Consider the following 57,671-nt stretch of genomic DNA (forward strand, 5'->3'; position numbering starts at 1 on the left):
GTTTGGCAGTCATCTTTAAGGAGTCAAAATGAAGCAGGGCATTAGACAAGTTTCTATCATCAATAGCACGATAACCAAACGAGAGAGAGAGAGAGAGAGAGAGTAGTTCGCGCTTAATTTGTCATACTGGGCAAAGCGAAGTATCTCAAGTAGAATCTCGCATAGAATCTAATAGAGATATTTCGGTTTTTGCAAAACCTCAATATGACAAAGCAAATGCAGGACAATATAACAAAGTTGATTCTATTGCAAGCGAGTGCAACCCAATCAGTTCCCCCTCCCTTGCGGAGGGGGCTAGGGGGTGGGTAAATCCCACCTCTGCTTTTCAAACAAAGTCAGCAACTGCTAGCAAAGGTAGCACTTCGTCATTGCGAGCGAGCGTAGCAAGCGCGGCAATCCATAAAAAAGAAATGGATTGCTTCGTTGTGGCTTCGCCACTGCCTCGCAATGACAAATCTTTCTATGCTTTTTCCAATGCAAAAGACACCCACCCCCAAACCCCCTCCGCAAGGGAGGGGGCTTTTAAAATTGCAAAATTCTCAAATGGCGACAAAAACAAAAAACCGCGCAAACTAGCACTATCCCTCATCGCAAGCGTAGCACTTACAGGAGTAGCCCTAGACATAGTCGCAGCGGCGGTAAACTGCCGAACGACACTAGATGAATACACTTCAGGCACGACAAATGCAAAAGGCGTGAAGCAAATCTACACCTGCACAGGCACAGCGACAAATGCCGAGCTAAGCACGAAAGGCAATCATCTATATGGATACTATCAGACAAACTACTATTGGGATACGATTATCCAGTTTGGTAGCGCGAGTGAGAGGCTTACTATCGGTGGAGGCACAGACCAAATTTTGGTAGAGTTTAACAGGACCAATGGCAAAACTTGGCAGGGTGCAAATATGGACTATGGCTCAGGGTATTACAAAAAGGTGGAGTTTGGGCAACTAAGTGCGGCGGACAAAACTTTTGTAATCGATGCGCAGGGTAGGACTTGGGTAACCGTATCTACTATCGCAAAAGCAGATATGGCAGGGCTAACCATAAAAAGCAACACAACAACTCCTGTGGGTGGTGGGAGAAATTGGGACGGGGACGCAAAAGGGATATTCCAATCCGTATCTATTGGAAACTACTCTACCATAGGGACATTTACCAACGAAGCGCAAACCGTCTATACCGTAAACATAACAGACGGTGCAAGCATAAACACCATAGACAACAAAACTAGCGCAAATATGAACGACCTAAATATCAATAGCGCGAAAGTAAACACTATCACAAATAGCGGATTTATAGGGAATCTAAGAGTGGGCTATGGCTCTAGTATAAACACTATCACAAACACTTCTGGCACGCTTTATTATTTGGAGCTAAAAGGTGGTGTGGGGATAAACACCATAAACGCAAATGGAGGCACGATACGAACTATCAATGTAACTGATGGCTCTAGCGTGGGCAATGTCAATGTCAATGGAGGCACAATAACTACTCTTGGGATAGCAGGTGTAGATGGCATAAAGCCAAGCTCTGTTGGCTCTATAAGTGGAAATGGCACTATCGGCACACTATATCTAGGAAGCGCAGATAACACAACCCCCTTGCTTGACTACCGAATAGGTGCTACTGTAAATACGCTACTGATATATGGTGCTTCAGTAACGATAAATAGCGGGGATAGCTGGAATAAATTGACAGAAAATAATGCAAATAATGATGGACAGAGAATCTCAATCAGTGGTGGTTGTAATGAAGCTAAATGTATGGGTGCTTCATCAAATGCTATTACTATCAATCTAGGGGATAATATCAGTAGAGATACGATATATGAGCTAAAAAATCTAGTGGTATCGGGGACTACGGGTATCGGCACTTCTCTTAGACAGCGCAATGTAACCGCAGGTAGAGGTGCAGAGATAGTGTGGACAAACCAAGCTAGTGCTTTTCGCCTAAGGGCAAATGGTAGCCAAGCATATATCACTGATGTCTATCGCGCGCTTGCCCTAAGCTATATGCGCAGAAATGCGATGACTCAAAATATCCTAGATACGATGACGACAAAGACATTTCATAGCGACAACTACTACAACCAAGAAGTAGAGCTAAGATTGCTCCAATACGATATGGCGAGACTAACGAACAAAAGTGTGAGATTCTCAAAAACTAGACGCAAAACGGAGGGTAAAATCGACAAAGTGCGTGAAAAAATGGCAAGACTTACCCTGCAGCAAAGCAAGGGACAGGACTTGGAAAAAGGCTATAACAACTTTGAGCTTATCGACCAACTAGATGCGATATTTATCCCATACACCGGGCGCAGGGATTGGAGATTTTTCGCGCTACCTTATGGAGCAAATAGCTATGTCGATATGGGTGTGTCAAACGCGCTAGAGTGGGCTGGGGGTGCGATTTTTGGTATTCAGCGAAATCTGCGCAGTGCGGGGATATTTGGCGGATATGTGGGGTATGAATTTGTAAGCACCGATACACAATCAATAGGAGCACCCACACGAGTGCAGACAAACTCACTTCAAGCAGGGCTAAACTACTTTAAAACTTTCGCAGTTACTTCTAAGGTGTGGGAGGGGTTTATCAAAGCAACTATTCGCGGTGGGGTGGATTTGCCGCAGTTTAGGCTAGAAGCAGGTGGTAGGACAAATATCATAGAAGTAGATAGTGATAGAACAAAAAGCAAAATCCCGCTAATGTGGAGTGTGGGCGGGGAAGTAAAAGGTGGGATTACATTCTATCAGTTTAAGCGAAATAGCTATGTAGCACCTGAAGTGGGACTAAGCTATGATGTGCTATCTTCCGTAGCGACAAAACTCATAAAGCCAACTATACAAACAGACACTACGCCACTATACCCTATCGGTGCGAATGAATACTACGGAGCGATACTATGGCACTTGCCACAGATAAGTGCAGCTGTGCGCTACTACAAAATGTGGGGCAATACATTTCGCACAAATCTAAAAGTAGGTGTGAGATATAATGTCCTAAACACACCACAACTTGGCAGCTTTAAATACGGCAATACTATTGATGATGAGAAGCGCACGATTACCTTGCCTGTGGTGTATGGGAATCTAAGCTTTGATTTGATATGGCTTATAAAGAAAAACCACGAGCTAAGTTTGGGCTATGATGGGCTTTTCTATGCTTCTACATTTGACAAAAGTAACGATAGCGCACTAAGCCAGTGGTTTAATGGCGTAACTACGACACTAAACCTCAAATACGCGTATTGGTTTGGTGGGAGCGACTATGTCAAAGACAAGGACGGCAACGCTGTATCTCGCTCCATACTTGAGGGCAAGAAGTCCAAAAAATCCTCCAAAAAAGACAAGCCCAAGAAAAAATCCAAAAAGTCCAAGAAAAAGACATACTATATCGATGGGTAATATCATAGATTCCCTCTCCCTATGTGGAGTTGCTACTCTTTTCCCCCTCTCCTAGCACGAGGGTATTTGCTTTTCTTTAAACCCCCTCCCTTGCGGAGGGGGTTTGGGGGTGGGTTTTCCCGTCATTGCGAGATTTCGCTTAAGGGGCGTGGAATCGTGGTAGTCCATATTCCAATCGTCATTGCGAGACTTGACGAAGTCAAGTCGTGGCAATCTATGTCTTTTTTATGGATTACCACGCTCGCTTTGCTCGCTCGCAATGACGAAGCCTTAGGAATCTAAAAACCCACCCTACACAAAAATCCTTAAAGCCTATACCCACCCCCCCCCTAGCCCCCTCCGCGCTAGCGAGGGAAAAAGTGTGCTACGATAAATTTGAAGTATGAATATCTCACAAGAAGTGATTTTTGCAAAAATACCTAGATTTTTATAAATATTTAGATTTTCGTTTTACAATTTGGCATTTGCTTTGCTAGCACACAATAATCAGGTGTAAAATTTGCAAAATCTCGCCAAGGATTTTGCTAGCGTTTTGCAAAATCTTGAAGTTTCTTTAGAAATCCAAAAAAATCTAGGAGAATCCAAAATGTCAAAAAAATCCACTCCATACTTTGCCACTCTAGCACTAGCTTGCGTAGTGTGTGTTTCCTCACTGCAAGCCTACTCTATCCAAAATGCCCCCAAAGCCTCCAAACGCGCAAACCCTATGAATGACAAAAACACGGTGTATTCTTACCACGATGCGATTGTGAGGGCTACCAAAGCCGTAGTAAATATCTCCACGCAAAAAAAAGTCGCAAACAACATTATGAATCCAATGTTTAACGACCCGTTTTTTCAGCAGTTTTTTGGCGATATGTATAGCCAAATCCCAAAAGACAGGGTAGAGCGTTCTCTAGGCAGTGGCGTCATCATCTCTCACGATGGCTATATCATCACCAACAACCACGTAATAGACGGCGCGGACAAAATCATCGTAACGATTCCAAATGACACAAGAGAATACACTGCTAGCCTTGTCGGCACGGACAAAGACGGCGATATTGCCGTGATTCGTATCAGCAAAAACAACTTGCCTTTTGTGCCATTTGCCGATAGCAATGATGTCGCAGTGGGCGATGTAGTCTTTGCTATTGGGAATCCATTTGGTGTGGGAGAGACCGTAACTCAAGGTATCGTTTCAGCCATAAACAAAAATATCCAAATCAACGCTTATGAAAACTTTATCCAAACGGACGCTTCAATCAATCCCGGGAATTCAGGTGGTGCGCTAATCGACTCGCGCGGTGCGCTAATCGGTATGAATACCGCTATCCTCTCACGCACAGGGGGCAATCACGGAGTGGGGTTTGCTATCCCTGCAAATATGGTAAAAGAAGTGGCAAACTCCCTTGTCAAAGAGGGTAGAATCCAGCGGGGCTACATAGGTGTAGGCACACAAGACATAAGCGAAAATCTACGCTCAAACTACGGCAACGCTCAAGGTGCGGTAGTCATTTCTATCGACCCTAAGTCTCCCGCACGCAAAGCAGGGCTACTTGTGTGGGATTTGATAACAGCAGTAAATGGCAAGCCTGTCAAAGACTCTGCTAGCTTGCGAAATCTAATCGGTGCGCTAAAACCAAATGAGAGAGCAACCCTAAGCATAATCCGTGATGGCAAACCTCAAACTATCACACTTACGCTTGCTACGCGCAAAGACGGAAGCGCAAATGAAAGTGCACCTGTAAATATCCCAGAATCTAGCGATGAAAAAAGTGCACTAAAAGGAATGCGCGTAGAGCCTCTCTCTGCCCAAATCCGCCAAAGATACAGAATCCCAAGCGACATATCAGGCGTGATAGTAACCAATGTCGCACCAAACTCCCCAGCGCAAGAGGCGGGATTTTCTCAAGGCGACATTATCTCTCAAGTAGAAGACATAGCTATCAAAGACACGGCAGACTTTGCTCGTGCGCTAAACAAATATAGAGGTAAAAATAAGCGATTTTTGGTGTATTCAAACGAGGGTGCTCGCACGATAGTGGCGAAATAAGGCGCGATAATTTAGGCAATAATTTTTGTGATTTTGGGGGTGGATTTGCTTGCTAGCAACTGTGGGTATCATCGCGAAAAATAGAGATATGAAATAGGGGGTATGAGGGTAAATATTTTTTAGTGGAGGGGGAATATTTGGGCTTTGGCTAGATTTTGTGCTTTCTTTAATCCTTACAAATTTTCATATTTCTTAGTTTTGTGCTTAATTCCGCGCTTTGTATTTTCTACTTCTTAAATCCTAAATATCAAAATCCAAAAAAAAAAAAAAACATTCTGCTAGTTATTGCAATGTCTTAAACACAAAAATGGCTTGCCACGAGAATCCTTGCGGATTCTCTCGCAATGACGGGGTAAGGTGGCATTGAATATCATTGCGAGCAAACGAAGTTAGCGTAGCAAAAAACAAGCGAAGCGCAGTTTCTTTAGAAAACAAGCGAAGCGCAGTTTCTTTAGAAAACAAGCGAAGCGCAGTTTCTTTAGAAAACAAGCGAAGCGCAGTTTCTTTAGAAAGCCTTTGGCTTCTTTAGTAAAACAAGCGAAGCGAAGTTTCTTTAGCAATCCAAAAATGCCACTTCGTCATTGCAAGCAAGTCGCAAGACTTGCGTGGCAATCTATCTTTGTTTTTGTGGATTGCCACGAATCTGCTAACGCAGATTCTCACAATGACGGAAGTGGCGTGTGGATTGCTTTGCAAGCAAATCTAGCAATAACAAAAAGCGAAGTTTCTTTAGTAATGACGGGTTTATGGGTTGCTTTATAAAGAATCCCCTCACTTTGCTTAAGCTAGATAGATTATTTTTTAGTGATAAATTCCTCGATTTTATCGCTAATGTATTCAATATGTTTGTTGCGCAGGTGCTCTCCCATCGGCAAGCTTATGATAGTTTTTGCCCTCCTTGAAGCATTTGGAGTGGGTAGCACCCGCACTCTCTCATCATTTCGTAGCACTTCTATATCGCTAAGTGCGTTTGGATAGTGGATAGAGCATTCTATACCGTTTTTTTGCAGAAATTCACACAAACTATCCCTACACTTTTGCCCCTCCATAAGCCACTCAATGACAAAGAGATGCCATACGCACTGCTCGCTAAGAGGTGGTAGCTTTAGATAACCTTTTTTCTCCAAAGATTCTAGCTTATAATAATACCGCCTAGCAGCCCTTGTCCTATATTCGTTATGCGTTTCTAGCAATGGTAGCTTTATCGTCAAAATCTTTGCTTGGATAGAATCTAGCCTTGAGTTATACCCTAGTGCTATGTGGTGGTTTTTTACAAACGCATCGTTTTGGTATTCCTGTCCGTGATTTGCGATTTGCCTAGCTTTTTTGACTAGATTTATGTCTTTTGATAGCACCGCTCCGCCATCGCCATACGCGCCTAGATTTTTGCCCGGATAAAAGCTAAATGTCGCTATATCCCCCACACTCCCTACACTTCGCCCTTGCTTATCCACTCCTCCGTGCGCTTGAGCGCAGTCCTCGATAAACGCTAGAGAATTTTCTTTGGCAAAATCGCGTAGCTTATCCAAATCAAGCACTTTGCCATAGAGATGCACAGCGATAAATGCACTAGATTTTGGGCTTAGATTTTCTTTATTTATGACAAATTCGCCATTTTCATCGCAATCAATTATTGCGAGGTTTAGCCCCGCATTTAGCACAGCTTCTGCGCAGGCAAAGTAAGTATTTGCAGGGATAAGCACTTCACTATGAGGTGGCAAATCTAGGGCTTTTAGGGCGATTTGTAGCGCGTCAGTGCCATTGCCTACGCCTACGCAGTGGTTTTTGTTATAAGCACTATGAAGTAGCTCCTCTATGGCTTCATCTAGCTTTTCTTTGGGTTTTTTGGGTGCTTTGCCAAAAATCGTGCTACTGAAATTCTCCTCAAACTCACTTACCGCGCTTCCTAGCACGAATTCTGCATTTTTGCAAATGCTCTCTACACCCTTTAGCACCGCTTTTTGCAAATCCACAAACTGCGCTTTCAAGTCCAAAAACGGAACTTTTTTGACTTCTTTCATATCCTTACACCCTTTTGCCACACCTATTGAAAAACTTTCAAAGGCAAGCGATAGATTTTGCTAGACACCCTCTCATCTTGCAATTAGAATCTAAATCGGCAGGATTTTTTAACAAAATCGTATTTTTATCTAGCACACACCATTATGAGAAAGAGAAGCATAGCCTGTGTTTGGGTGGATACATATTGATTTGCTAAAGCCTTTTTTGTGTAGTGTGATTTTTAGCGGGGCGTGCAGGGCAAGTGCTTCTTTGCCACAATAGGGCTTGCCAAATCTATCAAATTTCACGCGAAAAGTCCCCATTTCTTGGCAGTGTGGATTGGAATCTAGTGAGATAAATTCTACACCAAAATACTCCCCTAGCCTAACGGCTATTTCGGCGTTGTTGCGACATTCTATGGAAATGTTTATGTTGCTATATCCTGATAGACATCGCTTGTTTTTGCCACTTGTAGCGATTATATCACCCACGCTTGGCTGATTGTCTCTATCGGTAGTGGGGGCAAATCTAGGCGTATCAAAATATATGCTAAAACTTTGAGGGGTGTAGATTCCGCTTTGGTGGAATTGGATTTGCCAAAAGTTTTTGTGTGATTCTAGCAGTTTGCTTGGGCTAATTGATGGGTGCATTTTGGTAAGTGTTTGAGTCTGTGCAATGGTGGCAAAATCTAGCGAATCATTTAGTGCCAAATGCTGCGTATAGCGAATATGAGATAGAGTATGGATAGCAGCACTATGGAGGGCTTGGCTAGATTTTGGTGGCAAGCCAAAAAGCACAAAAGCCCCCAAAATCGCAATCCCAAAAACAAGCTCAAGCACGCTAAAACAATTACGCATAGTCATTTTTCACTTTTTGATAAATTTGGCAGGATTTTGCATAAAAATTTTTGCCACAAGATTTTTACGCAAAATTCTTTCATAAATTCTTGCGATGAAAATTTTAGTGCGACTACACACGACATCCACTATGTCGCACCAAAAAATAGCTAGCCACACTCACACCAAAATACTCTATGGAGATTCTCTCGCTTCTATATCCCTTTGGCTTTTTCTCATAAAGGCAAGCACCACTCCCCATACCCACACCATAAAACCCAAGTCGCAAGGCAAGGCTAGAATCTTGCGTTTTTATCGCAAGTATATTGCGCGATTTTAGCTCGTTTGCCAAGTCTTTTGCCACATAGTAGGGATAGGCAAAATTTGGCTTAGATGAAAAAATATATGTGATTTTGTTGCCAAATAGCAAAATCGTCTCTAAAAGCAAAGTGGCTATGATAAAACTCATACGAATTCTAAATCGCCTTTTAAACTGCTTTAGCCTCAAGCGAATATCGCTAAAAAATCCAAATGCTAGCACAGGGAATCCCACCAAAAGCAGTGGAGTGAATTGCGTAATATCTACCTTTTGGCGCAATGACAAAAGTAGCATAAGTATAAGCCCGCTTGTAGCGATATACACCATAAGAGAATCCTCTTTGCGCCTTGCCACTGCTGCATAGAGCGTATAGACATAATACAAAAACAAAAACGGCGAAAAAAGCATAGCAATACTTCCTAGCAAATCCAAGCAATACGCCTTTGGAATCCCACCGATAGATTCCTCATACAAAAACATATTTATCCCAAATCCCAAAATCGAAGCGATAAATGTCTTTGTTTTGCGCTTTTTTATCGCAAACGCACAAAGTGCTACAAACACCGCACTAAAAGCCAAATCTAGCAAACCAAAAACAAAAATGCTAATATAAGGTGGGCGAGAAAAACGCATCTGAAAATAGCAAATAAGCAACAAAGCAAATAAAATAAACCCGCTTTTATATAGCAAAATCGCGCTTAGATTTGTCGCAGGCAAAAGTGCGTATAACGCCATAAGTAGCAACGAATCGCTAGGCTTTTTGAGATACAAACGGCTAAGATTATACATAAGTAGCATATTTACACAATGAAGTGCCAAAAAACTCCCTCTAAGCGCGTAATCATTGCTCCCAAAGATTTCAAGGCAAAGTGCTACAAAAGAAAATAAATGAGAATCCCTAGCTGATAAAAGTGCGTTTATCTCTTTGCCACTGATAGAAATCTCGCTTATCATAAAAAGCAGTGCAGATAGGCTTGCTAGCAATATAGAGCCAAATCCCACATCGACTAAATCATACTTGCGCCCTGCTCTTTTGAAATCCTCTGCCCAAATAGCTATGTATAAATATAGTTTTTTAAATATTTGAGATATATTTGCAAGCATTGATACCCCCTAAAATCGTGCATAAAATCTACAAAATCTCACTAAATTCATATCCATTTGCTTTTAGCTCTTTGCAGATTTGCTGCTTGTGTGCTTCGCCCTTTGTCTCAATAGCAAGCGTGATATATACATCTCCATAAGCTAGATTTATTGAAGTCCTATCATAATCAGTTTGGACAATATTTGCATTTGCCCTTGCAAGTATGCTAGTGAGGTTTTGGAGTGCCCCGGGCTTGTCCATAAGCACGATTTGTAGCTGTAAGCGTCTATGGGTTTTGATAAGCCCTTTTTGGATAATGAGATTTAGCATAGTTACATCGATATTTCCACCGCTTAGCACTATGCCTACACGCTCATTTGGCTTGATTTCTAGCTTGCGATGAAGCAGGGCAGCCACGCCAGAAGCCCCCGCTCCCTCCACGACTAGCTTTTGATTTTCTAGCAAGTAGAGAATCGCACTTGCGATTTCCTCATCATCTACTTCAACTATCGCGCTTAATCCCTCGCAAATATATGAAAAATTTAGCGCATTGACATCGCGCACAGCTATGCCATCTGCAATAGTGCGAACCGAAGTAGAATTTTGGATTTTTTTGGCATAAAAACTTGTCGCCATAGCATTTGCTCCCTTTGCTTGCACGCCTATGATTTTGGTGTGAGGGCTTAGGGCTTTGTATGCGCTTAGGATTCCCCCGATAAGTCCACCACCACCGATAGGCACAAGCACAAAATCTAGCTCTTGCTCCTCTATCATCTCAAGTGCGATAGTCCCCTGCCCTGCCATCACCTCCTCATCTGCAAATGGGTGGATAAAGCTCAAATCCCTTTGCTTTGCTATCTCATAAGCCTTAGCATAAGCCTCATCATAGTTATCCCCACTTAGCACGACTTCAGCACCTAGCTCTTTGGTGGCTAAAACTTTTAGAAGTGGTGTGGCTTCAGGCATAACAATCACAGAGGGTATCCCAAAATGTCGCGCGGAGTAGGCTACGCCTTGAGCGTGATTGCCCGCACTTGCAGCGATGACACCTTTTGCGCGGGATTGCTCACTCATTTGAGCGATTTTGTTAAACGCGCCACGAATTTTAAACGCCCCCGTGCGTTGCAAGTTTTCTTTTTTTAGGTAGATATTTGCGCTTGTTAGGCTTGATAGTCTAGGTGCGTAAGAAAACGCCGTGCGCTCAATCACAGGAGCGATGATTTGATGAGCTTTTTGTATGGATTCTAGGGGAAGCATAGATTTCCTTATTATGTGAGATTGCGGAGTGCTTTAAGGCTTTTTGTAGTTTTATCACATTTTTTGCGTTTTTAGATTGTGTGGCGTTATTGTAGTAGCTTAGAGTTTAAGAAGTGTTTAATGTGAAATAAAATCACTTGCAGATTTTGGCAGGATTTTACTTGTGGTTTATTTTGTGGCTTAGCCTTATTCACTTGGTTTTGGCTTTTTTTGCTTATCTTTACACTTGACTTGTGTTTGATTGTAAGTTGCTTATCGCTTGAATTTTGCTTAGGCACAACCGTTATGCCACATTTTATGCAAGTATATTTATAGGCTTATTGTGTGGGTTCTTTTTTGTCATCACGGACAAATTTTATCACCTGCCCGCAGGATTTGCAATGAAAACTCTTGCCTTTTTGGATTTTTTTGTGAATCGTATCAAGCAAGTGAAATTCTTTTCGGCATTGACAAGTGTAGATATGAAATATTTCTTTGTGTTGCTCTAGATTTTTCTTTGCTTCTTCTTGGTGGGAAGCCCTCCATTTTTCTATTTGCATATCCTCTTTCAAAATATGCTCTATGAGCCAATCCTGCGTGATAATGGCAAGTTTTTGCTTAAAATCATAGCGGATATTTTGGATAAGGCTTGTCATATTGCTTATGATTTCTTGGTGGGATTCTCTTTGCTGCTCTAGGTGGGGATAGCCGATGCTCTCCATATAGGCTTCCTCATCGGCAAAATGCACTTTCATATACTCAAATAGCTCAAACAAAATCTGCTTTATTTCATCGCTACCCGCTTGCTTGTTGATAAGCAATCCCGCACGATAAGCAATGTCAAAAAGCTGCTTGTGCTGTGCATCAATAGCGTCATTGTGTATGCTATATTTGCTTTGCTCCCATTGAGGTAAATCCATTTTCATTCCTTAAAAGCATTCTTTTTCCAAACCAAAAATATTATAAAGCCAAACCCTCAACTCTAGCTTTGATAAACTCCCTTACACAATCTCCTTGCTCAAAAATAGAATAATTATACATACAAAATAAAAATTTGCGAAATAAATTTTTGCAATAAATTTTTAAGATTTTCTTTATTTGTATTTTTGAAGTTTGCGTAAAGTAGGTTTTATGTGGATATAATCCCTTTTCGTATTTTTAGAAAATTGCAGATTTTATCAAATAAATAGTCAAACAACAAAGGCAAAAAAAATGGAATCTACAATCAACTCTTTTAGGGATTCTTTTGATTCGTGGGGATATATCGTGCTATTTTTGTATTGTATGGGTAGCGGATATGTGGGGATTTTGGCAGCGGGCGTGCTTTCCAGCCTAGAGCAGATGAGCCTTTCTCTAAGCATACTTATAGCGACTTTGGGCAATATTTTTGGTAGCTCTATGCTTGTATATGCGGTGCGCTATGAGAAAAAAGAGTTTGCCAAATACCTTAGCAAGCATCGCAGAAAAATCGCGCTAATGCACTTGTGGCTACGCAAATACGGCTCTATCTTGATTTTTATAAACAAATACCTATACGGAATCAAGTTTTTAGTCCCTGTGGCAATCGGCGTTAGTCGCTACAATTTCAAAAAGTTTTTGCTACTAAATGCACTCTCTTGTGTGATTTGGGCTAGTTTGCTAGGAAGTGTGGCGTTTTATAGCTCAAAATTTATCATCGGGCTTTTTGACAAATATGGACAATACTCATACCTAGCCGTAGTAGCGGTATTTGCCGTTGTTCTCATTGGCATAATCGCGCTTAATAGATTTTCAAAACCAAAAGTGCTAGAAAATGAATAATGCGACTTTACAGCCATTTAGTATTTTGGCAGGGATTGTAGGGATTTTGTTTGGTGCTTTGCTTATATGTGGGGATTTTGCACTCTGTGCAAAATCTAGCCAACAAGTGCAAGAACCAAAGGAATATTTGCGCACTTCCAAAAACAAATCTGGCAAAAGAGAAACACCTCATAATGAATCAAGTGAGGCTTTGCCTGATGCAAATGAGTTTTTGCGATTTTTCCAAGCAAATCTAGAAAAACGACACAAAGAGATTTTGCAAGCCACTTTGCAAAATAGTTTTTTGCGCTTTAGAGGGTATTCACTTATTGATTATAGCGTATATAAAAAACTATCTTGGCGTGAGAGAAGCAAAATCAAAAAACCGCTTGTGTTTTTTCGAGGATTTGTCGATAGCGAGCCTATATATAGCGAGCTAGGTGGGGTAAGCGTCTATGCAAGGCTTGCAAGTGATGAAGCTATGCGCGTGCATCTAAACTTCCAAAATCGCTATTTTAGCGACTTGCAAACCATAAGGGGTAATGGCACGAATCCAAATACACAAAACACTAAAAATACTAGGCAAAATACAAACACACAAGCTATTCAAAAAGGTAGATTTTATGCACTATGTGCACTGCCAAAGATAAACCGCTGCTTACTGCTTGGCATAGGCGAGAAGTGGTAAATCTAAGAAAATACTAGATAGCAAATGACACACAGCACGGCAAAAGAATCAAAAGATTTCACCACTCCGCACAAAAATTCCAAAATCAAAAAATCCACGCTTTTTGAAATCCTACGCTACCCAAAAGATGTGCATATCCCAAGCATAAAAAACGACATAAAATCACTGCCCAAAAACGATAGCTTTGTGTGGTTTGGGCACTCTTCGATATTGCTTATGATAGGCGGGAAGCGGATTTTGGTTGACCCGATTTTGGGTAGCGCAGCTAGCCCTTTTGGGCGCATTTGCAAGCCCTTTAGTGGAGCAGACATCTATAAACCAAATGATTTGCCACCCATAGACTATCTCATCATCACGCACAATCACTACGACCACCTAAGCAAAAATACTATAAAAAAACTTGATATTACAAAAGCATTTGTCCCGCTTGGTGTGGGGAAATATCTGCAAAAATGGGGGATAAAAAAGGCAAATATCACAGAGCTAGGCTGGTGGGAAAGCACAGATTTGGATAGTCATTTGAGATTGCACTGCTTCCCTACGAGGCATTTTTCAGGTAGATTTCTCATAGACGCAAACAAAACTCTTTGGGCAAGCTATGGCATAGAATGCCTAAAAAATCAAAGTAAAAAAATCTACCTAAGTGGAGATGGCGGATATGGAGAGCATTTCAAAGACATAGGAGAGGCTATGGGTGGCTTTGATATATCTTTCATCGAAAATGGGCAATACAGCTTTCAGTGGGCAAAAATCCACCTTTTTCCAAATGAAAGTTTGCAAGCCTGCGCTGACTTGCACACAAAAGTCGCCGTGCCGATACACAACTCGAAGTTTAAGCTATCCACTCACAAATGGAGCGAACCACTAGAGAGCATAAGCACACTTTATGAAAACGCACGCAAAAATGGCAAGATAGATTTTGGGCTACTTACGCCGATGATTGGCGAGATTGTGCCATTGTGGGAGGAGGACAGAACACACGAAATAAAAGCACGCGAAATAAATAAGAGTGAAATAGACACAAATCAAAAAAGCAGCACAAAACCATACACAAACAAATGGTGGAAAATCTAAAATTTTAATCAAAACTTGGCTTAAAAATCTAAAAATCCTAAAACTTATATCCCACTTGCACCCAAAACTGCCTACCTAGCTCATATACAGGCACAGCAGTTAGCCCCGCACTATTGGTATAAGTAGCCGAAGCTATCATTAGATTTTGGTTATCTAAGACATTTATTATGTCTAGATTTGCATAGAGCGTGTTTGACTTCCACACGCCTACTTCAAACCCCACTCTCATATCCCAATTAAAGCTAGCAGGCACGCGATATTTTTCAAATGCAGCTGTGATTTGGGGGTATTGTGCTTTTATTTCGGTAAATCGTTGTGTCCGTTCGCCTATGCTTGCCATAGCATTGTAGCTACTTCGCACGCGAAAAAAGTTATTCCACAGCCATTTAAATTTGCCAATGAGAAAGCTAGTGGTGGTGTTTAGTCGTATCGTATAGGGGCGAGTGAAGTTTGTCGCAGGGCGATTTGCGTATTGGATTACCTGCCCGCCGTAGTATATCCACTCATTTGCTAGCTCGCCCTCCGTGATAGAGCTAGTGTAGTCCTCATAGTTTCTACGCACATTACTCCAATCAAACGCAAATAAAATATGATTTCTCACGCCACCGAAATCTAGGCTTTTGTGATTTTGCACTGCTAGGCTTATCACATCAGTATCGCTTCGCCCCTCATTTGTATACACATAGCGCAAATCGCTTGTAAGCCCTGCGACATTGCTAGCGCAATTATATGAGCTGATAGAGCCATCGGGTGCTTGGCACATTCTGCGGATTTCATCTCTACCACCACGATAGATATACTTCGCGCTTATTTGTAGGGCGTAGAGATGCTGCACGATTCCGCCCATTAGCTCATTTGAGTATGGCACGCGCATTTTTTTGAAATTTGTGTCGTTTTTGTTTTGGCTAAAGCAATCACTTTGATTGTAGCAGTTTGCTTTTTTGTTTGCCTCATTTGCCATTATGTCGTGTTGCCACGATTTGGTTGCATCACTTCTTGCTAGGCTATATTGCAGTGAGCTTCGCTCCTCCATTAGTCGGTAGGCAAAAAGATTGCGTCCGTAGTAGCGAGATACACCAAATGTAAGCTGCGTAGCAAAATCTCTCCCCCTACCCCACTTACTCCACGGCAGGACATAGTTTAGCGAAAATCTAGGCGATAGCGTAGCTTTGCTCATATATGTATCAAAATCAAGCCTTAAGCCAACCCTAGCATTTATCTCCCCTGCTTTATGCAAATCAAACCTCATATCATCTTCTATCCACGAGCCAAAGTTTAGTGAATCTAGCGAGATTTTCCCAGCCTTGTAGTAGCTTAGTCGGTAGGCATACTGCCCATTATTATTTGCCCAATTACCATTTGAATAATACACTTTTGAAGCACTACAAGATATATCCCCACTTAGGCAAGTCTGCCCCGCACTTAGCGGAGCTAGCCACGCAGTCCCACCAAAAAGCATATCCTCCATTCGCTCATAGTAGGCATTTACATAGCCAGAGTCTAGCCCTATACTGAAGCGATTTTCCCACACCTTTAGGCTTAGCGTTTCAAAATCTTGTGCTATTTTGACATTTAAATTGATTTGCTTTGTGTCGACATTGCCATAGCCGCCCTCACTTACCGTGCCACTTTGTAAGTTGTTTGTCCAGTTTTTTTCCTCACTTGCCCTCCAGCCTAGATAATTTACCTCGCTATTTATCCGTGAGCTATCCATATAGTTTATATTACTTTGTGCTACCAAAAATCCAGCCCTATTTTTCCAAAGTGCTTTTAGTCCCGCTTGGTGTCCGCCACTCAGCATATCAAAGCTAGAATTTTTGGTGTTTCTTATGAAGTAGTTGCTATAAGTTGGCGCATAAGCGTAGCTTGCTTCTAGTGTTAGATTGTCCGTTATGTCATAGCTTGCTTTTAAGAAGTAGTTGTAGTTTTGGCGTTTTTGGGTTTTGCGCTTCTCATCAAGCGTGGCAGCTAGATAGGAGCTAGAGCCAGAATTTAGCGGGATAAAGCTCTGCGTGGTGGTGAAGCTAGCGACTATGCCTAGCTTTTGGGTGATTTTGGATTCTAAGCTAGCGCGGATAGAGTGCTTGACAAACTGCGGATGTCCCCCTGTGGCATCTGCGGCTAAAAAGTTATTTAGCCCATCGCCATTTGCGCCACCATAAATATGATAATTTGTAAGGCTGAAGTTTTTGGGATTTGCATTGCCTTGTGAGATTTGGTAGCTGATATTTGCGCCAAATTTTTTCCTAGCTCTTTTTGTTTTTGCCTCTATCACACCACCTGTAAATCCACTATACGCCGCACTTACATTGCTATCTTGCACAGAGATTGACTCTAGCAGGGCAGTGTCGATATTTAGCCCTTGAGATTGCCCGGGTAGTGCGGTAGTAGCTACGGGATTATAATTGCCATAGCTTCCTGCCGCAGGGTCTAAGTCATTATTCATATTAAACCCATCGATTTGGAAATTATTTTGATAATAAAGCCCACCGCTTATGGATATATTTGCAGGGTTGATTTCGCCCGGTGTCGAGCTAGAATTTTGCCTTGTGTCATACTGCACATTTGGCAAAATCTTTAGGATAGAGGTAATATCGCCATTTCCATTTGGGCTTGACTCTAGCATACTGCGTGAGATTTCCCCCGCACTGCTTTGGTATCGCTCCCTAGATTCTAGTCCTGCGTCTTTGTAGCCTTTGGCAACTACTTTGCCTAAATCTTTTGCCTGTAAGTCTTGTGATTTTGTTGATTTTTGTGGCTTTGTGTCGGGAGTGTTTGAATCTTGCACTTTGGAATCATATTTGGGCGCAAGAATCGCCCCCCCCCCCCGCTATCTCTGTTTGCAGTTGTGTTGTTTGTGTTATCAGCGAGTGCAATCCCACTAGCAAATACGCTAATCATACTCAAAAATACCAATGACTTATAGCCACAAAATCTCATAAAAACTCCTTAAATTTTGTATCTTGTATGCGAATTATGCCAAAAAAATTCAAAGATATGATTATAAAACAATTTCTTATTTTATTCCTATAATGTAGCACTTTTTGAGAATTTTTATAGCTTGCGCAGATAACGATATTTGCTTAAAATCAGGGATTCTCATAATGCTATAAAAAATAAAAATACTTTGTAAAATAAGACTTACAAAGCCCCCATAAAAGCGCAAAAATTCATAAATAAGCTACAAATAGTTACACTTAGAAATTTTTAAATATTTTTTAGGCAATCGCTTTTGATTTTTATCAAAATCCTGCTAAATCTTGCTTCAAACTTTTTGTGCTTTAAAAACAATAACGCATATAGTTTTATAAGCTATTGATATATTTTTGTCTTATATAATTTGCGATTCTACAATACATAAGATGCAAAGGACTTGCAATGCAAAAATTTCACCTAAACGAGAGAGAGAGAGAGAGAGTAGCTCACGACTAGATTGTCATACTGAGCGAAGCGAAGTACCCAAAAATGCAAACGCAAATGTGCAAAATCCTTTGGATATTTCGGTTTCTACGAAAACTCAATATGACAAAGCAAATGCAGGACAATATAACAAAGTTGATTCTATTGCAAACGAGTGCAACCCAATCAGTTCCCCCTCCCTTGCAGGTGGCGATTCCACTTATTCCCCCTCCCTTAGCGCAAGTGGTGGCGAATCAATCAGTTCCCCCTCCTTTGCGGAGGGGGTAAGGGGGTGGGTAGATACCACTTCCGCACTTCAAGTAAAGCCAACAACTGCTAGTGAATATGGCATTTTCGTCATTGCGAGCGAGCGAAGCGAGCGTGGCAAAACAAGGCGAAGCCGTAGTTTCTTTAGTAATGACGAATCTTTCTATGCTTTTTCTAATGCAAAAGATACCCACCCCCAAACCCCACTCGTGCTGCGGGAGGGGGACTTTAAAAAGCCAAGCCACACCCGCTTATGTGCAAAAGTATCCCTAGTCATTTTAGCAATCATAACAACGGCTAGCATAAATATACTTATAGCTTTAGAATATACAAAACTTTGCGCAAAGTCCATTATCTCATCTCACACAGATTTTTGCAAACAATCAAGCACAGACTACCTCACAGATTTTGCGCCACGCTCCGCCATAGATTTTGCAAATCCTACAAAACAACAAAACTACACGGATTTTAGAAATTTTGCAGATTCTACTCCTTATGCTATACCTCGCCCTAAAGATATTAGTGCGTTTTTGTGGATTGAAAATTGGCGTGATACATACTTTTTGTATGTTTATAATCTAACACCAATGCGAAATCCACAATATTTGCGTGGGGAGCTAAAAGGACAAATTAGTTTTCGCGCACCTATTATTCCAAAATTTTTTAGCCAAAATTGGATTTTCTACCTTGCTTTTACTAATACATTTTATTTCCAGCTTTTTAATGAAAAAGCTAGCTCGCCTATGCGAGATAATGACTTTCAGCCCGAATTTTTACTTACATACCGCCACAAAAACCGACACAAAGGCGATTTTGAGCAAGGCGATAGATTTAGCCTTACAGAAATCACTTTTGGGTGGCGGCATATCAGCAATGGTGAGATAGACAAAGCACAAGGTGGTGTGGCAGATAGAAGTAGGGGAAGCGATAGATTTATCCTAAAGGCAAGATTTTCTAACAAGCATTGGGGGTTTGATATGGAGGCATTCGTGCCGACTAGATTTTACAAAGAAAACCTAGATATTTACAAATACTTAGGCAGCTTTGAAGCGAAGGTAAATATGCGATATGGTAATCACTTGGCAGATTTTAGCTTAGGTGGATTGCTAGGAGTTTTGCAGCCACCTTATAGCATTGCCAAAAGCCACTCTACACCATATTTCCGCACCAGCTACACTTACAAAATAAATGAATATTACGGATTGTATATGCAGTATTTTGTAGGCTATGGAGATATACTCTCTATGAATACAACTCCTACGCGCATAGAATAGGGCTAGGCATTCGCTTTGTGAGGTAGTCTAGCTTTTAGCACACGCGACAAAAACAAGCCCCGCACATTAAAAGCACGGATTTTCTACAAAGTATTTATAAATCTAAGATTTTTTAAAATCCTTTCACGCTTAGCCATAGCAATATATCCTCTAGCACTTGAGATTTTATACGCTCATTTAGCACTTCGTGCCTAGCCCCCTTGTATAGTAGCATTTCCACATCATCAAATCCTTGGAAACGCAAATGCTCTCTAGCCCTCTGCACGCCCGCTCCAAACTCCCCGCTAGCATCATCACTACCACTTACAAAAAGTATCGGCAAATGCGGTTTTTGCGGATATGGATACGCGCCATAGACTTCTTGCATTCCCTCAAACAAATGCAAAAAGCTCTGCGCATCAAAGTGAAAACGGCATTTTTCATCAGCGAGATAGCCCTGCACCACCGCTTCATCAGCGCATAGCCAGCCTAGCCCTGTTTTGTCCCCCTGCTTTGCAAATCGTTTGTTAAATCCACCAAAAAGGATTTTGTTTATCACTTTTCCGCCGAGCTGCCCCGCATTGAAAAAGCAAAACAGCTTTGCAAGCCTTATCCCCCATTTTAGCTCTTTTTGCTCCTTGCTAGCACTAGGAGAGCCACTCAAAATCAGCGCGTCCAAGCTATCGCCATATAGCATAAGATACCGCCTAGCAAGCAAAGAACCCATAGAATGCCCCAAAAGAGCGACTTTTTGAGGTTTGTATTGCTCTTTTAGCAAGCAAGTGAGTTTATATAAATCATAAGCAGATTTTTGGAAACTATCCTCCCCCATACACCCTAGCGTGATTTCATCGCCATTTGTGCTATCGCCGTGCCCTCTATGGTCGCTTACTGCGACTATGAAGCCGTTTTTGGCAATCTCTTTTGCCACCCACTCATATCGCCCTTTGTGCTCTACCATTCCGTGTGCGATTTGGGCAAGATATATAGGCGATTTGGACTCTTGGGCAAAAACAGGCTCATACACATCATAGCTTACTTCGCCAAAATCGCTTCTAAATTTTAGCGAACGCGTGATTTTGACTTCGTTTGTGGCGGTGGCTTTTAGGCTATTTTTGGGTGGCGTTTGAGAATCTAGCATTTGTATCCTTTGTAGCTGACTTTTTGATTTTGTCGCTTTTAGTGAAATCTCTCCAATCTCAATACAACTAAAAGCAACAACTGAAGTATTGTATCTTATTTAAGCTAAATATTGAAGTGAGTATATTATTTTGGTGGTATGAAGTCAAACACGGCGATTTCGCCATCGCTAAACGCCCTCATAGGTGGTCCCCAAAATCCCGCACCTTGACTTACATAGATATATCCTCCACCATCGATTTTGTGTAGACCCTTTAAAAACGGCTGCTGAAGCAACACAGCAAGAGAAAAAGGGAAAATCTGCCCGCCGTGCGTATGCCCACTAAAAATAAAATCAATGCTTTCAAGTTGATGTTTGTTTAGGTATTCAATCGCTTTTGGCTGATGAGTCAAAAATATCGTAGGAATGTCTATCTCTCTATGTGCGAGTGCAGCGGCAAAATCAGGGCGATAAATCCCCATACGATTCCCCATCAAATCTGTAATCCCCGATAAATTTACAAATGGCTTTTTCTCTCTTTTGCTAGATTCTACCTTGCGCCAAATTATCATCGTTTCATTTAGAAGTGGCGTGATATTTAGGTTTTTTAGCGTAGCAATGATAGAATCTATATCGTATAAATACTCGTGATTGCCAAGCACATAATATACGCCATATTTCGCCCTCAATGCCTTAAAAATATCCAAACTCTCTAGAGCGTTTTCTAGCTTTGTGTCGATAAAATCCCCCGTGATAACGATAATGTCTGGATTTTCGCCATTTAGTAAATGCACGATTTGAGCTGTGCGCGTGCTATCGATAAGCCCACCGATATGCACATCACTGATTTGGGCTACCCTAAGGGGTTTTTCTAATCCCTCTAGCTCAAGGCTTGCTCGCTTGATAAGTGGCTGCTCTAGCCCGTGATACAAGGCATATCCACTATACACAAAGCAGAGGGCTACTATGGTGCGCTTGACTTTGGTGGTTAGGTGCTGTGGCTTGCGAAAGATAAATAATGTGATATTGATAAATGCTGCGATAAATGCTGCGATAAGGAAAGAAAACGCCACGCCTACCGAGATAGACATAGCAAAAAACAACCATTGCGGAGCGATAGCAAAGGAGCGCATCCACATATAGCCGATACAAAGCAACATATTTCCCCACAATATGCACGCATACACGCGAGATAGCCACTGCCTATGAGAGATAGAGCGCACAAGCAAAAAATAAATCACAATATGAACTAAGACAAATACCCCGCAGGCAAGTAGTGGAAAAAGTAGCGTTTGCATTTGGGCAAATTCTGGCGTGTCTTGCATTCTTAATTCTCCTTAAAAGTTTTTTCTATATTACTCTATTTTCATTACTCTATTTTCACGGCTAAATTCTCTCTAAAATTTGTGCCAAAAAAACAAAAATATTTGATTAGATAACGCTTATTTTTGTATTTTTGGCTTTTTGTGTGAAATACAAATCCGCAATTAAGTAAAAAAAGCTAAAAACTTCACTTTTTTCTAGCAAATTTTAAGCAAGCAAAATCAGGCAAAATCTAAACCCCACCCTAAAAAATACCTCTCTCATCAATGTATCTCTCTAGTCTATCGGCAAAAATCGTAACAATATGAGAATCATAAACTTCATTTGCGAGCTTTAGCGCAGCCATAAGGCACGCACCCGATGAGATTCCTGCTAGCACACCCTCTTTTAGTGAGAGCATTTTCACTCCCTCTATCGCTTCTGTATCGCTTATTTTTAGCACTTTATCAACTAGAGTGCTATCCATTGTCTTTGGCGTAGTTTTGTTGCCAATCCCCTCAATATGAGAGCAAACACCCTCATCTTCTTTGCCAAACCCACCGATATGCGAGCCTAGCGGGTCGCAAAGCATCGTTTTTATGCTAGGATTTTGCTCTTTTAGATACTTTGCGATTCCGCTAAAACTCCCTCCACTACCCGCACCTGCGATGAAGTAGTCGATTTTTCCATTTAGCTCGGAGTAGATTTCACGCGCTGTGTGAAAATAATGCGCTTTTGGATTATCTCCGTTTTCAAACTGCCCTAGAGAAAGCGCGTTTGGAATCTGTGAGAGTAGCTCATCTGCCTTATCAAGCGCGCCTTGTATGCCCCGCTCCTGCGGTGTGTTTATCACTTCTGCACCAAGTGCGCGGATAAGGGATTGCTTTTGTTTGGAAAAATGCTCTGGGATAACCAAAATCAACCGATAAGGCGTGTGTAGCGTAGCTAGGGCTAGCCCTAGCCCCGTATTTCCCGCTGTGGCTTCGACTATCACGCTATTTTCTTTTAGGATTCCACTTTTTTGGGCTTGCTCTATCATATAGATTCCCGTGCGGTCTTTTAGCCCACCTGCTGGGTTTGCATACTCGCATTTGCCATAGATTTTATTTCCATTTGGCACTTTTATGTGTGCTAGCTCCAAAAGTGGCGTATCTCTCACAGCTTGAGTTATAGAGTGTATAAGCATTTTGTATCCTTATTTTGTGATTTATATATGCTTTTTGCATAGATTTTTGTGTGATTTAGATTTTGCTTTTGTTTAGCGCGTTTTGTATATCCGCGATTAAATCATCGACATTTTCTATGCCTACTGATAAGCGGATAAGGCTTTCTTTTATGCCGACACTCTCTCTAATCTCCTTTGGGATAGAGGCGTGTGTCATACTTGCGGGGTGGCACAAAAGCGATTCTACACCACCTAGCGATTCTGCTAGTGGGATAAGAGCGCAGGATTGTAAAAATGTCTTAAAATCATAGCCACCTTTTAGCTCAAAACTTATCATTCCACCACCACAGCGTGCTTGGGATTCTTGGGTAGCTTTATCCCCGCTTGATTCTAGCAATGGATAATACACTTTTCCTATGGCAGGATTTTCTTCCAAGTATTGCGCGATTTTTAGCGCATTTTCACAATGTCGCTGCATTCTAACGCCCAAAGTCTTTATCCCTCGAATCAGTAAAAAACTATCAAATGGCGCAAGCACCGCACCGATAGAGTTTTGCAAAAATGCGATTCTCTCTCCTAGCTCTTTATCCCCAACCACCACGCAGCCCGCGACTATATCGCTATGCCCACCTAGATACTTAGTCGCAGAATGCACCACAATGTCCGCTCCAAGCTCTAGTGGCTTTTGCAAATACGGTGTCATAAAGGTATTATCCACTATCAATAAAACCTCGTGTTTTTTTGCGATTTTTGCCACGCTCTCTATGGAAGTAACGGTCATTAGAGGGTTTGCAGGGGTTTCTAAAAATAGTGCTTTTATGTGGTTTTTGCCTCCTTGCAAGCTAGATTCTAGTGCGTTTTCATCACGCATATCAATGATTTCATACTCTATGCCAAAACGCGCAAATACCTTATCTAGCACGCGGAATGTCCCACCATAGACATTGCTTGAGATTAGGATTTTATCCCCACGAGAAAAAAGGCTAAACACACAGCTACTAGCCGCCATACCAGAAGCAAAACCAAAGCCAGCTACCCCACCTTCTAGCTCGGCGATAAGTCGCTCTAGCGCACTTCTAGTGGGATTGCCCGTGCGCGAATACTCATAGCCTTTGTGCTTGCCTAGTGATTCTTGTGCATAAGTGGAAGTTTGATAAATAGGGAAATTTACCGCACCTGTGGTAGCATCTATGCACTCACCACCGTGGATTAGAAGTGTGTCTTGGTGAAGTTTTTTCATTTACAAAATCCTTATTTGTGTTTTTATATTCTTGGCTTTTTTATTATTGCAAGATTTTATGCTAGAAAATGGAGATAAAATCGCTTCAATCTAAGAAATAACCTAGTTTAGATTTAGCTTATGCAAGTGCTTTAATAAACCCAATAAAATTCTCAATTAAAATCTCTCATAAGCCCTGCTACGATTTCGTTGCGAGGCAATTTTTGATATTGCCCACGCAACAAAAAAATATCAACCCCTACTCAAACACCACATCGCTTGGCTTTATATCATCGCCAAATACAGGAGCAAGCGTTTGATTATATGCTTCGGTAAAAAATCCCTCTTTTGCCAAAATCTCCATTTGATTGTTTATCCACTCTAGTAGCTCTTTGTTGTCCTTTTTTACCGCAGGGGCGATTACATCATCTTCGCCTAGCTTTTTTATCCCCACTGCATAGCTAGGATTTTCTTTTGCCCAAGCAAAAAGTAGTGTGTTGTCGTGTGCGAGCGCATCGCCTCTGCCGTCTTTTAGCGCAGCAAAGGTTTCAGTATTTTGCTCAAATTTTAGTAGCTTGATTTCAGGGTGATTTTTTGTGAAATAAAAATCCGCTGTCGTGCCTTTATTTACGATTAGGACTTTGCCTGCTAGCTGTGATACATTGATGATTTTGCCCTCTTGGCTTACCACACCAAGCGCGACTTTCATATATGGAGTAGCAAAATCCACTTGTTGCGCTCTCTCTGGTGTTTTGGTATAGTTTGCCATCATTATATCGACTTTGTTTGAGCGCAAAAATTCTGCCCGATTTGCCGCCTCGACAAGCACAAAGTTCACACCCTCATCGCCACCTAGTAGCTCTCTGCCAAGTCGCTTAGCCACATACACATCAAAGCCTACATTCTGCCCTTGCTCATTTATGTAGCCAAATGGTGGTTTATCGCCAAATACGCCGATGATAAGCTCATTTTTTGCTTTTATGGATTCTAGTGTGCGTGCCTCATCGCCACAGCCACTTAATAGCGCACCTAGCCCTGCTATGCCAAGCACTGCTACAAATGTAGCGATGAAGCCCTTTGTCATACTTTTTGTTATTTTTGCTACGCCTTTTGTGGCGATTTTTGCTAGATTTTTCATTTGGTTTATCCTTTCAAATTGTGATTTTGTCAAGTTGAGATTTTGCTTTTATCTTTATGGATTTTGAGTAGTTTTAGATTTTCAAGCGCTGTTTTTGCTACCTTAAATTTGCCCAAAAGCACATAAAGCAAGTGTGCGATTATGTCATAAAATTGTTAAGCCTTTTTCATATTTGCACTAGATTTGTGCTAGATTCTCGCTTTTATGCTAGGATTTTACGCAGATTTTAGATTTCGTATAAATTTTGCTTACACAACGATGACTTTTAAGGCTTTTAGCAAAATCAAGGCTTTTTAGATTTTAAGGACAAAATATGCCCAAGATAAAAACACCACAAGAGCAAAAAGACATAATTTTTGAAAATCTATTATTTTTAGCTCCACTTGCAGGATATACAGATTTGCCATTTCGCAAGGTAGTCAAGCGATTTGGCGTAGATATTACCGTTAGTGAGATGATAAGCTCCCACGCCCTAGCGTTTAGTAGCGCAAAGACACTAAAAATGCTAGCCAAATCCCCCAATGAAACGCCCTTTTCTGTCCAAATCGCAGGCTCAAAACCCGAAGTGCTAAGCAAAGCCATAGAAGTGCTAAACAAGCAAAACGAAATAAACAAAAACCACATAGACATATTAGATTTTAACTGCGGCTGCCCAGCCCCCAAAGTCGCAAATCACGGCAATGGAAGCGGACTGCTAAAAAATCTAGACTTGCTTGTAAAATGCCTAAATCTCATTAGAGAGCGCACCAATGCCCGCTACACAAGTGTGAAAGTTCGGCTAGGATTTGACAAAAAGATTCCCCTAGAAATCGCAAACGCACTAAATGACGCAAATGTAGATTTTGTCGTAGTTCACGCCCGCACAAAAGCCGATGCTTACAAAAAGGAGCGAATAGACTACCAAGCCCTAGAAAATATGAAGCAGGTTTTGCGCCACCCACTAATCGCAAATGGTGAGATAGATTCTCCCAAAAAAGCGCAAGAAGTGCTAGATTTCACGGGTGCAAATGGCGTGATGATAGGGCGAGCCGCGCTAAAATCTCCGTGGATTTTTTGGCAGATAAAGCAAGGCAAGCGTAGCGATGAGCTACCAAATGTCATCAAACGCGAGATTGTGCTAGAGCATTTTGATGCGATGATTGATTTTTATGGCGAGCGCGGGGCGATAATGTTTCGCAAAAATCTGCACGCTTATGCCAAAGGCGAGGAGGGTGCGAGTGCTTTTAGAAATGTAGCAAACAACATAAGCGAGCCAAAATCTATGCGCGAAGCGATAGAGGAGTTTTTTGATGAATCGCGCATAAAGGCGGATTTTCAAGCCTTTGTAGAGCTAAACAAAAAGAGTGTGTAAAATGCGTGGAATGCAAAAAGTGTGCAAAGTAAGCAAAATAAGTGAAATAAGCAAAAAGTATGAGATAAGTAGTGTATCTTTTGCTTTGCTAGCTATGCTTGTAGGCATACAAATGCTACAAGCCGCACCAAATAGTGAATCAAAAACAACACGATACCCAAAACTAATAAAAGATGAAAAAACCACAAAAAGCAAAAATACCCGCCCTACCCGCAAAAATCTAAAAACCACACAAAAAACCGCGCAAGATTCCAAAGAATCCCAAAAAGAAACAAAACAAGAAGCCCAAAAAGACGCCCTAGCCCAAGACTCCATAGACAGAATCCAATACTACTCCCAAGACTATGAAGAATCGGACGAAAAAATACCCATCGAGCAAAAACCACCACGACTTATCGGGGATTTGCTCCGCTTGTATATAAGCAATGGTGTTGTAAGCTCTAGCTCCACTGCCACCCAAAACACCAACTCTATGAGTAAAGAAGTCGCCACCTGCCCAGCCCAGCTCTGTCGTGGCGACACCACAAGTGCAAGCTATCAAGGCGCACTAGGCAAAGGCTATGCCATAGAGATAGGCATAGAGCATTATTTTGATAGATTTGATATTCTTGGCATTCGATTATTTGGCGAAGTGAGTGCCAAAAATGGCGGGCTAGGCGAGCTAATCTCTAGCAGTCGCGATACAAGCACAAATAATGTCCCAAGTGGTGGGATTGACACCATAAACCCAAATCCAACCACCCCGACAAATGACAAATTTACATTTGCACAAACACCACTGCCTAGCAAAGACTTGCAAGGCACTCTTGCAAATAATGGCACATTTATGACTTTTGGCTTTGGTGGGGACATCATTGTAAATGCTCCGTTTGATTATTGGCTTCGCAAAGCAGTAAATGCCAAATCATCGTGGTGGAAAAATCGCATAGCATATCTAAAAATCGGTGGATTTTTTGGTGGTGGAGTGGAGTTTGGGCGATTTTCTCAAGGCGATAGTAGCGATAAATCGTGGCAAAACGAGCTAGCAGCACAAGGAAAAAGTAGCAATCTTTATGATGCGTTTTTTGCCTCTGGCAGTGGGGCGTTTTTGCGCTATGGAGTATCAGCATATATCACGCGATTTTTTCGAGTAAATTTTGGCTACAAGCACAATTTTTATAATATAGCAGCAGAGCGGTGGTATGGGTATAATGGACGAAATTGCACGATGAGTGGTAATACTTGTAATGCTGGCAATGTGCGCCAAAACGACCCCAAAAGCGAAACACTTTTTCGGCAAAAATATGTCATATCTCACGGCAATGAATGGTTTTTGAGCCTATCACTAAGTTTTTAGCCGCCAAATCCTCTGCATAGATTTTATACTTAGCCATTCCTTACTGCCACCAACAGCACTACTTACTTTCTTAATTAGCCTTGTTTTTGACTTTTTGCACTTTTTATTACACAAGATTCTTGTGCTTAGTTTTTTATGTTTGCTACTTAAGTCGTAGTGATTCATATAAAAAAATAAGGTAAAATCCTTGTTTTTGACTTTGGGATTTTCTAAACATCAAAAACTTTGGAATCTTAAAAATCTTGTTAGCTTCCTGCTAAATATTGCTAGCAAGATTTGGCAAAATCTTTAAAATTTTGCGCCAATGATTCCAACACAACCAAAACAAAGGATTCTCTAAATGCAGCAAATCTATGCACCTTGGCGAGCGAAGTATTTTGAAAACGAGGAAAAAGGTTGCCCATTTTGTGCTATCAGCCTAAACCCAAGCGATGATGAGGCAAATTTCGTTTTTTATCGCGATGAGCTGTGCTTTTGTGTGATGAATCGCTACCCATACACGCCCGCTCATTTTCTCATTATCCCCCACGAGCACCAAGCCTCGCCCACACAGATAGGCACACAAGAGTGGCTACACCTCCAAACGCTATCCCAAAAAGGTGTCGCACTTCTAGAGGAGTATGGCGCACAAGGCGTAAATATGGGGCTAAATATCCACAAAAGCGCAGGAGCTGGAATCCCCGAGCACTTACACATACACCTTATCCCTAGATATAGTGGCGATACCAATTTTTTCACTACTATTAGCGAGTGTAGGACTTTTGGCGTGGATTTCAAAGCTACTTTCCAAAAGATAAAATCCCTTAGCCATAAACACTTTGGTTAGTTTTTAGATTTTGTAAATTTTTAGAAAGAATCCCGATATGATAGATTATAGCATTTGTGTATAGACACATAATTTTAAGGAGAATCTAGATGGGAAATAATTTTTTTAGATTGTTTTTTGCCTTTGTGCTGTGTGGGGGGATTTTTAGCACTCTTAGTGCAAATCGCTATGATTATTTGCTATTTTCAAACAACTACGCTGATGTCCGCAAGGGAGTGGATTTGGGCGCAAATGTAAATAGCAGACTTCGAGGAAGCACGCCACTTTATGACGCTTCGCGCAAAAACAACACTGATATTTTATACCTCCTACTAAAGCGTGGGGCAAAAGTAAATGCTATCTCTCACGGGGAAACAGCACTGCACAAAGTCGTGCAGTTCAACAACCTAAACTTCACTCAAATCCTACTAAAAGCGGGGGCAAATCCAAATATTAGGGATTCTATTCGTGGCAATACCGCTTTGCACTACGCCGTAGCTTTGCGCAACTCGCAAATGATTTCGCTTCTTTTGAGCTATGGTGCTGACATCACTATCACAAATAGTGCTGGGGATACACCCGCAAGATATGTGCTCTCAAATGTAAGCGTGCCAAGTATGCAGGCGCAAAATAAGCATATTTTGCTTAGCACCACGCCATTTCGTGTGGGCTCTGGAAGTGTAAATATAATGGTGCAAAACCTCACAGAATCCTTTATCACTATCACTTATGGTGCGCTGTATATGAATGGAAATCTAATCTCTGAGCAAAGTTTCTCACGCAAGATTCCACCTCACTCAAGCGTAAGCGTGGGTAGCTTGCCCATCTCGCAGGATTCTTACGAAAATGTCTCTGTGAAGCGAAGTGGAATCGCTACGGTAAAATATGGATTTGGGCTTGAGTATGAGATTGAGGGGAAAGCGGGGAATTTCTACCAAAGCGCAAAAGCTCAAATGCAAGTGTGGTAAGCGCAAAAACTAAACACGACTAAACAAAAACACAAACAAATCAACCACAAGACAAAAAGCAAAACAACTAAAGCAGAAAAATAAGGCAAAGATTTAAGGCAAAAAAATAAGGAGAGTAAATGAGTGCGACAAACACCACAAACACTGCAAATATTTCAACCACTTCAGCAAATCCACTCACTATCTTAGAGCAAGTCCTAGCAGGGAAAGAATGCTCTGCAAGCGAGCTAGTGCGCTTGTATGAGTGCGATATTTTCACGCTTGGTGAGGCAGCAAACTCTATCCGTAAGCAAAAATACGCAAACAAAGTGTTTTTTAATATGAATCGCCATATAAATCCCACAAATATCTGCGCTGATGTGTGTAAGTTTTGCGCGTTTTCTGCAAGCAGGCGAAATCCAAATCCATATCAAATGACGATTGAAGAAGTAGTCGCCCAAACGGTCGCTTCACAATCCCGCGGGGCAAAAGAAGTGCATATCGTCTCTGCTCACAGCCCACATTATGCTTATGAATGGTATATGCAGTGCTTTAGCGAAGTCAAAAAAGCCGCACCAAAAATCCACCTAAAAGCAATGACTGCTGCGGAAGTGGATTTCCTTAGTCGTAGATTTGGTAAAGACTACCGAGCAGTGCTAGAAGATATGGCAAAAGCTGGTGTGGATTCTATGCCGGGAGGTGGGGCTGAAATCTTTGATGAAAAAATCCGCAAAAAGCTATGTAGTGGCAAAGTATCTAGCACGCGCTGGCTAGAAATCCACTCATATTGGCACTCACTTGGCAAAATGAGCAACGCCACAATGCTTTTTGGGCATATTGAGGAGCGAATCCACCGCATAGACCATATTTTAAGGCTTAGAGATACACAATGCGACACACAAATCGTAGAATCCAAAAAGGGCGGATTTAACGCATTTATCCCCTTACTCTATCAGCGCGAAAACAACTACCTAAACTTACCCCAACCACTTAGCGGACAAGAAATCCTAAAGACTTTATCTATCGCTAGAATCATTTTGCACAATATCCCACATATCAAGGCGTATTGGGCGACACTTGGGGCAAATCTCGCCCTTGTAGCCCAAGAATTTGGCGCAGATGATATGGATGGCACGATAGAAAACGAAAGCATACAATCCGCAGCAGGAGCAAAATCCAAAAAAGGCATAAGCAAAGAAATGATGATAGCACAGATAAAAGATGCGGGATTTGTCCCTGTGGAGCGCGATAGTCTCTACAATGAACTACAAAGTTACTAAGAATTTGCTTTAAGATTTTACGCAAGTTTTTATTTTTAAGTTTTTTTTGCGTAAGTTTTTTTTGTGATTTTCCCACGGCTTAAAATTTACATAAATATTCACAAAAACATTGCTTTATTGCCCTCTTTTATAGCCTTTCATCGCCTTTTATCGCCAAAGTGAATCAAAATCTAGCAAAATCATAAAACCACATAAAAATCTTAAGGAAAAATATGCGTTCATATCCGTTGTATTTAGAGTGTGCTTTGCGCTTAAGTCGGCTTTTTGCTATATTTTTTCCTAGCAAATCCTTGCGTGCAAAGGTGCGCAGCTTGCCTTTTGTGCTTGCTCATCGCGCTTTTTGTAGATTCCAAAAAGACACGATTCAAGCAGATATGTTTATCTCTCTAGGAGAAGCGTGCAAGCCAGCACTTCACTTGCGAAACTACGGGCTACGCAAGCTATCTTCCCCACTTGATTGGATGATGTGCTATGATTTAAATGAGGCATATCGCTGCTTTGAAGTGGGGTTTAGTGATTTTTTTGAAAAATGCTATGAGGAAAGTCAAAAAAGTGCTAAAGAACGATGGGTAGTCTCTACTAGCAACGCGGGTATGGTAAGTATCCACGCATTTCCCAAATCTATCCCACTAAATCAATATCTACCAACTTTTAGAAAAACTATGCAACGCCGTTTTGATAGACTAAAATCTAAGATTTTGGCTTGTGATTGTGTGGCGTTTGTCTGTGGGAGGAGAAATAGCATAGAAGAGCTAGCTGATTTTGGCAAAAAGATTAGCAAACTTTTTGAGAAAGAATCCAAAACGAGAGAGAGAGAGAGAGAGAGAGAGAGTAAGCCACGCATTATTATCATAAACATAAGGCACAAAGAAAATATCCCAAAAAATCAAATCACAAAAGAAGTGCTAGATTTTGGAGAAAATCTGCAAGTGGTGGAATTTATCTGTGATGATACTAGCATAAATGAGAAAAAATACTTTCTAGGCAATACTTTTGCGTGGCATACCGTGATGCTAAACCTTAGACTTTCATAGATTTTTATCTTTTGGTTAGATTTTACCCTTTGTGCTATAATCCTTTTTTGTAAAAACGCATTTTAGACACAAAATCTAAAAAAACAAAAAAACCCCTCACAACCAAAAATCTAAAGGCACAAAATGGCAGATGAGCAAGAAAAAACCGAAGCCCCCTCCCAGCACAAGCTATCCCGCGCAAAGCAAGAGGGCAATGTCGCCAAAAGTCCAGAAGTCAGCGGAGTGGTGGTTATGCTTGTGGGGCTTGGTGTGCTGTTTTTGCTATTTCCTTTTTGGCTTGACAAAATCAAAGGAATCTACACTTATGCCCTGCATTTCCCCCAGACAGGAAATGGCACAGATTTGACAAAAGCTGATGTTGTAAATATTTTTTGGAATCTAGTGAGTGTTACGGGCGTTATGCTGTTGCCTATATTTTTGGTGCTACTTGTGGCAAGTATTTTAGGCAATGTCGCACAATTTGGATTTTTGCTAAGTATCAAGGCGATTTATCCCAAATTTAGCAAGATAAATCCCATAAATGGTTTTAAGCGTATTTTTTCTTTGCACAATCTTGCAAATGGTGCGCTTATCACGCTAAAAGTGCTTGTGGCTTTGGGCGTTGGTGGCATTATATTGTTATTATTTTTGCACGAAATCGAGGGTGTAGCTCATCTTGGTGCGATAGAGCAAATTTTGTGGTGGCGCAACAAATGTTTGATTTTGATAGGCTCGATGATTGGGGTGTTTGCACTAATGGCAGCAGCTGATTATGCGCTTAAGCGCAGACAATACATAAAATCTTTAAAAATGAGCAAGCAAGAAGTCAAAGATGAGTTTATCCAGCACGAGGGAAATCCAGAAATAAAAGGCAGAATCCGCCAGCTTATGCGCAAAAACGCGATGAACAAAATGATGAGTGCGATTCCAAAAGCCCAAGTAGTCGTTACCAACCCTACGCATTACGCCGTAGCACTTGCATTTGATAGCCAAAAAGACCAAGCCCCGCGCGTAGTCGCAAAAGGCATAGACCACCTAGCTATCCGCATAAAAGATGTCGCTAGACAAAACGACATAGAAATCATCGAAAACCCACCTCTAGCACGAAGCCTCTACAAAGACGCACCACTAGATAGAGAAATCCCTAGAGAGTTTTTTGAAGTGGTAATCTCGGTGCTGATACAGGTAAATCGCTTGCGACTAACCAAAGGAAAAAAGCCACTATTTTAGATTTTGCGCTGAATTTTTATCGTATTTTGTTGCTTATGTATTTTGGCTTACATTTGATAAAAAGCTGATTTTATCGCCCTTTATCAAAACTGCCGAGACACAATAGGGCAAGGAATCTAAATCAATATTTTCTAATTCTCTGCGAAGTTTTGTGCTAGATTTTGTAGTGATTTTTGTAGCGGATTTTACTTCTTTTGTGCTTGCTTGGATTTTTTTGCTCGTATCCAAAAAATACGCTTCTATGCTTTGATAGATTTTGGATAGTTTTTTTTGTGTGATAGCATAAGCAGGTTCGGCTTTTGTATAGCTTTTTACCTCTATAAAGTGCAAGGTAGATTTTGAAGCAGTGGGATTGAGGAGAAAATCTTTTTTAGATTCTTTAGAATCTAGCTTGCGCCACAAATCCTCTTCACGCCCTAAAATCTCTTTGCACTCTAAAACTTCTTTGCGTTTCAAATCCTCGCAGGCTTCGCACTCATTGCCCTCATTTATATTGCTAGCTTCCAAAGCGATAATATCTATCTCGCCAAATCGTGAGTGAAAATTGCGCTCTAAAATAACAAAACCATTAGATTCTAGCCAAGCGCACGCTCTATCCTCGCCGATTTTGCCTTTTAGTGTGGATTTTGTGTGGCTAGGCTTAGTTGTTGTTGTGGTTGTCATTGCGGTTGTTTGATGATTTTGGGTGGTTGGTTTTGGTGGCGTTTTTGTCATCACGCGATTCCTGCGATATAAAGATTTTGGCTATAAAGTAGCAAAATCTAAGCCAATTTTTTCTATAATTTCAAAATCTATTTCACAAAGGAAAGCACAATGGGACGAGCGTTTGAATATCGGCGAGCGGCAAAAGAAAAGCGTTGGGATAAGATGAGCAAGGTGTTTCCAAAGCTCGCAAAAGTCATCACAATGGCGGCAAAAGAGGGTGGGGGCGACCCCGCTATGAATGCCAAGCTCCGCACCGCCATAGCCAACGCCAAAGCCCAAAATATGCCAAAAGACAATATCGATGCTGCGATTAAACGCGCAAGTGGCAAGGACGGGAGCTTTAGCGAGGTTACTTACGAGGGCAAGGCAAGCGGTGGCGTGCTGATTTTTATCGAATGCACTACGGATAATCCCACCCGCACGATTGCCAACATAAAAAGTTACTTCAACAAAACGCAAGGTGCGCAAATCGTCCCAAACGGCTCGCTAGAATTTATGTTTGCACGCAAAAGCGTGTTTGAGTTTGTCCTGCCAGAGGGCAAAAGCGCGGAGGAAATCGAGCTAGCCCTCATTGATTATGGGCTAGAGGAGCTAGAGAGGGCAGAAGAAAACGAAGATTCTGAATCTTCTAGCAAATACGCGGCTATCGGGGAATATAGCGATTTTGGGACTTTGAGCGAGGGGTTTGAGAAGCTAGGAATCCCCGTGCAAAAGGCTTCATTACAACGTATTCCAACAAGCCCTATTAGCCTAAGCGAGGAGCAAATCACCGAGCTAGAAAAACTCCTTGATAGAATCGAGGAAGATGACGATGTGCAAGCGGTTTATACGAATTTAAGCTAGTTTTTTTTTGCATTTTTGCTATTTTGCGATAGTTATTTTTTTTGCTTTGCATATTTTACAAATGATGCAGGTATGTGCAAAACAAGCACAAAATAACATACAGCCTCATTGCAAAATCTAATGACAAAATTGCTTTTCTAAGCTAGCAAGCGTTTTTTTTGCTGTAAGTGATTTTGCAAGATTTAGTTATTTTTAAGCGCGGTTGCATAGCCAGATATATGGGCAGTTTCGGCAAGTTTGTAGCTTGGAAGTAAGTGAAAAATTCACCTTGCCAACACTTTTGGCATTTATATCCTCTTTTTTACCCTCGCTTATACCTTTTTTCACACTATCTTCAAAACTTGCACTATCTTGCAAATCCACACTATCTTGTAAGCCTACACTATCTTGCAAAGCCTCCAAAATCATCTCTTTTGCCTTTTTAGCTTGATTTTCGTTTGGTAAAAAAAAAGGCTTTTGATTTTCGCGCAAAAAATACAGCCCCGCTTTCACAGCCTCAAAGTTTTTTGCTTGAGTGTCTTTTTCCACAGATTCTTTTGCTTGAGTATCTTTTCTATCTTGGTTTGCAATCTCACTGCTTATAGATTTTTCTAAACCCACAAAATCTTGCCCCAAAGCCTCCACACACTCTGTGCCCAAAAATCCTAAATATCCACTATCTAACAAACTTGATTCCACCAAAAGTTTATAAAAAGCAAGCTGAAAATTATAATACGCCTTATCAACCTTATCCCGCGAATACTTATAATCTAGTATCCAAATCCGCCCTTGCGCGTCCATATCAAGCCTATCAATCCTCCCTTTTAGCAAAAATCTTTTTCCATTATGAAGTAGGCTAGATTCTAGCTCACGCTCGCAATCTAGCACGCACAAGGCATTTTTGCCCGCACCCTGCGATAAAATCTCTTGTGAATCTTGGATTCTACTTGCTTCACTATCCCAAAATCCACGCATTTCTAGCACATTTATCTTGTATGCAAATCGCTCTTGCATTGTGATTTTGTGTTCTTGCGTGCTTTGTGCCCTTTTATCAAATCCCTCACCCAATCTCGCTTCAAATTCTTGCTTGATTTTTTCAAGTATTTCTGAACTTAGCGGTGTATTTTTGTATTTGCCAAAAGCAAGACAAAGCGCGTTATGAAGATTTGTGCCAATCTCCATAGATAGATTTTCCTCATCTTGTGGCTTAATTTTTAGCAAATATTTGAAGTAAAATTTACGCTTGCATTGGCAAAATGTCCACAAACTCGTAGGCGAAAATCTAAATCCATCCAAACTTCCAAAAATCCTAAAATCCTCTTTATTTGATAAATTTTTGCCTAGTAAATCCTCGCGTGGCAAAATGACTTCCTCATCGACAAAAGCAGGCAAAGATTGGCTAGGAAAAAGCGCGTAGAGTTCATCGCCATTTTGGCTTTTTATGTTTAGCTCATCTAGCAGGCTTGCCCTTGTCGTTTCGTCATTTTGCGTGTGGGATAGATACACAGCTTTGCGTGTATGCAAAAAAAGTGAGTAGTAATAATGCTTTTGGAGCTGTTCTCTATCTTTTAGTGTTGGCATACCTAGCTTTGAGCGCATAAAGGTGTTTAGAAACATATCGCTATCTTTGACTTTGGGGATAAAGTCATCATTACAATCAAGCACAAAAACATACTCAAAGCTAAGTCCGCGCGTTTCTAGCACTTCTATCACCCGCACTTTTCCACCGCTTGTGTCATTTTCTCGCAAAGAGTGCAAATCTTCTAAAAAAACCTCTACCACTTCTTGCCATTCTAGGGCGTTTATATAAGAAGCGATTTGGGTATATTGCAAAAGGATTTCTTGGATAGAGTTAGCGATATTTGGGGAAGTATCAGCATATATCCCGCTAGAATCTAGTATAGATTCTAGGGTATAAAGATTGGTATTTTGCTGTGAAATTTTTGTGCTATTTTTGGTGTCTAAAATAGTGCTGTTTTCGCTAGGGTTTGTTTTTTGATGTCCTGTATAAAGCAAGGATTCTAGTTTATCAAAAACGCCAAATTGCTCCTTGCCCATCGCGTAGTTTAGGTTTCGCGCTTCATCTAGCAGTTCAAAAAACCCGACAATATCACTGCTAGGTGTGATGATAGCTATTTGCTCGCCATCTACACCACTTGCTAGTAGCTCGCGCACTTTTTCTAGCACAAACGCACACTGCCCTATTCGTAGCTCAAAGCCAAATGCTTCAATGCTTGGCAAGGAAGCAAGAGGGGATTTTTGGATAATTTTGCAGGCAAGATTTTTAGGTGCGATACTTTGGCACTCAATCTTTTGGCAAGCAAGGCTCTCACTTGCTTGAATTTTTCTTGCCTGAATCTCACTTGCCTGAACCTCTATGGTGTAACTAAAGCCAGATTCTAGGCTACTAGGCTCTAGCATTTTGGCAATATAAGGGAAATGCAGGGCGTTGTATCTATCTAGCTTAAGATGAATGTATAGAGGCGTAAAAAGGGCTATTTGCTCCAAAATGTAGGATTCTAATGGGCTCAAAAATCCATCAATAAAAATCTCTATCCTATCAAAAGAGCGGATAAACTCGCTAATAATGACTATCTCATCTTTTTGTGGGACGCTAAAAAACCGCTCCTTTTGTAGCGCGCTCTCAAAGCGAGTGAAAATCTCCTCAATGATAGCCAAATGCTCGGTGAAATCCGCGTAAATATCGCTATTTGGAATATCGCTAAACTTGATATTGTGCTGCTTGATTTCATTAAACAAATACAGCAAAAAATCACTTCCCTCCAAGTAGCCCAAAAAACTTTTTTCAAACACCAAAAGATTTGTGATATTTGGCTTTTGCTCGATGATTTCACGCAAAATGCCTTGCAAAATGATAGTTTGGATTCTGTGATTTATGCGGGTTTTGTGCGGGATGGTGTAGGATTTTTTGAAAAACTCGCCAATGCTTAGTGCCTTTGGCATAAGCCCTTGTGGATGCTTGGAGTAAAAATCCATAATCAACCGTTGGGTAGAAAACACATATAGTGTGCTCTCTTGGAGTGTGCCTTTTGGTAGCGTATCGCTTTTTTGTGTATTTGTCGCGTTAGAGTTTTTTGCGTTAGTAGTTTTTGAGGGATTTTGCTCGCTTTTATTCATCTGCCTTAGCCCTCTAGGACTTCATCTCGCACAAATTTTATGATTGATTTGCATTTTTTGCAGTGAAATACCGAACCGCTTTGAGCTTTTTTGTGCACGCTATCTAGCACACGGAAAGACTCCCTACAATCGCAACTATAAAAATGCGCCACTTCCTCTTGCTCTAGCAGTTTTTCATCTAAGAAAATAGGGCGATTCTCTTGGGTAATGCCTTGCTGGGATTTTTTGTGCTGCTTATGCCACCGCTCGATTTTCATATCCTCTTTCATAATATGCTCTATTAGCCAATCGTGCGTGATTATGGCTAGCTTTTTCTTGAAATCATATTGGATATTTTGGATTAGATGAGACATCTTAAAAACAATATCTTTGTGGATTTCGCGGTGCTCTTCTAAGTGTGGATAATTGATACTTGCCATATATTCTTCCTCATCGTGGAAGTGAAATTTCATATAATTAAACAATTCCACAAGCATAGCCTTTATCTCACTAGAATCCACCTGCTTATGTAGCAGTTCAGCCGCCTTTTTTGCGATGACAAAAAGCCGCTTATGCTGCTCATCTATATGCTCGTTTTTTACGCTATATTTGTCGTCCCACTGCGGAATCAGCATAGTGCATCTCCTAATCAAGCACAAACAAACGCTTATCTTAAAAGCGTTTTTGTGCGCAATCGTTGTGTAATGTTTGGCTACTAAAGCTAAGATTATACCACAACTAGCCTTTTGGGCAATCTTTATGGCTTGATTTTGGAGTATTTTAGGGATTTAGGCAAAAAATTGCAATTTAGAGTTGTTGTGAAAATCCGTAAAAATAGATTTTTGATTTGAATTTTTGAGATTTTAAAAATCTTTCAAAAAAAACATATAAAAATTTTACACATTTTAGCTAAAATCCAAATCGTTTATTTTGCTCAAGTATTTGCTAAAAGCAAAATAAAAACTACCCCACGATTAAGGAAAACAGATGAGAAAATCAAAAATTCTTAAATCTACTTGTGTGCTAGCTTGTGTGCTAAGTGCCACTTTTGCTAGCGCAAACCCTGCAAGCACTTCTACACAGACTTCGCCACAGCTACCACAACAAAGTTTGCAAGCCAAAAAAACTTACCTAGAGCAAGAGCTAAAAGAGCTAGAATCTAGGGAAAGAGACCAGCTAGAAATAGAAACTCTAGAAGCAAAGATACAATTTCTAAAAGAAAAGCAATCACTCCAACCCCAAACCCCCATAAAAGCCCCAGCTACTCAATCTCAAGAGCCTATAAGCCAACAGCCTGTGAGCTATGCGCTCCAAGATGAATACGATGATGACGATGAATATGATGACGATGATGAGCAAGCCCAAAGAGATGCCGAAGTCAAGCGTGCGTTTGGAAAAAATCGCAATGGTATTTTTCTGCGCTTTATGGCAGGAAGTATGCGCCCAAAAACAGCTTTTAATAGAGAGCAAGAGATTGGATTTGGATTTGGTGTGGGGTATCAGAGATTTTTTAGCTTTTTGGGATTTGGCAAGCCTAGCAAAAGCCCTCTAGGATTTAGAGTGTATGTGGATTCTTTTGCCCCATTTAGCAATGGTCGCACCCAAACAATGTCAAGCGCAAATATTGATGGCTTGCTAGAATTTAACTTCCCCAATAGTTACTCATATTTTGGTGTGTTTGGTGGCGTGGGATATGCTAGATTTGATGTGTGGGATTCTACTTCTCAAATGCTAAGTTTCCGCTCCAACTATCACAGAAATACTATCGCGTATAACTTCGGTGCAGCACTCACGCTTGGTGCGAAGCATAGGTTAGAGTTTTACTACAAAGTATTGCCAAAAAGAAACACTACAAGGCTTGATTTTGCTTGGAAAGAGCGCAATATCATAGCTTTTGTTTATCAATATACTTTCTAGTAGTTTTTGCTAAAAACTTTCGCCAATATTTTTTCTAAAAAGTATCTAGCATAGAATTTTTTACTTCTCTAAGATTTTGTTGCATTTGTGGCAAAATCTTAAGGGAAAATGACTTTTTACATTCTCACTAGATTTCCCCTCCCCGTGATTTCCTTTCTTTTAGTTTTTTTTAAGCAAAATCTACGCTTTTTTATTTTTGTGTTGTTTGTCTTGTCTGTTATTTTGTCTATATTTTTTATCTATCTTGCTTGCCACCACGAGGGGACTTTCGTAGATAGCACATAGCGCACCCCCTCATAGCAAAAATCCACACCAAAAGAATGCAGTGCCAAAACCTTATCTGCAAAATCTCCAAAATTTTCATTAGAATTTTCACTCAAATCATCATTTGTGTGGAAAATCTTTTTAGAATCTACTCGCACTTTAGATTTTGCATTTGATTTCTCATTTGGCATTGTTGTGGATTTTGTATCTATGTTTGCGTGGGTTGTAGATTCTGCCCTAATAACGCGAAGTTCATCTAAATATCTCTCACTTACTTCATCACTTACCCCATAGAGAAAGTCATTTTCTATCGCGTGTCCTATATGTGCTAGATGCAGTCGGATTTGATGAGTGCGCCCCGTGAGTGGAAAAGCCTTGATAAAAGTATGCTTCCCATCAAAATATATGGGCACAACGCGTGTAATCGCACTTTTAGAGGATTTTTCTTTTGTGGTGGATTGCAGTGTATTTGATTCTAGCGCGGAAGATTCTAGTGTAGAGGATTCTAGCGTGCTAGGTTCTGTCGCATTAGATTCTAGCGCAGCATAGTCTATTTTGGAGCGGATAGAGAGGTTTTGGCTTTTTTGAGTGCGAGTAGGCGTGATGATAGGTGCATTTATTAGGCATTCATTTTTGATTTCTCCGCGCACTTTTGCCAGATAGCATTTATGAATTTTACGATTCATTAGTGCGGTTTTTAGGGCTATTTGAGCTTTTTTGTGCTTTGCTATTAGTATCGCTCCACTTGTTTCAAAGTCAAGCCTGTGAATGCTTTGTGCCTCATATCCACAAAAAAACCGAATCGAATCAAGCAAGCTTTTATGCAAAAAGTTACCCTTTGGGTGTGTCAGTAGCTTTGGTGGCTTGTCAAATAACGCAAAATCTTGTGTGCAAAAAATAGGCTTAACCAACTCACTTGCTTCATAATAATGTGGCGAAAAATGCGTAAGCCACACGATTCCTTGCAGTATGTCGCTTTTTTGTGCGATTTGCCTAGCGTCTATGCCGATACGCAATCTAGCCTTATCGATTGTCTTTTGGGCTAGCGAAGGTGTAAATCCAAGAGTCTGGGTTAGAAATTTCGTCGCTTTTGTGGGAGAATCTACAAAGTATTGCGAGCGAATAAATGGCAAGAGAATCTCTACTTAGTTTTGTCGATTTAGCCGTGTTTTTGGTTGGTTTTGTGGCATTTGTGATTTTTGTAGGCTAGATTGTTTTTTCTTTGGATTATCTAGGCTATTTTCCTCGCTTGCTTTTTGAGTATTTTCTTTTGTGCTATCACTTTTGCTATTATTTTTTGGATTTTCTTTATTTTTTTGATTTGCTTCTTTTTTTGCTTCTTCTTCAAGCATTCTTTCTGACTCTTCTTTTAGTTTGGTGGCGTATTCGGTGCGAAGTTCATCTAGGATTTCATCTGCTACGGATTCTAGCACTTCATCAGTTACCCTAGCATAAATCCTATCTAGGACATGCCTTCGCACCACTTCTCTATAATACGCCACAAGTTTTGGCAAAACATCAGAAACTATCTCATCAACATAGTCATCATCATACCGTTTGTCGATTTTCATACGAATCTTTGCGTGCCCTTTTCTCTCCAAATCATCAATATATTCCTTGCCTAGTTTTTTTGTAAGGCTAGCTAGTTTGTTTTTGTCAATCTTTTGCATAGCCTTTCTAGTTATCTCCTCCTCTAGTTCAGTGAAGTTTCTGCTACTGTCAACGGCTACGATAATGTCATAAAGCCTATCCTCTATCTCATCAAACACCTCTTCTGATATTTCTTGTTGTATAGTAGATAGTTGGATTTGGCTAGATTCTGCTTGAGTATTTGCTTCATTTGAGCTACCCTCATCTCTCTCATCTTTGCTTTCTTTTGAAGCGATGACTATGTTGTCTTTATAAACAAGATGATGATGATAGGACAAAGAGCCAACCAAAAGCACTACCACTAGCACAAGCAATAACGCAATAATGCTAAATGCTTGCTTGGGTGTAGTGCCTCTATACCTAAATGATTGCCTCATTGGTGTCCTTTAAGCAAAGTCTTTATCAAGAAGTGGTGGAAGTAATAAAAGTTTTATAAAAGTGTTGTAAAAGTTTACCCTAAGATTTTAGCAATCTTAGGGTAAAAATGTTGATTTTTTGAGTATTTTGGGCTTTTTAAGTTGTTTTTGTAGATTTTTGGCTAGCCTTTAGTCGCACCTTTGCTTAATGCCTCTTGTGCATATTTTTCGCCTAGCTCGTAAGCCTTTTTGTTTAGCTCCACGACTTTGGCAGGCACTTTAGAAATCATCGTTTCATACACCAAATCCCTATCCACACACTTGGTAAATGCCACCGTTACAGCAAGTGCCACAACTGATTGGGTTACGACATTGCCGACTTCATCTTTTGCAATAGAGATGATTGGGATTTGATAGATTTGGAATTTTTGCAAATCTTCCTTGCTAGGCGTAACAAGATTTGGCTCAACTACGATGATGCCACCCTCTTTTACGCCACTTTTGAATTGCTCATAGCTAACTTGCGCGGTAGATAGCATAAAGTCAATATGCCCCTCATTTGCATAAGGATACAAAATTTCATTAGAATCAAGCAAAATATCTACTTTAGTGGGTCCGCCACGCACTTGAGAAGTATAAGTAGAAGCTTGGATTCCATAGCCACCAGCGCGGATTTTGGACTCGGCTAAAATCTCTCCCGCGAGCAAGACGCCCTGCCCTCCCACGCCTGTAAATCGTAGTTGTGCTTCCATTTTATGCTCCTTTTGTGGCTTGTGCTTTGGCGATGACTTCCTCATAGGCATTGCAATACTCCTGCCTTGAAGTATCGTGTTTTAGGATACCTGTTGGGAATTTGCCTATTTTTTCCTCATCGCTCATTTCATCATATTTGCGCTTGGTAACTATGCGAGATTCTATCCACTTTAGCACTTGGACAGCCTCGCCCATTTTGTTTTTGCGCCCTAAGTTTATATGGCAGTTGCTATGAATGTCAAAAAAGCTGAAGCCCTCGTGCTTGAAGCCCTCAAGCAGGACTTTCTCGATTTTCTTTGGGTCTAGCACAGATTCTCGTGCGATAAAAGACGCCCCCGCAGCATCGACTAGCTTGCAGGGGTCAAAGCTATTTTCGATATTTCCATATTGCGCAGTAACCGTCCACATTCCCTTAGGTGTGGTAGGCGAAGTTTGAGAGTTTGTAAGTCCATAGATGAAGTTATTGACTAGCACATAGTTTAAGTCGATATTGCGCCTGCAAGCGTGAATAGTGTGATTTCCACCGATAGCAAGCGCATCTCCATCGCCACTTACGACTATGACGTGCTTTTTGGGATTTGCTAGCTTTATACCTGTGGCATAAGCTAGGGCGCGTCCGTGAGTAGTATGCACAGTATTGCAATTCACATACGAGCTCATTCGCCCGCTACACCCGATACCGCTCACCAAGCACACATCATCCATTTTCCACCCTAGTGTATCAATAGTGCGAATGATAGATTTTAGGATTACTCCATCGCCACAGCCCCAGCACCACAAAGTGGGCATTTTATCCACTCGTAAATATTCATCATAATTAAACGCCATTTTACATCTCCTTGATTTTTTCTATGATTTGAGTAGGCGATATGCTTCTACCATTTGCCTGCCCCATAAACTCAATTTTGCGCTCCAAAATCCGCTCAACTTCCTCTAAATATTGCCCTTTGTTTAGCTCAATTACTAAGATTTTGCTAAATTGCTCTCCTAGCTTTTTTAGTCTCTTTTGCGGACTAGGCCAAATCGTAATAGGGCGGAATAATCCCACTTTCTTGCCCATTTTCTTTAGCTCTATCATCGCTTCTTTGACAGATAATGCCGTAGAGCCATAAGCGATGATAGCAATCTCTGCGCCCTCCAAATCCAACTCCTCATTTTTGCAAATATGCTCCTCTCTAGAATCTATCTTTGCAAATAGCCTATCAATCAATGCTTGCCCTTGCGCTGCGTCCTCTGTGGGGAATCCTAGCGGTCCGTGTGCTAGTCCTGTGATATGGTAGCGATAGCCTTTAAAAAATGGATTTAATATCGCACTTTCATTTGCACCAACCTCATAAGGACGATACTCCTTTGGGTCGCCACTAAATTCTCGTCTATTGACAATCGTTTTTGCCACATCAGCTACTTCAGGGATATATGCCTTGCCATACATATGCCCTATCGTTTCATCAAGTAGCAAAAACACAGGTGTCATTAGCTCTTCTGCTAGATTAAACGCTCTAATAGTTTCTGTGTATGATTCTTCTAAGTTGCCCGGTGCGAGTGCTACGGCTTTGAAATCCCCGTGTGTAGGGTGCTTCAAAAAGCTTATATCGCCCTGTGCTACGCGTGTAGGCATACCTGTGGAGGGTCCTGCACGCATTACATTTGCTATCACTAGAGGAATCTCTGCCATAAATCCAAGCCCGATTTGCTCAACCTTTAGTGATATGCCCGGTCCAGAGCTTCCTGTCATTGATTTTACGCCACTCATCGCCGCACCCAAAGACACGCAAATCCCGCCAATCTCATCTTCCATTTGGATAAATCTACCACCATTTTTAGGCAAAAGCACGCTTAGTTCGTGCATAATGTCCGAAGACGGCGTGATAGGATACCCACCATAAAATCTACAACCCGCATCAATGGCAGCTTTTGCTACCAACTCATTGCCACCTGAAATTACTTCTCGCATTATTTCTTCCTTAAATCGTTATTTTAGAGTGCCATATATTTATTCTCACGCACTTTTTGCGCTCTTTCTTGCGCTTCTTGCGTGAGTTTAGCAAATTTAAAATCTTTTCTTTCTGCGACATATATCGCAAAATCTGGGCAATGCAATTCACACTCACAGCACCCTATGCAACTCTCTGGGTGTGCCACTTGTATGACTTTGCCAAGCACTTTGTGTGTGTCTTGCCTCATAGAGAGGACACCTGCTGGACAGCGTGATACACATATATCACATGCTTTGCACCTGCTTTCATTTACCCAGACAGGCGTATTATCTGGGGCGACCATATTAGACATTTTTTCTCCTTTAGCCATTGCTTTTATCTAGGAATTATAAGCTAGATTCTCTAAACAAATGCTTGTTTTGGTGTTGCAAAATATGAAGTTTAATAAGAATACACTAGAGGAAAATCCGCAAACATTTCGCTTTAAGAAATGCTTAAAAATCGCTCACTCTTTTGCATCTACCAAACTACCCTTTTACAATCGGTGCAAATTTTTATATAAATCAACTTAAAATAACCTTATTTAGTAAAAAATTTTTTTACTATTTTGCAAAATTTCTCATTTTTGTAGCATTTTTGCATAAAAACACTCTAAATTTTCTAAAAGCAAACAAAATTTAAGCAAGCAAAATTTATAAAAACAACAAATGCCAAAATCTACTTCTTAAAATTCTCTTTGTGCTCTTTGTAAGTCTTGCTAAAGCTATGTTTTCCCTGCTTATTTCGCACAAAATAAAGATAATCCACCTTTGCAGGATTTAGCACGGCTTTTATCGCTTCTATACTTGCGCTTCCAACAGGTGTAGGCGGGATACCTTTGTTTAGATAAGTGTTAAATGGCGATTTGTCTTTGCGGATTCGTTCAGGCGTTACGCGTGAGTGAGAAAACTCCCCATAATTTAGCGAGCCGTCCATTTGCAAAGGCATTCCTAGCTTCAAGCGATTGTAAATCACAGCAGAAACTAGAGGCATTTCATCAATGCTAGCAGCTTCTTTTTGGATAATAGAAGCCATCGCCACATACTTAAACCACTCTTTTTCATCATATTTCCCAAGCATTTTTTTTGCTAGATTTTTATGCTTATTTAGTGAGAAAGACACGAGGTTTTTTATGATTTCCTCTTCATTGATTCCATTTGGAATCTTATAAGTATCAGGCAAAATCACACCCTCTTGATATGGCGAATACTGCTTAAAAGCCTTTTTTAGTCGCTCCTCATTGAGAGAAAATTTTTGAGAAATATCTTTCAAGAAAAAATACATTGTTTCCCCGGGAATAAGTGTGATTTGAGATTGTGCAGCCTTTGCAGAAGTAAGCAAGTATAAAAAATCACCCTTAGAAATAGTGTGAAAGATTTTTGCACTCTCAAAAGTGCTTTGGCTAGCTTGTGCTAGATTTTGTGTGATATTTGCGATAGATTTATCTCTAGACTCTAGTCCGCACTCTGTGCTTACTCCTTTTATGCCCGCACTCATATCAATAATCCCATATTGAGGCTTGCCCCAAAAGCGCAATATGTTTTTGTCAAATTGATTAACTTCAAATCCATTGTTGCTTAAACTTGTTATAATTGCAGCGATACTTCCTTGAGGCACGGTTACCATCTGGGTAGTGCAAATAGGCAATGCCAAATACCAAAAGAATACTAAAATGACGATAAAAAAACCATCCAAAAAACTACTTAGCGTTTGTATTATCCTCTTTGTTGTCATTGCTACCCTTTTTTGTGGATTTGCGCTTTTGTATTCGGGAGTGCGCATAGAGCAGATGCGCATAGCCAAAGTTTCTATTAGTGGATTATACCTACGATTGCACAATAAATTTATCCTAGAAATCCAAGAAATCGACTTATCCCAAGCAATGAGCGAGCCAAAGCCCAAAAAAGATTTTGATTCTACTAAAATCACTGATTATGTGAAATATGCGATTTGGGGGATTGCTTATTTTGAGCATTTAGATATTAACCGTATCGTGCTAAGCGACAAATACACCGCTTCTGTATCTTATGATGGTGCGATGTATTCGCTATCTTTTCCCAAGCTACAAGCTGTATTTGATGTCAGCACCAAAGACAACAATATGCTACTTGACATAAAATACCTCACAATGAGTGAGCCAGATTTTAGTGTCGGTGGTCGTATCATTTACGCACCAAAAAGTAAAAAAGTGGGATTTGGGCTTGTGGTGCTGCCTATGGATATAGAGGATTTACGCTTACAAAGCACACAAAGCGCGCAATCTTCAAACTCCACAAAATCAACACAATCAAAAATAGTCCAAACTAGCGCAGTCCCAGCTCAAGCGCGACAAACACTTGATGAAACAAAGCTATTTTTGCAAGGAAGCAGTGATTTTAAAACCCTAAAACTAAAAGCAAAAACTACCAAAATCAAAAACCTAGATTTCCTCCGTGATTTACTCCAAGAAAGCGCGATTTTCCCAAGCCTAAATCAATGGCTTTTTGCTAGCTTAGATTTTGATTGTATTGAATTGCTAGATTCTAGCTTTGATATTTCTCTCTCTCCCAAAAACTTCACAAAAACTCTCCTGCAAAACACCACCGCGCAAGCCCAAGTCCAAAAAGTCGCCTACTATTTGCCAGCCTCTTTGCAAGTGTCCCAAAACCCAAGCAAAAAACAAGCACGATTTCCCACGCCATTTACTACAAAAAAACTCTACCTCACAATGAAAGACGGTAACCTAACCCTTGCCCCAGAATCCCTAAGCTATGATTCTCTCTCACTGCAAGGCACAAGCCTTACCTTTTCTTTTGAAAAATCCCCTACCCTACATATCGCGCTTGCCTCGCCAAAAGTATTGCTTAGCCAAAATGTGCACAATCTTTTCAAATACTTCAGCATAAGCCTCCCCATAGATTCCCTAAAAGGCGATATAAAAGCTCAAGTTGGCATTACCATAGATTTAGCCAAAAAATCACAAAATCAAACCAAAGAATCTAATTCGCAAGATTCACTAGAATCTAGCGATTTGGCTTTGCAAGCTACAAATCCTGCAAATTCTACAAACCCTACAAATTCTGCAGATTTTGCAAATTCTGTTGATTTTGTTGATTCTGTGAATGATTTGGACATACCAAGCACTACTCCAACTCATTCTACTTCGCCTGTGGCAGTGCAAGGAAGCATAATCGCAAATGACGCTACGATAAAGTCCTCAAATATCGATGTGCTTACCAAATCCGCCCTTGTCCAAATCAACATAAACCCAAGCACAGGGGATAATTCCCTAAGCATAGAGACAAAAAACACAAGCTATGAAAATCTATTTGATATTGACACCAAAACCACGATAAACCTAAGCGAAAAAAGACTAAAAACAAGCCTTTTTGTGCATTCTTTGCGTATCAGCACAAACCCACAAATAAACGAGCGGATTTTAAGTCCAGAAAATATCAAAAAACGAGAAAACTTCATAAAAGAGCTACACAAAAAATCAACCCAAGTGCTTAAGCCCATATACTACGCAAACAACGCTTTCACAAGCACAAAAAGTGATATAGCAAATGTCCTACTTGCAAGGCTAGATTCTACAAAAGATAGTAGCGAATCTAGCGAATTTGTAATGCCAAAGCCACTAGAAACACCTTTTGAGCCAAAGTTTGACACACCAAGCACAAACGCGCCAAATACGACTAAAACACCCCAAAGCACCGCTCCTATGACTCCTAAGACAACGCCACCTAGCATAAATCTCCCCACCCCACCCAAAAAAGAAAAAAACTCGCAAAAAAAACCAAACTCCATCATAGAAAAAACAGGGGATATGCTTTTGCCAAAAACCTCCACCCCTACCAAAAAGCAAGCCCCAAATGAAGCCGAGCAAATCGCCAAGCTACACCCAAATGACAATGATGATGGCGAAGATACTGATAATGCCGATGAATCCAATGCCAACAAACCTAATGAGATTATGCAAGCCCCAAAAATCCCTAGCCAAGTCGCCCCGCAAAAATCCTCTCAAAAGCAACCAAAACAAGAATCCAAAAAAGCACTCCCGCAAGAATCAACCCAAAAAGATTTAGCCCAAAAACCAAAAAAAGAGCAATCAAACAAGCCTAAATCCACGCAAGAAACCCCAAAGTCCCCCCAAAAATCAAGTGGCAAAATCATAACCAAAGGCGTGGAGCTAGACTTTGGCAAGCCTATGAGTGAAGCCACTATGCGTGCCAAAATCATCGAGCTTATCAAAGCGCAAAACGAAGATGTATTTACTTATGATGTTTTCCGCGCAGACAAATCAAGCCTCCCTCAAATCGATATAGATATGGACTTCTCAAGCGATGAAGTATCCATAAGTGTGCCAAGCCTGCAAACTTACGCCAAAATGCTAAATAGCCAAATCGTTATTGCTGTGCGTGATTTTAAGCTATTTACCCCTCATTCGCCACTGATGAAATATCTAGGACTAAACGCGGGCTCGGCTATTATCCATCTAAAGTCAGCAAATGAGCTAGCATTTGAAGTGCAAATCAAAGATTTCCCCACATTTTTGCTAAAAAAGGACAAATCCCCATTCAAAGATTTTATCTTTCAAGGGCAGTATAAAGACAAAAAATTACGCGTAAAAAGTGCACCTCAAGGCTTAATTTCCTTTGAATCTTATGACAACACAATGCTTGCAAAATTTAACAACATTGATATTGACATTGACGCGCTTTTATCAAGCAAGATTCCCGCCATAGAGGAGGCTTTTAGCATTTCAGATGAAAAAAGCATAGTTTTTACTAGAGAGCAGATTTTGGCTGAAAATGAGTTTTTGCGACAAAAGCGAAGATATGAGCGACAAAACAACCTAAAGCCCCATATCATCGCTATCGAAGCGCAAAATATCGTAGGCTTCTACAAAGAAATCACTCTACCATTTGATGATTTTAACGCAAAGATTCGAGATGATAGAATCACAGCAGATGGCACTTATGGCAATGGCATTGCAAATATTGATATTATCCACGGCAATACGCTTTTTAAGGCGGGAAATTTTGGTGCAGAATTTATAAACCGCATAATCGGGCGCAAAATCGTAGAGGGCGGGCTGTTTGAAGCAGGTGGAATCTATAAAAACGACATTTTTAATGGCGAAATCTCTATGCAAAACACGAGTTTTAAAGGATTTGCTATCGTGCAAAATATCATAGGACTGATTGATACGATTCCATCTCTTGTGATGTTTCGCTCGCCCGGACTTAGTGGCAAAGGCTATGAAGTCAAAAACGGAAAAATAATGCTTGGACTAAATACACAATACATAGCACTAGAATCAATCGATTTAATCGGCAAAACAATGGATGTCAAAGGTAGCGGAATCATTGAAGTAGAATCTAGCGAAGTGGATATTGGGCTATCTATATCTACGCTAAAAAGCCTAACTTCAGTGCTAAACAAAATCCCAATCGTAGGCTACCTAATACTTGGCAAAGACGGCAAAATCACCACCCAAGTGAGTATTGATGGCACACTAGAAAATCCAAAATCTCAAGTAAGCCTTGCTGAAGATATTTTGAGCGCACCGCTAAATATCATCAAACGCGCATTTACTCCTGTGGATATGCTAATCGATGAAGTAGTAAAAAGTATCGACTAAATGCCTCTCTCTCAACTAAATGAGCAGCAATACGCCGCTGCTACCGCACCACTAGGACACAATCTCATCATCGCTTCTGCTGGCACGGGCAAAACTTCAACGATTGTGGGTCGCATAGCACATTTGCTAGAATCTGGCATAAAGCCAAATGAGATTTTACTACTAACATTTACCAACAAAGCCTCCCAAGAAATGATAGAGCGCGTAAGCAAAAGATTTGGCAATCTTGCCAAAAAAATAGAATCAGGGACTTTCCACGCCGTGAGCTATCGATACTTGCGCGAAAAATACTCCATAAGTCTAAAGCAACCAAAAGAATTAAAAGTGCTTTTCAAATCAATCGCACAAAGTCGCATCTATGTCGAGCAAACCTCAAACCCTCCATATTCTGCACAATATTTGTTTGATATTTACTCACTATTTCTAAATGCAAGTGGTGGGCTAGATTTTGCCAAATGGCTAGAGGGCTACACTTCTAGCGACCATAGCGCGTATATCCCTATATATGAGGGAATTTTCGATGAATACACAGAGCTAAAAAAAGCACACAACTATATGGACTACAATGACTTGCTACTTCACTATGCCAAAGAAATGGCACAAATCTCCTGCCCTTATGCTGAAATCCTATGTGATGAATACCAAGACACAAATCCCCTGCAAAATCAAGTCATAAATTCTATCGCTCCACAAAGTCTTTTTTGCGTAGGAGACTATGACCAGAGCATATACGCCTTTAATGGCGCGGACATTAGTATCATCTCAAACTTTACCAAAAACTACACAAACTCAAAAGTATGGACACTAAGCAAAAACTACCGCTCCACGCGATATATACTAGATTTGGCAAACACAGTCATACAAAAAAACGAGCGCGTCTATCCAAAGCAGCTTGAAGTCATCAAACAAAATGAACCAATCCCACCCAAGCTCCTTGCTTATGATGAGCTACTAGCCCAATATCACGGAATCGCCAAAAAAATCCTAAGCGCGAACTATCCACTAGAAGACATAGCCATAATCTATCGCAACAACTCAAGTGCCGATGGCTGTGAAGCCTGCCTAAGAGAGCTAAATATCCCATCAAAGCGCAAAGGCGGTGTGAGCTTTTTTGACGCAAAAGAAGTCGCGCTACTACTTGATATGTGCTCCCTTTTGCATAATGGCAAAGATATGATGTCTTATATCAATGTCCTAAGCTACGGACAAGGCATAGGCAATGCTATCGGCAAAGAAATCTATGAAGCACTTCACACACTAGGTGGAAATAGTGCAAAAGCAGGGCTACTAAGCCCAAATAGAGAAATCCGCCCCTACGCCCAAAAAGCAAAAAACTCACAGCTCGGGCTATTTGATGACTTTTTTGCTTTGCAAGATTCTAAGCGATTTGATAGCGTGATAAAAAACAATGGCTTTGCATCTCACCCCATACTTTCTCACCCCAAGCTACACGCACAAGGAGCGGAGTTTTTGGATATGTTTTATGAGCTAGTATCTAGCCTAAATCCTGCAATCCACCCAAGCAAACTCATCTCACAAATCGCAAAATCTAAGCTATACACCCATATCGCAAAATCACTATGCCTACAAAGAGCAAAAAACAAAGACGGCATAGTCGATGAAAACCTAGCAAACGAGGCTATGGAGCGCATAGAGCGCAAGGCAATCTTGCTAAGTGATATTGCCAAAAACTACGATAACTTGGGGAGATTTTTAAACGCGATGATTCTAGGCAGTAGCGAAAACACGCAAGGAAGTGGTGTAAATCTACTCACTATCCACGCTGCAAAAGGACTAGAATTTGGAATGGTATTTGTCATAGACTTAATGGATGGGCGATTCCCCAATCGCAAGCTAATCAGCAAGGGAGGAAGTCTAGAAGAGGAGCGGAGGCTGTTTTATGTCGCTATAACCCGCGCAAAAGAGATGCTCTATCTATCTTATGCCAAAAAAGACGCGATGAAATCCATAGACTACGCCCCATCACTTTTCCTATATGAAGCAGGTATGATAGAAAAAGGCAAATAAAAAAAGTAGAATATAAATTTTTTAGGCAGGAAGCAAAATAAACAAAATCTAGCAAGTCAAAAAAAACTATCATTTTTTTTGACAAACTTTTTAGTATTTTTTTCTTGCAAAAAAACTTTTTTAGAAAGATTTTTTTTGTATTTTTATCACTATTTTTTTTTGCAAATTCTCTACACAAAAAATCTGCGGGCAAAAATTACAAAAACTCCCTCAAAAGTTCAATGTGATTGCTACTCATAAAGTGGATTTTGGGTGCAGAGTTACACAAATTATGCAAGTCCTCCCACACTCTGCGCGATAGCTCTAACCCCACTTCGCGCTCATAGTCTTTGCCTTTTGCGCTCGCGCCCTCTAGCTTCTCTAACCACTCTTGCGGGATATACACCCCGGGCAGTTTGTCGCGCAAAAATACCGCCACGCGAAAGCTAAGCACAGGGAAAAACCCAAAGATAATTTGCGTGTCTTTGTTTGTTTGGCAGTTTGCTTCGCGCTCTTGGCTTACGCCCTCTTGTGCAGAGCCTCGCGCTACTTCGCGCTTTGCACTCTCTAGTGCCTCTAGCAAAAACTCCGCTGATTGTCGCGCAAAGATTGGCTGGGTAAAAAACGCGCAAATTGGCGCGTTTGCGAGCTTGCGCTTGATTTTGGTGGCAAGCGAAGTGGGATTATTGGAGTAGGAATTTATCACAGCAAAGTTATAGATTTTGCTAACAGGACTTGCAAGAGGCTTGCCATTTAGCGCAATTCCAGAATTTAAATCCCTAATAATCCGCGCGAGTTTCAAAGAATTTTCCTCAAACACACCCTTAGACTCGGCACAATCGCCTAGCTTTATAGGGTCGCCCGTGAGGGAGAGAAACGCCCGCAGTCCAAGCTCATTTGCCCCCAAAATCTCGCCACACAATGCCATAGAATTCCTATCGCGCATAGAAAGCGTGCATATAAGTGGCTTATCTAGGGCATTTTGGAGCTTGATAGAGCTAAGAATCGAGCTAGGTTTGAAGCGCGCTAAAGGCGAATCCGTGCAGACAAAGGCATCGATTGTATCGCTAAGTGTTTTTACTTGCGTGGCATTGGGCAGTGTGGCTTTTTTTTGCAACGCGTTTTTGGAAATCTCGGCTTTGTCTAGCGCGTTTTTTTGTGGTGTGCTTCTTTGTGGTGCGTTTGTAGATATTGCTTGAGAATCTCCGTTTTTTTGCAACACATTTCTAGAATCAAGACTTTCTCCAAGCGCGGATTTGATTTTAGCGCAAAACGCGCTTGTATCCCCACCAAGCGGAGGCGTGAGCTCAAAGCTCAAAAACGCTCTATCCGCACGGATTTTATCCACCAAAGAATCAACACCAAAATCCCTATCACAAAATTTACTCATCGCCACCCCTGCTTAAAATGTAAATATCTCATCTTTAGATAATGCCTCATAATGCCTATCAGTAAGTATTTTTGGCAAATCTTTTGTCGGAGGAAACTCCTCCATAATCTCTACTTGCAAGTTTTTTAGCACTTCATCGCCTAGCTTATTTGCATATTTTCCGCGCAGTGCCTTTTCATACCACTTTGTCAAATCAGATTCTGTGATAATGCTAACAATCTTGCTCGCATAGCCAATTTGTGCTAGTAGCGATGAGATTATATCTTTTTCGGCTTCTTTGCAAACGATGATAATTTTATCACTTCGCACACCTTGCGTGATATTTTGCGCCATTTGCACTTCAAGGCTTAAATGCTTTATTTGCACCGCTACCCCAAAGTTTGCATACATATCAAGCCCTCTATCTGCCGCATTTGTAACGCCTAAGCGGTAAAAATGCGCGTTTTGCGTGCTTTTTAGCGTTGTTTCATCTATCCCTATCACAGATTTTGCAAAGTCGCTAAACTCCTTTAGCAATGGCGCTTTTTGTGGATTCATATTAACCGTGATTAAATGAATGCGTGATTTTTTTATGACAGCATCAAGTGCGGTTTTTGCTTCTTTTAAGTCATTTTGTTGCGTAGTGCGTGCCATTACACAGCCTTGATATGCGCACTTTGCGTGTTTTTACTGCGTTGCTTTTTGCTAAAATTATTTAGTGCCTTTAGCATTTCTTTTGCCACAGCTTCTATCACAGGCACAGCCACACTATTGCCGATTTGCTTTTTAAACGCGCTATAAGGCACGACAATCTTATAAGATTCTGGAAATCCTTGCAATCGCAGCATTTCGCGCTCACTTAATCTACGCTCATTATTTACAAGCAAGTAGTTCGCGCTCGCCCCCGCACGCAGTGCACAAGAAAAATGATGAGGCGTTATGCTACCGCCGACATTCTCGTGCGTGATATATGGCTTTGCAATCTCTTTTTTCATTCGTGCGATTCGAGAGGATTTTATCGTTTCATTCACAAAATACTTTTTATCTACGCTAGATTCTAGAATTTCGCTTAGATTTTTTGCTTCGCTTTGGTTCCCACGCGCACCAAGCGGAAAGGCAAAATCCACATTCTCTCTAAACCCACAAATAATAATCCTCTCGCGCTTTTGTGGCAAGCCAAAATCAAGCGCGTTTAGCACTTGATAATGCGTGTAATATCCTAGATTTTTTAAATGCTCCAAAATGATTGCAAAAGTCCTGCCTTTATCGTGGCTTATGAGATTTCTCACATTCTCTAGCATAAAGGCTTTGGGCATTTCCTCGCGCAAAATCCGCTCGATTTCAAAAAATAGTGTGCCTTGCGTCTCGTGCCTAAATCCCTGCTTATCGCCGATAATGCTAAAGGGCTGACAAGGAAACCCCGCACACAAAATATCAAAATGTGGAATCTCGCTTGAATCTATGCGGGTAATATCGCCATAAGGAATCTCGCCAAAATTTGCAAAATAGCTTTGCTGGGCGGATTTATCCCATTCGCTTGAAAACACACATTTCCCGCCTGCGCACTCAAAGCCCAATCGAATCCCACCTAGCCCCGCAAATAAATCAATAAAGCTAAAAGATTGTAGTGCCATACACTTGCCCTAAACTGCCCTAAAACACACGCGCCTTTAGCCTTTCCTCACCACTTTCACCGCCTCTACCATATTTTTTAGGCTCGGTTTTACTTCCTCCCATTTGCGCGTTTTTAGTCCGCAGTCTGGGTTTATCCATAGTTGCTCTTTTGGTAGCACTTCTAGCAGGGCTTTGATTTGGGCGACTATTTCTTCTACGCTAGGGATTCGCGGGGAGTGAATGTCATACACGCCCGGTCCCACTTCGTTTGCATAGCCCACGCTTTTAAAGACTTTGAGTAGCTCATTGCCACTTCGCGCAGTCTCTATGCTTATCACATCGGCATCGAGGGCTTCTATGGTTTTGATAATGTCGTTAAACTCGCTATAACACATATGCGTGTGAATCTGCGTAGCGTCCTTTGCTACCGCCGTAGAGATTTTAAACGACTCGAGTGCCCACCGCTCATATTCTTTGATATTTTCAGCCCGAAGCGGATAGCCCTCTTTGAACGCCGCCTCATCGACTTGGATTATCTTTACCCCTGCATTTTGCAAGTCGTTGATTTCATCAGCGATTCCTAGCGCGATTTGCTTACACACCGCCTCACGGCTTAAATCATCGCGCACAAAGCTCCAATTTAGGATTGTAACGGGTCCTGTTAGCATTCCTTTCATTATTTTGCTTGTAAGGCTTTGGGCGTAGGTTATCCACTCCACAGTCATCGCCTTTGGTCGCGCCACATCGCCATAGATGATAGGTGGCTTGACACAACGCGAACCATAGCTTTGCACCCACGCGTTTTTAGAGAATACAAAGCCCTCCATTTGCTCGCCAAAATACTCCACCATATCGTTGCGCTCTGGTTCGCCGTGCACAAGCACATCTAGCCCCACTTCCTCTTGGAATCGCACGCAATCGATGATATACTCCTTTATGCCTTTTTCATACTCGCTTGGGCTGATTTCGCCTTTTTTGTATCCTAGCCTTAGGGCACGAAGTTCGGGCGTTTGAGGGAATGAGCCAATAGTCGTGGTGGCTAAATCAGGGTAGCCTAGCACTTCACGCTGAATTGCTATGCGCTTTTTAAATTCTGAATCGCGCTCTTTTTTTGCGATTTTTTCCACGCGCTCACGGATTTTGGGATTATTTGTCTTAGTAGATTTTGCGCGGGATAGATTTGCCTCTTTGTTTTGCTCCCACGCGCTTTTTGTCTCGCTAGTTACACCATTTCTAAAGACTTCATTAAGCAGCACGATTTCGCTTAGTTTCTCACGCGCGAAGCTAAGCCACGATAAAATCTCACTTGGGATTTTGCCACTCTCTTCGCCCTCCTTGCTAAAAGGCGTGTGAAGTAGTGAGCAAGAGCTAGACACTACGATTCGCTCTTTTGGCACGATTTTGGCGATTTGCTCCAAAGTAGAAAGTTTTGATTCAAGGTTTGCTACCCAAATATTGCGCCCATCGATTACCCCTGCAAAAAGCACTTTGTCGCTTTTGGCGATTGCTTCAAGCGAGTCGAAATTCTTTGCCCCTGTGAGGAAGTCTAGCCCGATTCCATAGATTTTGGTATCAAGCAAAATCTCGGTTAGCTCCTTGCTGTGCTCAAAAAATGTGCTTACAATCGCGGTAATGCCTTTCTCTGTGATAGAATCATAAATGCACTTTATCGCACTTCCGCCCTTGCTACACTCTAGCCCGAAAATCCCCGCATCAAACCCGCGCACAAAAATAGGCTCGCTAAACTCGATGATGACTTCATTTCCACCGCTTTTTAGCGTGGCTAGCTCATCGATTAAGTCCAAATACGCGGATTTGACTTTCTTAAACACTTCGGCAGGCTCGCCCTTTTGGATTTTGCTAAGCGCGAAAAATGTGAAAAGCCCTATGAGGTTGATTTTTGGCTTGTATCCAAGTGCTAGGGCTTCCTTATACTGCGCGATTATGCCGCTCGCATCGGCGCGGTAGCTATCATCTATGCTTAATTCTGGCACGACATAGTGATAGTTGGTATTAAACCACTTTGTCATCTCGCACGCCACGCCACTTTTGTGCCCCCTAGCTAGGGCGAAGTAGCCCTCTAAGCCGTCTAGATTCTCAAATCGCTTTGGTTTTGCGCCCAGCGCGTAGGCTAAATCAAGCACATTGTCATAGAAACTAAAGTCATTGACACACACAAAATCTAGCCCTTTTGTGTTGCCATTTATTTGT

Annotated in this window: 45 protein-coding genes and 1 pseudogene (1 of these 46 running past the window's edge); 18 read left to right on the plus strand and 28 right to left on the minus strand. The window is 41.1% G+C overall.

Annotated elements, in window-relative coordinates:
• The first annotated feature begins 368 nt into the window (after positions 1-368).
• Positions 369-3,410, plus strand: a complete 3,042-nt coding sequence (locus CQA40_RS04685) for a hypothetical protein (RefSeq protein WP_115519767.1) — start codon at positions 369-371, stop codon at positions 3,408-3,410.
• 122 nt (positions 3,411-3,532) lie between these two features.
• Here CQA40_RS04685 and CQA40_RS11085 read toward each other — a convergent pair whose 3' ends face one another.
• Entirely contained in the window at positions 3,533-3,670 is a 138-nt protein-coding gene (locus CQA40_RS11085) for a hypothetical protein (RefSeq protein ID WP_181882834.1), read from the minus strand.
• Positions 3,671-3,996: 326 nt separating this feature from the next.
• Here CQA40_RS11085 and CQA40_RS04690 point away from each other — a divergent pair, with 326 nt between their 5' ends.
• Positions 3,997-5,445, plus strand: coding sequence for a Do family serine endopeptidase (locus tag CQA40_RS04690; RefSeq protein WP_115519817.1), 1,449 nt, complete (start codon positions 3,997-3,999; stop codon positions 5,443-5,445).
• Positions 5,446-5,727: 282 nt separating this feature from the next.
• On the opposite strand, the gene CQA40_RS11415 is transcribed toward CQA40_RS04690, so the two are convergent.
• Positions 5,728-5,934 carry a hypothetical protein gene (locus tag CQA40_RS11415; protein WP_147290161.1) on the minus strand — a complete coding sequence of 69 codons (207 nt, stop codon included), beginning with the start codon at positions 5,932-5,934 and terminating at the stop codon, positions 5,728-5,730.
• Between the two features lie 27 nt (positions 5,935-5,961).
• Between CQA40_RS11415 and CQA40_RS04695 the strand changes: the two genes are divergently transcribed.
• Positions 5,962-6,207 carry a hypothetical protein gene (locus CQA40_RS04695; RefSeq protein WP_147290162.1) on the plus strand — a complete coding sequence of 82 codons (246 nt, stop codon included), beginning with the start codon at positions 5,962-5,964 and terminating at the stop codon, positions 6,205-6,207.
• Positions 6,208-6,239: 32 nt separating this feature from the next.
• Here the strand turns inward: CQA40_RS04695 and CQA40_RS04700 are convergent, their stop codons facing one another.
• The 5 genes from CQA40_RS04700 to CQA40_RS04720 all read right to left on the minus strand — a co-directional run bounded on the left by CQA40_RS04700 (position 6,240) and on the right by CQA40_RS04720 (position 11,841).
• The gene (locus CQA40_RS04700) at positions 6,240-7,466 is read right to left on the minus strand and encodes a DegT/DnrJ/EryC1/StrS aminotransferase family protein (protein WP_115519769.1); all 1,227 of its coding nucleotides are present in this window, start codon (positions 7,464-7,466) and stop codon (positions 6,240-6,242) included.
• Positions 7,467-7,595: 129 nt separating this feature from the next.
• Positions 7,596-8,309 (minus strand): hypothetical protein, encoded by a 714-nt coding sequence (locus tag CQA40_RS04705; RefSeq protein ID WP_115519770.1) that lies wholly within the window; start codon positions 8,307-8,309, stop codon positions 7,596-7,598.
• Positions 8,310-8,415: 106 nt separating this feature from the next.
• Positions 8,416-9,705 (minus strand): hypothetical protein, encoded by a 1,290-nt coding sequence (locus tag CQA40_RS04710; RefSeq protein WP_115519771.1) that lies wholly within the window; start codon positions 9,703-9,705, stop codon positions 8,416-8,418.
• Positions 9,706-9,733: 28 nt separating this feature from the next.
• Positions 9,734-10,942: a threonine ammonia-lyase gene (ilvA, locus tag CQA40_RS04715; protein WP_115519772.1), complete on the minus strand. Its 1,209-nt coding sequence runs from the start codon at positions 10,940-10,942 to the stop codon at positions 9,734-9,736.
• Between the two features lie 317 nt (positions 10,943-11,259).
• Complete coding sequence (locus CQA40_RS04720) at positions 11,260-11,841, minus strand: hemerythrin family protein (protein ID WP_115519773.1); 582 nt, start codon at positions 11,839-11,841, stop codon at positions 11,260-11,262.
• Between the two features lie 292 nt (positions 11,842-12,133).
• Between CQA40_RS04720 and CQA40_RS04725 the strand changes: the two genes are divergently transcribed.
• From CQA40_RS04725 to CQA40_RS04735, 3 genes are read left to right on the plus strand one after another with little or no spacing between them, the layout of a single operon-like run.
• Complete coding sequence (locus CQA40_RS04725; RefSeq protein WP_115519774.1) at positions 12,134-12,721, plus strand: DedA family protein; 588 nt, start codon at positions 12,134-12,136, stop codon at positions 12,719-12,721.
• Complete coding sequence (locus CQA40_RS04730) at positions 12,714-13,388, plus strand: hypothetical protein (protein WP_115519775.1); 675 nt, start codon at positions 12,714-12,716, stop codon at positions 13,386-13,388. Before CQA40_RS04725 ends, CQA40_RS04730 begins: the two co-directional genes overlap by 8 nt.
• Before the next feature lie 24 nt (positions 13,389-13,412).
• Positions 13,413-14,462 carry an MBL fold metallo-hydrolase gene (locus CQA40_RS04735; protein ID WP_115519776.1) on the plus strand — a complete coding sequence of 350 codons (1,050 nt, stop codon included), beginning with the start codon at positions 13,413-13,415 and terminating at the stop codon, positions 14,460-14,462.
• A gap of 37 nt (positions 14,463-14,499) precedes the next feature.
• Here the strand turns inward: CQA40_RS04735 and CQA40_RS04740 are convergent, their stop codons facing one another.
• Together CQA40_RS04740 and CQA40_RS10870 are read right to left on the minus strand one after the other, a co-directional pair.
• Positions 14,500-17,250: a TonB-dependent receptor plug domain-containing protein gene (locus tag CQA40_RS04740; protein WP_115519777.1), complete on the minus strand. Its 2,751-nt coding sequence runs from the start codon at positions 17,248-17,250 to the stop codon at positions 14,500-14,502.
• Entirely contained in the window at positions 17,175-17,402 is a 228-nt protein-coding gene (locus CQA40_RS10870) for a hypothetical protein (RefSeq protein WP_147290163.1), read from the minus strand. The genes CQA40_RS04740 and CQA40_RS10870 overlap by 76 nt, the downstream gene beginning before the upstream one ends.
• Positions 17,403-17,824: 422 nt before the next feature.
• On the opposite strand from CQA40_RS10870, the gene CQA40_RS04745 reads away from it, so the two are divergent.
• On the plus strand, positions 17,825-19,402 hold the full coding sequence (locus tag CQA40_RS04745) for a phospholipase A (protein ID WP_115519778.1): 1,578 nt from the start codon (positions 17,825-17,827) through the stop codon (positions 19,400-19,402).
• A 112-nt stretch (positions 19,403-19,514) separates the two neighbouring features.
• Here the strand turns inward: CQA40_RS04745 and CQA40_RS04750 are convergent, their stop codons facing one another.
• The 5 genes from CQA40_RS04750 to CQA40_RS04770 all read right to left on the minus strand — a co-directional run bounded on the left by CQA40_RS04750 (position 19,515) and on the right by CQA40_RS04770 (position 25,271).
• Positions 19,515-20,522: an alpha/beta fold hydrolase gene (locus CQA40_RS04750; RefSeq protein ID WP_115519779.1), complete on the minus strand. Its 1,008-nt coding sequence runs from the start codon at positions 20,520-20,522 to the stop codon at positions 19,515-19,517.
• Between the two features lie 125 nt (positions 20,523-20,647).
• Complete coding sequence (locus CQA40_RS04755) at positions 20,648-21,826, minus strand: metallophosphoesterase (RefSeq protein WP_023927755.1); 1,179 nt, start codon at positions 21,824-21,826, stop codon at positions 20,648-20,650.
• Positions 21,827-22,068: 242 nt separating this feature from the next.
• Complete coding sequence (locus CQA40_RS04760; protein ID WP_115519780.1) at positions 22,069-22,989, minus strand: PLP-dependent cysteine synthase family protein; 921 nt, start codon at positions 22,987-22,989, stop codon at positions 22,069-22,071.
• Positions 22,990-23,044: 55 nt separating this feature from the next.
• A complete protein-coding gene (locus tag CQA40_RS04765) occupies positions 23,045-24,208 on the minus strand; it encodes a PLP-dependent aspartate aminotransferase family protein (protein ID WP_115519781.1) in 1,164 nt (387 codons plus the stop codon).
• A 238-nt stretch (positions 24,209-24,446) separates the two neighbouring features.
• Positions 24,447-25,271: a cysteine ABC transporter substrate-binding protein gene (locus CQA40_RS04770; protein WP_115519818.1), complete on the minus strand. Its 825-nt coding sequence runs from the start codon at positions 25,269-25,271 to the stop codon at positions 24,447-24,449.
• A gap of 367 nt (positions 25,272-25,638) precedes the next feature.
• Between CQA40_RS04770 and CQA40_RS04775 the strand changes: the two genes are divergently transcribed.
• The 7 genes from CQA40_RS04775 to flhB all read left to right on the plus strand — a co-directional run bounded on the left by CQA40_RS04775 (position 25,639) and on the right by flhB (position 33,287).
• The gene (locus tag CQA40_RS04775; RefSeq protein ID WP_115519782.1) at positions 25,639-26,676 is read left to right on the plus strand and encodes a tRNA-dihydrouridine synthase; all 1,038 of its coding nucleotides are present in this window, start codon (positions 25,639-25,641) and stop codon (positions 26,674-26,676) included.
• Positions 26,677-26,686: 10 nt separating this feature from the next.
• The gene (locus CQA40_RS04780) at positions 26,687-28,012 is read left to right on the plus strand and encodes a hypothetical protein (RefSeq protein WP_181882836.1); all 1,326 of its coding nucleotides are present in this window, start codon (positions 26,687-26,689) and stop codon (positions 28,010-28,012) included.
• 340 nt (positions 28,013-28,352) lie between these two features.
• A complete protein-coding gene (locus tag CQA40_RS04785; protein ID WP_115519784.1) occupies positions 28,353-28,838 on the plus strand; it encodes an HIT domain-containing protein in 486 nt (161 codons plus the stop codon).
• An 89-nt stretch (positions 28,839-28,927) separates the two neighbouring features.
• Positions 28,928-29,785 carry an ankyrin repeat domain-containing protein gene (locus CQA40_RS04790; protein ID WP_023927762.1) on the plus strand — a complete coding sequence of 286 codons (858 nt, stop codon included), beginning with the start codon at positions 28,928-28,930 and terminating at the stop codon, positions 29,783-29,785.
• Between the two features lie 119 nt (positions 29,786-29,904).
• Complete coding sequence (mqnE, locus tag CQA40_RS04795; protein WP_115519785.1) at positions 29,905-31,044, plus strand: aminofutalosine synthase MqnE; 1,140 nt, start codon at positions 29,905-29,907, stop codon at positions 31,042-31,044.
• Between the two features lie 212 nt (positions 31,045-31,256).
• The gene (locus tag CQA40_RS04800; protein WP_115519786.1) at positions 31,257-32,078 is read left to right on the plus strand and encodes a DUF1796 family putative cysteine peptidase; all 822 of its coding nucleotides are present in this window, start codon (positions 31,257-31,259) and stop codon (positions 32,076-32,078) included.
• Positions 32,079-32,201: 123 nt separating this feature from the next.
• The gene (gene flhB, locus CQA40_RS04805; RefSeq protein ID WP_115519787.1) at positions 32,202-33,287 is read left to right on the plus strand and encodes a flagellar biosynthesis protein FlhB; all 1,086 of its coding nucleotides are present in this window, start codon (positions 32,202-32,204) and stop codon (positions 33,285-33,287) included.
• A gap of 489 nt (positions 33,288-33,776) precedes the next feature.
• On the opposite strand, the pseudogene CQA40_RS04810 reads toward flhB, so the two are convergent.
• Positions 33,777-33,950 (minus strand): annotated as a pseudogene (locus CQA40_RS04810) (YraN family protein); the annotation flags it as partial.
• Between the two features lie 150 nt (positions 33,951-34,100).
• On the opposite strand from CQA40_RS04810, the gene CQA40_RS04815 reads away from it, so the two are divergent.
• Positions 34,101-34,835, plus strand: coding sequence for a YebC/PmpR family DNA-binding transcriptional regulator (locus CQA40_RS04815; protein ID WP_115519788.1), 735 nt, complete (start codon positions 34,101-34,103; stop codon positions 34,833-34,835).
• 192 nt (positions 34,836-35,027) lie between these two features.
• Here the strand turns inward: CQA40_RS04815 and CQA40_RS04820 are convergent, their stop codons facing one another.
• Together CQA40_RS04820 and CQA40_RS04825 are read right to left on the minus strand one after the other, a co-directional pair.
• Positions 35,028-37,952 carry a PD-(D/E)XK nuclease family protein gene (locus CQA40_RS04820; protein WP_115519789.1) on the minus strand — a complete coding sequence of 975 codons (2,925 nt, stop codon included), beginning with the start codon at positions 37,950-37,952 and terminating at the stop codon, positions 35,028-35,030.
• A gap of 5 nt (positions 37,953-37,957) precedes the next feature.
• Positions 37,958-38,566 (minus strand): bacteriohemerythrin, encoded by a 609-nt coding sequence (locus CQA40_RS04825; protein ID WP_115519790.1) that lies wholly within the window; start codon positions 38,564-38,566, stop codon positions 37,958-37,960.
• Positions 38,567-38,918: 352 nt separating this feature from the next.
• Here CQA40_RS04825 and CQA40_RS04830 point away from each other — a divergent pair, with 352 nt between their 5' ends.
• Positions 38,919-39,848 (plus strand): hypothetical protein, encoded by a 930-nt coding sequence (locus CQA40_RS04830; protein WP_115519791.1) that lies wholly within the window; start codon positions 38,919-38,921, stop codon positions 39,846-39,848.
• A gap of 239 nt (positions 39,849-40,087) precedes the next feature.
• Here CQA40_RS04830 and CQA40_RS04835 read toward each other — a convergent pair whose 3' ends face one another.
• The 7 genes from CQA40_RS04835 to mltG all read right to left on the minus strand — a co-directional run bounded on the left by CQA40_RS04835 (position 40,088) and on the right by mltG (position 46,581).
• Complete coding sequence (locus tag CQA40_RS04835; protein WP_181882837.1) at positions 40,088-41,245, minus strand: RNA pseudouridine synthase; 1,158 nt, start codon at positions 41,243-41,245, stop codon at positions 40,088-40,090.
• Positions 41,246-41,257: 12 nt separating this feature from the next.
• Positions 41,258-42,139 carry a hypothetical protein gene (locus CQA40_RS04840; RefSeq protein ID WP_115519793.1) on the minus strand — a complete coding sequence of 294 codons (882 nt, stop codon included), beginning with the start codon at positions 42,137-42,139 and terminating at the stop codon, positions 41,258-41,260.
• Between the two features lie 161 nt (positions 42,140-42,300).
• A complete protein-coding gene (locus CQA40_RS04845; protein ID WP_115519794.1) occupies positions 42,301-42,870 on the minus strand; it encodes a 2-oxoacid:acceptor oxidoreductase family protein in 570 nt (189 codons plus the stop codon).
• A gap of 1 nt (position 42,871) precedes the next feature.
• Complete coding sequence (locus tag CQA40_RS04850; RefSeq protein WP_115519795.1) at positions 42,872-43,699, minus strand: 2-oxoglutarate ferredoxin oxidoreductase subunit beta; 828 nt, start codon at positions 43,697-43,699, stop codon at positions 42,872-42,874.
• Position 43,700: 1 nt separating this feature from the next.
• Positions 43,701-44,825, minus strand: a complete 1,125-nt coding sequence (locus CQA40_RS04855) for a 2-oxoglutarate synthase subunit alpha (RefSeq protein WP_115519796.1) — start codon at positions 44,823-44,825, stop codon at positions 43,701-43,703.
• A gap of 23 nt (positions 44,826-44,848) precedes the next feature.
• Positions 44,849-45,160 carry a 4Fe-4S binding protein gene (locus CQA40_RS04860; RefSeq protein WP_023927776.1) on the minus strand — a complete coding sequence of 104 codons (312 nt, stop codon included), beginning with the start codon at positions 45,158-45,160 and terminating at the stop codon, positions 44,849-44,851.
• A gap of 365 nt (positions 45,161-45,525) precedes the next feature.
• The gene (mltG, locus tag CQA40_RS04865) at positions 45,526-46,581 is read right to left on the minus strand and encodes an endolytic transglycosylase MltG (protein WP_115519797.1); all 1,056 of its coding nucleotides are present in this window, start codon (positions 46,579-46,581) and stop codon (positions 45,526-45,528) included.
• Between mltG and CQA40_RS04870 the strand changes: the two genes are divergently transcribed.
• Positions 46,520-50,470 carry an AsmA-like C-terminal domain-containing protein gene (locus CQA40_RS04870; protein WP_115519798.1) on the plus strand — a complete coding sequence of 1,317 codons (3,951 nt, stop codon included), beginning with the start codon at positions 46,520-46,522 and terminating at the stop codon, positions 50,468-50,470. The genes mltG and CQA40_RS04870 overlap by 62 nt on opposite strands.
• Positions 50,471-52,498 carry an ATP-dependent helicase gene (locus tag CQA40_RS04875; RefSeq protein ID WP_115519799.1) on the plus strand — a complete coding sequence of 676 codons (2,028 nt, stop codon included), beginning with the start codon at positions 50,471-50,473 and terminating at the stop codon, positions 52,496-52,498.
• A gap of 196 nt (positions 52,499-52,694) precedes the next feature.
• Here the strand turns inward: CQA40_RS04875 and CQA40_RS04880 are convergent, their stop codons facing one another.
• The 4 genes in view from CQA40_RS04880 to metE are tightly spaced (at most 36 nt apart) and all read right to left on the minus strand, a layout consistent with a single transcriptional unit that may run on beyond the window.
• Positions 52,695-53,867 carry a methylenetetrahydrofolate reductase gene (locus tag CQA40_RS04880; protein WP_115519800.1) on the minus strand — a complete coding sequence of 391 codons (1,173 nt, stop codon included), beginning with the start codon at positions 53,865-53,867 and terminating at the stop codon, positions 52,695-52,697.
• A gap of 12 nt (positions 53,868-53,879) precedes the next feature.
• Entirely contained in the window at positions 53,880-54,500 is a 621-nt protein-coding gene (locus tag CQA40_RS04885; RefSeq protein WP_115519801.1) for a HaeII family restriction endonuclease, read from the minus strand.
• The gene (dcm, locus tag CQA40_RS04890) at positions 54,500-55,480 is read right to left on the minus strand and encodes a DNA (cytosine-5-)-methyltransferase (protein WP_115519802.1); all 981 of its coding nucleotides are present in this window, start codon (positions 55,478-55,480) and stop codon (positions 54,500-54,502) included. The genes CQA40_RS04885 and dcm overlap by 1 nt, the downstream gene beginning before the upstream one ends.
• Positions 55,481-55,516: 36 nt before the next feature.
• A protein-coding gene (gene metE / locus CQA40_RS04895) for a 5-methyltetrahydropteroyltriglutamate--homocysteine S-methyltransferase (protein WP_115519803.1) crosses the window boundary here: on the minus strand, positions 55,517-57,671 show its 3' portion. It continues 182 nt past the right edge of the window; only the last 2,155 of its 2,337 coding nucleotides appear in the window; its start codon lies off the right edge, out of view; the stop codon is at positions 55,517-55,519.

This window comes from Helicobacter sp. MIT 01-3238, assembly GCF_003364135.1.
GTDB lineage: Bacteria > Campylobacterota > Campylobacteria > Campylobacterales > Helicobacteraceae > Helicobacter_B.

What these genes read in the sequence shown, in the direction of transcription:
- CQA40_RS04690 (WP_115519817.1), top strand. Translation starts at nt 3,997, where the DNA reads ATGTCAAAAAAATCCACTCCATACTTTGCCACTCTAGCACTAGCTTGC.
- CQA40_RS04700 (WP_115519769.1), bottom strand. Translation starts at nt 7,466, where the DNA reads ATGAAAGAAGTCAAAAAAGTTCCGTTTTTGGACTTGAAAGCGCAGTTT.
- CQA40_RS04705 (WP_115519770.1), bottom strand. Translation starts at nt 8,309, where the DNA reads ATGACTATGCGTAATTGTTTTAGCGTGCTTGAGCTTGTTTTTGGGATT.
- CQA40_RS04710 (WP_115519771.1), bottom strand. Translation starts at nt 9,705, where the DNA reads ATGCTTGCAAATATATCTCAAATATTTAAAAAACTATATTTATACATA.
- ilvA (WP_115519772.1), bottom strand. Translation starts at nt 10,942, where the DNA reads ATGCTTCCCCTAGAATCCATACAAAAAGCTCATCAAATCATCGCTCCT.
- CQA40_RS04720 (WP_115519773.1), bottom strand. Translation starts at nt 11,841, where the DNA reads ATGGATTTACCTCAATGGGAGCAAAGCAAATATAGCATACACAATGAC.
- CQA40_RS04725 (WP_115519774.1), top strand. Translation starts at nt 12,134, where the DNA reads ATGGAATCTACAATCAACTCTTTTAGGGATTCTTTTGATTCGTGGGGA.
- CQA40_RS04730 (WP_115519775.1), top strand. Translation starts at nt 12,714, where the DNA reads ATGAATAATGCGACTTTACAGCCATTTAGTATTTTGGCAGGGATTGTA.
- CQA40_RS04735 (WP_115519776.1), top strand. Translation starts at nt 13,413, where the DNA reads ATGACACACAGCACGGCAAAAGAATCAAAAGATTTCACCACTCCGCAC.
- CQA40_RS10870 (WP_147290163.1), bottom strand. Translation starts at nt 17,402, where the DNA reads ATGAGATTTTGTGGCTATAAGTCATTGGTATTTTTGAGTATGATTAGC.
- CQA40_RS04745 (WP_115519778.1), top strand. Translation starts at nt 17,825, where the DNA reads ATGCAAAGGACTTGCAATGCAAAAATTTCACCTAAACGAGAGAGAGAG.
- CQA40_RS04750 (WP_115519779.1), bottom strand. Translation starts at nt 20,522, where the DNA reads ATGCTAGATTCTCAAACGCCACCCAAAAATAGCCTAAAAGCCACCGCC.
- CQA40_RS04755 (WP_023927755.1), bottom strand. Translation starts at nt 21,826, where the DNA reads ATGCAAGACACGCCAGAATTTGCCCAAATGCAAACGCTACTTTTTCCA.
- CQA40_RS04760 (WP_115519780.1), bottom strand. Translation starts at nt 22,989, where the DNA reads ATGCTTATACACTCTATAACTCAAGCTGTGAGAGATACGCCACTTTTG.
- CQA40_RS04765 (WP_115519781.1), bottom strand. Translation starts at nt 24,208, where the DNA reads ATGAAAAAACTTCACCAAGACACACTTCTAATCCACGGTGGTGAGTGC.
- CQA40_RS04770 (WP_115519818.1), bottom strand. Translation starts at nt 25,271, where the DNA reads ATGACAAAGGGCTTCATCGCTACATTTGTAGCAGTGCTTGGCATAGCA.
- CQA40_RS04775 (WP_115519782.1), top strand. Translation starts at nt 25,639, where the DNA reads ATGCCCAAGATAAAAACACCACAAGAGCAAAAAGACATAATTTTTGAA.
- CQA40_RS04780 (WP_181882836.1), top strand. Translation starts at nt 26,687, where the DNA reads ATGCAAAAAGTGTGCAAAGTAAGCAAAATAAGTGAAATAAGCAAAAAG.
- CQA40_RS04785 (WP_115519784.1), top strand. Translation starts at nt 28,353, where the DNA reads ATGCAGCAAATCTATGCACCTTGGCGAGCGAAGTATTTTGAAAACGAG.
- CQA40_RS04790 (WP_023927762.1), top strand. Translation starts at nt 28,928, where the DNA reads ATGGGAAATAATTTTTTTAGATTGTTTTTTGCCTTTGTGCTGTGTGGG.
- mqnE (WP_115519785.1), top strand. Translation starts at nt 29,905, where the DNA reads ATGAGTGCGACAAACACCACAAACACTGCAAATATTTCAACCACTTCA.
- CQA40_RS04800 (WP_115519786.1), top strand. Translation starts at nt 31,257, where the DNA reads ATGCGTTCATATCCGTTGTATTTAGAGTGTGCTTTGCGCTTAAGTCGG.
- flhB (WP_115519787.1), top strand. Translation starts at nt 32,202, where the DNA reads ATGGCAGATGAGCAAGAAAAAACCGAAGCCCCCTCCCAGCACAAGCTA.
- CQA40_RS04815 (WP_115519788.1), top strand. Translation starts at nt 34,101, where the DNA reads ATGGGACGAGCGTTTGAATATCGGCGAGCGGCAAAAGAAAAGCGTTGG.
- CQA40_RS04820 (WP_115519789.1), bottom strand. Translation starts at nt 37,952, where the DNA reads ATGAATAAAAGCGAGCAAAATCCCTCAAAAACTACTAACGCAAAAAAC.
- CQA40_RS04825 (WP_115519790.1), bottom strand. Translation starts at nt 38,566, where the DNA reads ATGCTGATTCCGCAGTGGGACGACAAATATAGCGTAAAAAACGAGCAT.
- CQA40_RS04830 (WP_115519791.1), top strand. Translation starts at nt 38,919, where the DNA reads ATGAGAAAATCAAAAATTCTTAAATCTACTTGTGTGCTAGCTTGTGTG.
- CQA40_RS04840 (WP_115519793.1), bottom strand. Translation starts at nt 42,139, where the DNA reads ATGAGGCAATCATTTAGGTATAGAGGCACTACACCCAAGCAAGCATTT.
- CQA40_RS04845 (WP_115519794.1), bottom strand. Translation starts at nt 42,870, where the DNA reads ATGGAAGCACAACTACGATTTACAGGCGTGGGAGGGCAGGGCGTCTTG.
- CQA40_RS04850 (WP_115519795.1), bottom strand. Translation starts at nt 43,699, where the DNA reads ATGGCGTTTAATTATGATGAATATTTACGAGTGGATAAAATGCCCACT.
- CQA40_RS04855 (WP_115519796.1), bottom strand. Translation starts at nt 44,825, where the DNA reads ATGCGAGAAGTAATTTCAGGTGGCAATGAGTTGGTAGCAAAAGCTGCC.
- CQA40_RS04860 (WP_023927776.1), bottom strand. Translation starts at nt 45,160, where the DNA reads ATGTCTAATATGGTCGCCCCAGATAATACGCCTGTCTGGGTAAATGAA.
- CQA40_RS04870 (WP_115519798.1), top strand. Translation starts at nt 46,520, where the DNA reads ATGACGATAAAAAAACCATCCAAAAAACTACTTAGCGTTTGTATTATC.
- mltG (WP_115519797.1), bottom strand. Translation starts at nt 46,581, where the DNA reads ATGACAACAAAGAGGATAATACAAACGCTAAGTAGTTTTTTGGATGGT.
- CQA40_RS04875 (WP_115519799.1), top strand. Translation starts at nt 50,471, where the DNA reads ATGCCTCTCTCTCAACTAAATGAGCAGCAATACGCCGCTGCTACCGCA.
- CQA40_RS04880 (WP_115519800.1), bottom strand. Translation starts at nt 53,867, where the DNA reads ATGAGTAAATTTTGTGATAGGGATTTTGGTGTTGATTCTTTGGTGGAT.
- CQA40_RS04885 (WP_115519801.1), bottom strand. Translation starts at nt 54,500, where the DNA reads ATGGCACGCACTACGCAACAAAATGACTTAAAAGAAGCAAAAACCGCA.
- dcm (WP_115519802.1), bottom strand. Translation starts at nt 55,480, where the DNA reads ATGGCACTACAATCTTTTAGCTTTATTGATTTATTTGCGGGGCTAGGT.